This is a genomic window from Actinosynnema sp. ALI-1.44, from assembly GCF_001984155.1.
In the GTDB taxonomy this organism is placed as follows: Bacteria; Actinomycetota; Actinomycetes; order Mycobacteriales; family Pseudonocardiaceae; genus Kibdelosporangium.
In genome coordinates this window covers 1-56,802 of record NZ_MTQO01000040.1, presented here as the reverse complement: position 1 = coordinate 56,802, position 56,802 = coordinate 1, and the positions used below count along the sequence as shown (strand labels likewise).

Sequence of the window (56,802 nt, the reverse complement as noted above, 5' to 3'; positions counted from 1 at the left end):
TGTGCGCGTTCGGATCAGAACTATCCGGCGTTGCTCGCCCAATGGCTGCGTATCCCGCAGTTCACCGATGTGAGCTGCAGCGGCGCGCGGACCGTCGACATGACCAAGCCGCAACGGGTTTCCGGCGGAACGAACCCGCCGCAGTTCAACGCGTTACGCGCGGACACAGACCTGGTCACGGTGATGATCGGCGGCAACGACATGGGTTTCGGCGAGATCCTGCGGACGTGCGGCGACCTGGCCGCGCGTGACCAGCAGGGAAATCCGTGCGAACGGCACTACACGGCCGGCGGCAAGGACGGGATCGCCGCCCGGATCGCGGGCGTCGGGCCGAAGCTCTCCGCTGTGCTCGACGGGATCCGCAAGCGTTCCCCACGCGCACACGTTGTCGTCGTCGGCTACCTGCGCATCCTGCCGTCGAGTGGGACCTGTTTCCCGCAGGTCCCACTCGCCGCGGGTGACGTGCCGTACTTCGACCGGAACTCACGCGCGCTCAACGCGGAACTCGGTGCGCAGGCAGCGAGGCACCAGGCTTCGTTCGTCAACCCGTATCCGTATTCCCATGGACATGACGCCTGCCAGGCCCCCGACCGCAAGTGGGTCGAGGGCCTGTTCCCGTCCGCACCTGCCGCGCAGATGCACCCGAACGCCAGAGGCATGCAGGCAGTCGGGATTCTGAGCGTTCCAACTGTCCTTTTCGGACGACTTCAGAGGTAGAGGTTGTCGTGCTCGTCAGGCATGTGCGCGACGAGCGGCGCGGCTCCCTCGGCGAGCGCGTACAGCTCCGCGAGCGTCGCACCGGCGCTCGGCGCGACGGCCCTGCCGCCCAGCCAGGCGTCCGCTTCCGCGTGCGTCAGCGGACCCACCTCGACCTGCGCGAGGCACCTGCCGGGCCGGGTGACCGCCGGGTGCAGGCGCGCCAGGTTCTCATTGGTGGTGATGCCGATGAGCGTCTGGCAGCCCTGCCCGAGCAGGCCGTCGGTGAGGTTCAGCAGACGGGACAACGCCTGTCCCGTCGACGCCTTCGCCTCGCCGCGGATCAGCTCGTCACAGTCCTCCAGCAACAGCAGACGCCACTGCTTGTCGTCGTCGTTGTTCTCCTCCAACGCGACTTGCAGCAGGTACGACGGGCTGTCGAACAAGCGCTCCGGGTCGAGCACACAGTCCACCTCGCACCACTCACGCCACGACTGCGCGATCGCACGCAGCGCGGTGGTCTTGCCGGTGCCGGGTGGGCCGTGCAGCAACAGCAACCGGCCGCTGAGCTCGTCCGCCGTGGTCGTCATCAGCTTGTCGAAGGCCGTGCCCACCCCGGACGTGTAGTTGCGTCGGATCTCTTCCCACCCGGGGGCGACGATGTCCCTGGTACGGCGGCGCGGACCGTGCTCGGCCACATACCAGAAGCCCATCGTGACGACCGCCGGGTCCTCGGTCGGCTCGGCCTTCGCGCCGTCGATCGCCTCGGCGAGCACCTTCGCGGCCAGCTCGTCGGATGTCGCGGTGACGGACACGCGCGCGCTGTCCTCCCAACGCAGGGACAGCATGATCCAGCCTTCACCAGCCGCCAGGATCGCCTTGCGCGACTCGTCCTTCGCCTCGCGGATGATCGTGGCGTCGGCGGGCAGGAGCGTGGCGTCCGCCTTGAGCGGTTGGACCGACGCGGACTGGGACGCTATGTGCTCGCCGCTGGCGAAGAGGCTGATGAACAGGGCGTCCAAGACCCCGATCGGCGAGTCGCCCGCGTCGAGCTGGAGGTGCGTCGGCAGAACGGTCACCGGGTCTGGCGCGGTGACCGTCTTCACGACGTGGAGTTGCTGCTTGGACACCCCAATATCATCTCGCGCCTGTCATGGCGCTACAACGAGTTATTCGTACCCCACTGTTCGCCGAGCGCATAGCGGGTGCCTTCGTCGTCGGCGAACACCGACCACCAGCCGAAGAACATTTTGCTTGGCGCGGTGGGGAAATCGACGCCTTTCGCGGTCAGTTCGCGGTATGTGCGCTCGACGTCGTCGCTGTAGAACATGATGTTGGACGTCGGCATGCCGTCGGGCGCCTCCGGCGGGCGGTGACCGGGTTCCCGCAACGACAGCACCATGCGCATGCGACCGTCCGGCGACTGCACCGCGATCCAACGGCCGTCCTCACCGTACGGCGAGTCCTCGGCGACGGTGAACCCCATCTTCTCGGTCCAGAACCGCTTAGCGACCTGCTGGTCGCCGACGTACAGCACGACCTGGTTGACTCCACGGATCACGACTATCCCCTCCAGATATAACCGTAATGGATATAACGAAGCCGGACTGTATACTCCGGACATGGCGGACCGCAACACCCCACCGCTCACCCCGGCCGGGTTCCAGGTACTCCTCGCCCTTGCGGGTGGCGCGGCACATGGCTACGCCGTCATGCGTTTCGTCGAGGAGATCTCGGCCGGAACCGTCCGACTCGGCCCGGGCACGCTGTACCGGACGCTGCAACGCCTGGTCGCGGACGGTCTCGTCATCGAAGTCGAAGTGGCCACCGACAGCCCGGACCCCCACGACGCCCGGCGCCGTTACTACGAACTGACCGACCTCGGCCGGTCGGCGGCGGCAAGTGAAGCCGAACTGCTTTCACGTCTCGTGGCCGCCGCAGCCGACGCGGGCCTGCTCGGCAAACGGAGGACAGCGTGAAACCAAGCAGGGCGGTCAGCCTCACGCCGCACGTGTTCGTCCGCGACGTGCCCGCCGCGATCGAGTTCTACCGCAAGGCATTCGGCGCGGTCGAAGTGTTCGCCAACCGCCTCCCGGACGGCACGCTGCTGTTCGTCGACCTGGCGATCGGCGGCGGCAGGCTGATCCTGAGCGAGGAGACCCCGCAGTTGAACGCGTTGAGCCCGCAGACCATCGGCGACTCGCCGGTGCTGCTGCTGCTCGAAGTGGAAGACGTCGACGACCTGGCCAGGCGGGCGATCTTCGCGGGCGCGACAGTGGAGATGCCCGTGCAGGAGATGTTCTGGGGCGAACGCTACGGGATCGTGTGCGACCCGTTCGGGCACCGCTGGGCACTCTGCTCGATCAGAGACGAGATATCACTGGACGAAGTCTTACGCGAAACCCCAGACGAGGTATGACCCCGCAGCACAGCTACACCGCTGGTCCAACCCACCGCACCAGCGCACCGCTGGTGAAAGCGAAAGGTGCCCAGCGCTGGGTCGAGAGGAGCACGCACCGTGGGGGGTTTGGGGGGCTCGGCCCCCCAAAGTGATCCGCCGCAACCGGCGAAAGCGCGAGGAACGAGCGATGAGCAGGGTGAAGATTGCGGTGGTGTGGCCGCCCCCGATGACGACCACACCACCGCTCGAAACCCGGCAGGCCGGGCATGCGGGCCCCAGAAGTCACCCTGAGTCGTTGACCGCTAACGCTGTACCCCAGGACGTGGGTAACTAAACCTTCACTCTGAAGACGACGCAAGTCCGTTAAAGGTTGCGTGTCGCATGGACCAATCTTGCGTACGAACGGCCCACACTGAAGCCCAAAACGCGGGAGGAACACATGATCACGGTGCAAGGGGTGGTCGACCGGGTCGGCCCGACGCTCCTGCGCACCGTGCTGCCCGGCGACCGCGGTGTCACCGATGTGGTGATAGCCGAACTCGGCCGACGGACGCACGTGGCCGACGGCGACCTCGTCCTCGGCGTCACGGTGAACACGGCGGGCAAGGCCGCTGAACTCGTCGAATACTGCGGGGCCCACGGCGCGGCGGCCGTGTTGTTGAAACCACCGCTGGCGGCCTCGGCGGGAGTGCTGACAGCGGCGCGTGACACCGGCACGGCGGTCGTCGAGGTGCACAACGCGACTGCCTGGGCCCAGTTGGTCTGGCTGCTGCGCACGGTTCTCGACGCGGCCGAGGACGACGAGTACGCCGCCGAACCCGGCAGCCAGGGCCTCGGTGACCTGTTCCGGCTCGCCGACGCGGCCGCGGCCGTCGTGGACGCGCCGGTGACCATTGAGGACGCGAATTCGCGTGTACTGGCGTATTCGGCCAGGCAGGACCGCACTGACCCGGCCCGCGTGTCGACGATCATGGGCAGGCGCGTGCCCGACGACGTGCTCGCCCGGTTCCGCTCGCGTGGCGTGTTCCGCGACCTCAGCCGCGGCCGGACAACGATTTTCGTTCCCGCACAACGGGACGGCACCCTGCCGCGGCTGATCGTGCCGATCCGGATGGGTGGCGAACTGCTGGGTTCGATGTGGGCGGTGGTGCCGGGACCGGTGGCCGACGAACGGGCCGCGGCGTTCGCCGACACCGCCCCTGTCGTCGCACTGCACCTGCTGCGCCGCCGCGCACTGGCTGACTCCGAACGCCGCCGGTCGGCGGAGTTGGTACGAACCTTGTTGCAGGGCAAGGGAAGCGTCCGTTTGGCCGCAGCCGAACTCGATCTGGACGACGAACCGCACAGAGTGGTCGCGATCGATGTGGACACGACCGACGCCCTCGACGCGGAAGGCCTGCGTCTCGCCCTGTGGGAACGGATCACAGCGGGCGTCGGCCGTAGACCAGCGGTGACGGAACTGCACGGCGTGCTGTACGCGATCGTCCCCGACCAAGCCGGCTGGCCAGCGCTGAGCGCGGCCCTGCGCACGGAATCAGGCGCGCTCGTCGGCGCCGGATCGCCGGCGGAGATCACCGAACTGGCCGACTCACGCGCCCAAGCCGAGGAGGCATTGAGCCTCGTACGCGCCCGTTTGGTCAACGGTCCTGTGGCCAGCCACGACGAGGCGTGGCCCGTCGTCGCGCTGCACCGGGTCGCCGCCGCCGCCGTCCCCACCGCCGCCGCGGACCTCGGCCCCCTGGCGATCCTGCGCGCACACGACGAACAGACCGGCTCGGCGTACGTCGACACGCTGTACGAGTGGCTCCGGCATCCCGGCGACCCGAAAGCGGCCGCACGGGCGTTGCGGATCCACGCGAACACCCTCCGGTACCGGATGACCCGCTTGATCGAACTGACCAGCCTGAACCTGGACGATCCGGACATAAGGATGGCGGTGACGGTGCAGCTCGCCACGACCCGTTGGGCCTAGCGACTGTGCGGCGAGAACAAGAAGAAGACACTCCACTAGTGCTCCGAGCACGATGACACGACGGAAAGTGTGCGTCACCGTGGCATAAGACACCCGGATGGAGGAGTAACGCCGTGAAGATCGCAGTCCCGCGCGAAGTCAAGAACCACGAGTACCGGGTGGCCCTGACCCCGGCAGGCGCACACGAGCTGACAGCTCGCGGACACGACGTGTTCGTGCAGGCCGACGCGGGCAACGGATCAGCGATCCCCGACGAGGAGTTCCTCGCGGCGGGCGCGAAGATCCTGGCGACGGCGGAAGAGGTCTGGGCCGAAGGCGACATGGTCCTGAAGGTCAAGGAACCGATCGCCTCGGAGTACAAGTACCTCCGCGAGGACCAGGTCCTCTTCACCTACCTGCACCTGGCAGCGGACAAGCCACTGACGGACGCCCTCCTGGCAGCAGGCACAACGGGAATCGCGTACGAGACGGTCCAGACCGCCAACAAGGCGCTGCCGCTGCTGGCCCCGATGTCCGAGGTGGCAGGTCGCCTCGCACCGCAGGTCGGCGCGTACTCGCTGATGCGCCCGTCCGGCGGCCGCGGCGTGCTGCCCGGCGGCGTCCCCGGTGTCCACCCGGCGCGAGTCGTGGTGATCGGCGGCGGCGTGGCAGGCGTGAACGCGGCCCGCATCGCCCAGGGCATGGGCGCGGACGTGGAGATCCTGGACACGAACGTGGACAGGCTGCGCCAGATCGACGTGGACTTCAACGGCAGGATCCGCACCCTGACGTCGAACAAGTACACGCTGGAGCAGGCGGTGCTGGACGCCGACCTGGTGATCGGCGCGGTCCTCGTGCCGGGAGCGAAAGCACCGAAGCTGATCAGCAACGAACTGGTCGAGCGCATGAAGCCCGGCTCGGTCCTGGTGGACATCTCCATCGACCAGGGCGGCTGCTTCGCGGACTCCCGCGCGACGACCCACGACGACCCGACCTACCAGGTCCACAACTCGGTCTTCTACTGCGTGGCCAACATGCCAGGCGCAGTCCCGAGGACATCGACCTACGCGCTGACGAACGTGACGCTCCCCTACGCGGTGGCTCTGGCGGACAAGGGCTGGAACACAGCACTGAAGGCAGACCCAGCGCTCGCCCTCGGCCTGAACATGCACGCGGGAGCCCTCACCAACGCCCCCGTGGCAGAAGCACACGCCCTGCTGCACACCCCACTGAACGAAGTCATCTGAGACCTGAATCACGTTTACCTGCACAGATGGCCGATTCACCACAGCCAACGAAGACCTGTGGAGAAATACCGACCACCCAATGCGGCGCGAACAAACAATAACGCCTAAACTAAGACCCGACGGTCCGCTCCCGGTGACCCCCAGGCTGGTTGAGCGGACCGTCGCCTCCCTCCGGATGACCATGCTCGGCGCTTCGCGCCTTCGCCGGGTCGTCCGTCATCATTTTGGGGGGCCGAGCCCCCCAAGCCCCCCACGGTGCGAGCTCCTTCCAATCCAGCGCTGGGCACTTTCGCTTTCACCAGCGACGCGGCTTCGCCGCCTCTGGCTGGTCGTTCCAGCGCGGGTATGCGCAGAGTAGGCGGCGTGCACGCCAGCGCAGAGCAACCCGCAACGGCTAGCGCGCCAGCGCGGGGGGTGCGGCGTGCGCGCTAGCGCAGAGTGGGGCTTCGGGGGTGTCTCCTGCCCGTCGGCCTGGGCGAAGCCAACCACGGGCTGTCAAGAGGTCGGCCTGCCCGGGAGCCCCAGCGACAGCCAAACCGATCCTCTTGATAGACCGTGGTTCCCTGGGGCAGGTCGACGGGCAGGAGGCGCCCGCGCCCTCCAACCCCGGGGCATGAAAATTATGCGCCGGGAGCAACACGGCGCGAAGAACCTCCTGCCCAGAGGTCAGCCCCCCGGCGAGGGACCAATCTTGGAAGACCTGAGATCCCCAGGTGCCGGGGCCGGATGACCACGCAACAGAGGTGACGGGAGTGTGCGCTGGGCGCACGAAGGGGTTCAGTCGACCGTGTGGCGTGTCGATGGTTGAAGGATGAGACGTAGAGGCATTCGTGGCTGAGCCGCGGTGGGACGTGCAGTGTCATGATCCGTTCGGCCGGGATCGGGCGCTGACCGTGATCGTGGACCACGGCAAGGTGGTTCTTGTTCCGCCGCCCGGGTCTTCCGCTGTGTTGTCCGCTCAGCAGACCCGTCGGCTTCGACAGGCTCTCGACCAGGCCGCCGGGCGGGCGGGCGAGCCGTGAGCCACCAGTTGGACGACGGGCTCCGTGCCGCTGTCCTGCGTCGGCTCGATCTGCTCGACCAGGTCGCCGAAGAGGGGGATCCGGCCACTTTGCTGCCGCTGGCTCGCTCCGAGATCAGCAGGCTGGCCGATGGGTGGCGGCTGCTGCTCACCGTGCACCAGCCCGGTCCTGACCGGAAGTGCAACGCGTGTCCCCGTGGTTGGCGGGGCAAGCGGTGGCCGTGTCAGGTCTGGCGGATGGCGCACGAACACCTCATCGGGGAGGGCGTTCCGCACAAGGAGCGCAGGCAGCCGTTGCGCAATACGGTACGCAGGGCACTCCGGAAATCCAGGGACAGGGGAACTCCCGCCGAACAAACCATGGAGATCCCGCCGGTCCCGCGCAGCTGACTCGGCCTGATAGTGCAGTATGTCGCCCACAGTCGAGTGGGAGGGCGCGCGTGCACGACGGAAGCGGCCGGGTCGTTGTCCAGAATCTGACCAAGACGTTCGGTCAGGTTCTCGCGGTCCAGAATCTGAGCTTCACGGTGGAACCCGGTTCAGTCACCGGCTTCCTCGGTCCCAACGGCGCCGGTAAGACGACCACGCTGAGAATGCTGCTCGGTCTGGTCACGCCGACCGCCGGTCACGCGACCATCAACGGTCGGCCGTTCCACCACCTGGGCAACCCCGCGCGTGTTGTCGGGGCGGTGCTCGAGGCGCAGAGCTTCCACCCGAATCGGACCGCCCGCAACCACCTGCGTGTCTACGCCGCCGCGATCGGGATGCCCGACCAGCGTGTCGAGGAGGTGCTGCACCTCGTCGGTCTGCGAGACGCCGCGCACCGGGGTGTCGGCGGTTTCTCCATGGGTATGCGGCAACGGCTCGCGCTCGCGACCGCGCTGCTGGGCGACCCGCAGGTGCTTGTCCTCGACGAGCCATCCAACGGCCTCGACCCGGAGGGCATCGTGTGGCTGCGGACCTTCCTGCAGGGCTTCGCCCGCCAGGGCCGGACCGTCCTCGTCTCCAGTCACCTGCTGTCCGAGGTCGAGCAGACCGTCGAACAGGTCGTCATCCTCAGCCGTGGCCAGACCATGTACTACGGCCCCCTCGACCAGTTGCGCAAGGCGCAGCAGAGCCGGGTCGTCGTCCGCCCCGCCGACGCGCCGCGGCTGACCACCGCGCTGGAAGAGGCTGGGCACACCACCATCGAGCAGCTGCCGGAAGGCGTTCTCGCGGTGGCGGGCGTCGAACCCGAGCAGGTCGGTGACCTCGCGCTGGAAGCGGGTGTCGCGATCTACGGCATGCACACGCAGCAGGCCGACCTCGAGCAGATCTTCTTCCAGCTGACCAGCGGCCAGTTCTCCGGCGCGCAGCTCAACCCGGCGTCTCCCCACTTCCAGCAGCAGCTGCTGCACCAGCAGTACCAGCAGCCGCAGTACCAACAGCAGCAGTACCAGCAACAACCGCCGCCAGGCTGGCCGCAACAACCACCACCCCAGCAACCCGAGCAGCAGCAGTGGCAGCGCCCACAGGACGGAGGTCAGCAGTGAACCTCCTGATCAAGGCCGAGTACCGCAAGGTCTTCACCACCAAGCTCTGGTGGGCGCTGCTCATCCCGGCCGCCGTGCTCAGCATGGCGTTCACGTGGGGTGGCGCGCTGCTGGGCACCCTCGGCGACATGGACAGGGAAGTCGGCGGCGTCCTCCCGCTGGCCATCCCCGCTTTCGGACAGGGCATCAACTTCGCTTCGGTGTTCGGCCTGATCCTCGGCGGCACCGCGGTGACCGGTGAGATCCGGCACAAGACGATCACCACCAGCTACCTCACCGGTTCGACACGCGGCGCGGTGCTGGCCGCGAAGCTGTTCGTGTACTCCACGATCGGCGCTGTGTACGGCGTGGTCTGCATGCTGTGCGCCACGCTCGGCGCGGTTTTCGGCGACAACCTGCCGAACGCCGCCGACTGGTTCACGCTCGCCGGTGCCGGTGTCGTCGCGATGATCATGTGGACGCTGCTGGGCGTCGGCGTCGGCGCGTTGGTCGGCAACCAGGTCGGCACGACGGTCGGGCTGATCGTCTACGTGCTGATCGTCGAACCGATCATCAGCGCGGTGCTGCGTGGCAACGAACTCGGCGAGATCCCGCCATATCTGCTGAACACCTCCGGCGGCAGCATGGTCACCGACCTGTCGCTCGACCTGTTCTTCGAGAACCTGCCGGGCAGTTCGCGGCGCAACGAACGGGCTTACGAGGAGCTGCGCGAGTTCCTGAACATGACGCACTCGCCGCAGTGGTGGGTCAGCGCGTTGATCTTCATCGCGTGGTCGGTCGCCATCGGCTTGGCTGGCTGGCTCGTCGCCCGCCGCCGAGACATCACCTGACCAGCCAAAACACTGTTTTGTCGGTGCCCGCGCATAACCTGGCAGGGTGCCAGAACCCACGACCGGATGGATCCGAAGGCTGACGGCCGCCTGCTGGCGGCACCGTCGGCTGGTGCTGCTGTCGGTGCTCGCCTCCGTGATCGGGGTCGGGTTCCAGGCCGTCGGCCCGATCCTGGTCAAGATCGCCGTCGACGGTGCCGTGGCGGGGCACACGAACGGCTTGGCCGTGATCGTCGCCGCGTTGATCGCTTTGGAGCTGTTGACGTTCGGTTCCGCGTTCATCCGGCGTTACCTGGGCGGGCGGCTCGCGCTCGACGTCCAGCACGACCTGCGCCAGCAGGTCTTCCAGTCCGTGCAGCGGCTGGACGGCGCCAACCAGGACGCGTTGCGCACCGGTCAGGTGGTGTCCCGGTCCATCACGGATCTCCAACTGGTGCAGGGCCTGCTGTCGATGGTGCCGCTGTCGGTCGGCACGGTCTTCTTCGCCGTCGTCGCGATCGGCGCCATGGTGTGGCTGTCGCCGCTGCTGACCGTGATCGCGCTTGTCGTGGTGCCGTTGGTGATCGTCGTCGGCGTCCGGACCCGTCGCAAGCTCTTCCCGGCGACGTGGTCCGCGCAGCAGAAAGCGGCGGACCTGGCCCAGCACGTCGAGGAAACCGTGACAGGCGTGCGGGTCGTGAAGGGCTTCGGGCAGGAGGCCAGGGAGGTCTCGCGACTGGAGAAGGCGGCCCGCAAGCTGTTCGCGGAACGCATGCGTTCGGCTGTGCTGACGTCCCGGCCGTCGGCCACGTTGATCGCGTTGCCCGCGGTCGGGCAAGTCGGTGTGCTCGCGTTGGGCGGGTGGATGGCGCTCAACGGGCAGGTGACGCTCGGCACCTTCCTCGCGTTCACCAGTTACGTCGCCAACCTGGTCGGTCCGGCGCGGCTGCTGTCCAGCCTGGTCGTGAACGCGCAGCTGGCGCGTGCCGGTGTCGAGCGGGTGTACGACCTGATCGACTCGCAGCCGGAGGTCAAGGAGAGCCCCGGTGCCCGTGCCGTGCCGGACGGTCCGCTGGACGTCTCGATCGAGGGCGTCCGCTTCGGGTACACGCGTAGCGAACCCGTGCTCGACGGCCTGTCGTTGCGCGTCGAACCAGGCGAAACGCTGGCCGTCGTCGGAACCGCCGGGTCGGGCAAGTCGACGATCTCCATGCTGCTGCCCCGGTTCTACGACGTGCACGACGGCGCCATCAAGGTCGGCGGCGTGGATGTCCGCGAGCTGCGGCTGACCTCCTTGCGGCACGCGGTGGGAGTCGTGTTCGAGGAGGCGTTCCTCTTCTCGGACACGCTGCGGGCCAACATCGCGTACGGCCGGCCTGACGCGAGCGAAGAGGAAGTGGTCGCCGCCGCGAAGGCAGCGCAGGCCCACGACTTCATCATGGAACTGGCGGACGGGTACGACACGGTCGTCGGCGAGCGCGGGCTGACGTTGTCCGGCGGGCAGCGCCAGCGTGTCGCACTGGCCAGAGCCCTGCTGACGGACCCGCGTGTGCTGGTGCTCGACGACGCGACGTCAGCGGTGGACACCGCGACAGAGGCCGCGATCCACGACACGTTGCGGGAGATCACCGCGACCAGGACCACGTTGCTGATCGCGCACCGGCGATCGAGCCTGCTGCTGGCCGACCGGATCGCCGTGCTCGACGGTGGCCGCGCGGTCGACGTCGGCACGCACGACGAGCTGACGGCCCGCTGTGAGCTGTACCGGAATCTGCTCGCCAGTCAGGGCGACGCGATCGAAGACAAGTGCCGCTGCGCACCGGACGAACTCGGATCGGCCGGGGTGACCGAGGCGCTCTGGCCGGAAGCACCCGAATCCCGGTCCCCGTCGGCCGCGTCCACCCCGACCCAGGTCCGGGTGGCGGGCGCGCGAGGCGGGCCGGGCGGCGCGGCCGCGTCGGTCCCGGCGACGCCCGAGTTGCTGGCGCAGATCGAGGCGCTGCCACCCGCGACGGAGAAGCCGGACCTGCCAGGTGAGGACCCGACCAGCCCGGATCCGCGGTTCTCGTTGCGGCGGCTGCTGCGGCCGGTCCGCTGGTCGCTCGTGCTCGTCGGCGCGTTCGTGGTGGCCGACGCCGTGCTGGCGATGGCGCTGCCGTCCCTGGTCCGGGTCGGTATCGACGACGGCGTGGTGAGCCGGGATCCCGGCGGGCTGTGGACGGTGGCCGTCATCGGCCTCGTGCTGGTCGGCCTGGGCTGGTTCGCCAGCGCCTGGGGAACCGTGTGGGCGTCCCGGGTCGGCGAACGGCTGCTGTTCCTGTTGCGCGTGCGCAGTTACGCGCACCTGCAACGGCTCGGGCTCGACTACTACGAGCGCGAGATGGCCGGCCGGATCATGACCCGGATGACCACGGACGTGGACGCGCTGTCGACGTTCCTGCAGACAGGCCTGGTCACGGCGGCGGCCAGCCTGCTGACGGTGGTCACGGTGACGGTCGCCCTGCTGGTGACGGACATGTCGCTGGCGCTGGTCGCGTTGGCCGTGCTGCCGGTCGTGATCGTGGCGACGGTGATCTTCCAGCGACTGTCCTCTGTGGCGTACGCGGAGGCGCGGGAGCGGGTCAGCGCGGTCAACGCGGACATGCAGGAGAACGTGTCCGGTCTGCGGGTGGCGCAGGCGTACACGCGGGAAGGCGTTTCCGCGCGGGCCTTCGCCGAGCGCAGCGACGCGTACCGCCGTTCCCGGGCGCGGGCCCAGCGCTACATCGCGACCTACTTCCCTTTCGTGGACATGCTTTCCGGCGTGGCCAGGGCCGCTGTGCTTGTGGTCGGCGCACAGCGCGTGGCCGACGGGTCGATGAGTCCTGGTGTGCTGCTTGCGTTCCTGTTGTACCTCGGGCTGTTCTTCGCGCCGGTGCAGCAACTCAGCGGCGTTTTCGACGGCTACCAGCAGGCCCGTGTCGGCCTGCGCCGGATCGGCGAGTTGCTGCGTACCCCCAGCTCGCTGCGGACGAGTGAGCACCCGGTCGAGGCTCCCGCCAGCCTGCGGGGCGAGGTCGAACTGCGTGACGTGTCGTTCCGCTATCCCGGCGTCGACGAGCCCGCGCTGGACCGCGTGACGTTACGCGTCACGCCTGGCGAAACGGTGGCTCTCGTCGGCGCGACGGGGGCGGGCAAGTCGACGCTGGTGAAGCTGGTGGCCCGGTTCTACGACGTGACGTCGGGGTCGGTCCTGGTGGACGGCGTCGACATCAGGGACTACGACCTGACGTCGTTCCGCCAGCGCCTGGGCGTCGTGCCGCAGGAAGCCCACCTTTTCACCGGGGACGTGGCGCACAACATCGCCTACGCCCGCCCAGCCGCCAGTGCCGCGCAGATCGAGGACGCCGCCCGTTCGGTGGGGGCGCTGCCGATGGTGGCCTCCCTGGCCGACGGTTTCCGCCAGCAGGTCGGCGAACGCGGCCAGGGCCTGTCGGCGGGCCAACGCCAACTGGTCGGCCTGGCCCGCGCGGAGCTGGCCCACCCCGACATCCTCCTGCTGGACGAAGCGACGGCCGCACTGGACCCGGCCACGGAGGCCCAGGTCCTGACCGCCAGCGAACAGCTCGCCCGCTCCCGCACGACGTTCGTCGTCGCCCACAGGCTCGCCACAGCGGCCCGCGCGGACCGCATCATCGTCCTGGAAGGCGGCCGGATCGCCGAACAGGGAACCCACACGGAACTGCTGAACGCCAACGGCCCCTACGCCCGCCTCTGGCACTTCGGCACAGCGAGCGAGTCCCCGGCCGACATCCTGAAAGCCGACGCGTCAGTGGGCTGACCGGGAGGGACCATGGCGGACTCATGGGCGTCGGCTCGGAATGTCCGACGGGCATCACTCGAACGGGTTCGTTCAGTCGATGATTGAAAGACACGAGCGTGTTCGGCATGCGCACGTCCGTGGTGGGGACGGTCTGGTCCACCTGGATCGTGGACCTACGAACGACTGGATTTCTTCACCGTTTCCCCGGGATAGTGACAGGGAGAATCGATTCCCTGATCGATTCAGTGAGCAATACCCCATCGTCGTGATGCGCACAAGGTTCAATCGGGTCACACACAGCCCGAGCGGGGTACTAGCCTGGTTGGCGAGCGTGTTCAATATCGAGAACGAGTATGGATAGAGGCGAGTGCCAGCCGTGTCCAGCAGCAGCCCTGCGTCACAGTTCGGCCCCAACGAGTGGCTCGTCGAAGAGATGTACGAGCAGTTCCTCGCGGATCCCACGTCAGTAGACCCCGCGTGGCACGACTTCTTCGCCGATTACAAGCCCACTCAGCAGCGGGCTCAGGGCGTGGCCAGCAACAGCGCGACCGGGCAGACCAAGACGGTCACCAAGATCGATCCACCTGCTCCCGACACCAACGGCCAGGCGCCCGCCGCACCGAAGGCAGCAGCTCCCCAGGCAGCCGCACCGAAGGCCGCCCAGCCCAAGGCAGCCGCGCCGTCGTCGGCACCCCCGAAGCCGACGAAGGCGGCAGCGGCCGCTCCAGCCGCCAAGAAGCCGGAGCCCGCGAAGGCCGACGGCGACACCAGCAAGCCGATCCGGGGCGCCGCCGCGGCGATCGCGAAGAACATGGAGCAGTCGCTGACGGTTCCCACCGCGACGAGCGTGCGCGCGGTGCCCGCCAAGCTGCTGTTCGACAACCGGGTCGTGATCAACAACCGGTTGCGCCGCACGCGCGGCGGCAAGATCTCCTTCACGCACCTGATCGGCTACGCCCTCGTGCGTGCGCTGAAGGACTACCCGAACATGAACCGGCACTACGCCGTGGTGGACGGCAAGCCGCAGCTGGTCACGCCCGAACACGTGAACCTCGGCCTCGCCATCGACCTGCCGGGCAAGGACGGCGCGCGCAACCTGGTCGTCGCGTCCATCAAGGGCTGCGAGGAGATGACCTTCGCGCAGTTCTGGCAGGCCTACGAGGACCTGATCCGCAAGGCCCGCGGCGGCAACCTGGGCACCGAGGACTTCGCCGGAACCACGATCTCGCTGACCAACCCCGGCACCATCGGCACCAACCACTCGGTGCCGAGGCTGACCGCGGGCCAGGGCGCGATCATCGGCGTCGGCGCGATGGAGTACCCCGCGCAGTACCAGGGCACCAGTGAGAAGGCACTGGTCGAGATGGGCATCAGCAAGATCATGACGCTGACGTCCACCTACGACCACCGGATCATCCAGGGCGCCGAGTCCGGCGAGTTCCTCCGCCGGATCCACCAGCTGCTGCTCGGCGACGACAAGTTCTACGACGACGTCTTCACCTCGCTGCGCATCCCCTACGAGCCGATCCGCTGGGTGCAGGACATCCCGGAGGGCACGCTCGACAAGGCCGCCCGTGTCATCGAGCTGATCGACGCGTTCCGCAACCGCGGCCACCTGATGGCCGACACGGACCCGCTGAACTACCGCCAGCGCCGCCACGACGACCTGGACATCCTCTCGCACGGCCTGACCCTGTGGGACCTCGACCGCGAGTTCGCCGTCGGCGGGTTCGCAGGTCAGGAGCGGATGAAGCTGCGCGACGTGCTCAGCGTGCTGCGTGACTCGTACTGCCGGACCGTCGGCATCGAGTACACGCACATCCTCGACCCGGCGGAGCGCCGCTGGATCCAGGACCGGGTGGAGATCCCGCACGAGAAGCCCGACGCGGCCGTGCAGAAGTACATCCTGTCCAAGCTCAACGCCGCCGAGGCGTTCGAGACGTTCCTGCAGACCAAGTACGTCGGCCAGAAGCGGTTCTCGCTCGAGGGCGGCGAGAGCGTCATCCCGCTGCTCGACACGGTCCTGGACAAGGCGGCCGAGGCCGAGTTGGACGAGGTCGTCATCGGCATGCCGCACCGCGGCAGGCTGAACGTGCTCGCCAACATCGTCGGCAAGCCGATCTCGCAGATCTTCCGCGAGTTCGAGGGCAACCTCGACCCGGGCCAGGCGCACGGCTCCGGCGATGTGAAGTACCACCTCGGTGCCGAGGGCAAGTACTTCCGGATGTTCGGCGACGGCGAGACCAAGGTGTCGCTGACCGCCAACCCGTCGCACCTGGAGACGGTCGACCCGGTGCTCGAGGGCATCGTGCGGGCCAAGCAGGACATCCTCGACAAGGGTGGCGAGGGCTTCACGGTCCTGCCGGTCGCGCTGCACGGCGACGCCGCGTTCGCGGGACAAGGCGTGGTCGCCGAGACGTTGAACCTCGCGCTGCTGCGCGGGTACCGCACCGGCGGCACGGTGCACGTGATCATCAACAACCAGGTCGGCTTCACCACCGCGCCGGAGCACTCGCGCTCCAGCCAGTACGCGACCGACGTGGCCAAGATGATCCAGGCGCCGGTGTTCCACGTGAACGGCGACGACCCGGAGGCCTGCCACTGGGTGGCCAGGCTGGCGATGGACTACCGCCAGGCGTTCAACAAGGACGTCGTGATCGACATGCTGTGCTACCGGCGCCGTGGCCACAACGAGGGCGACGACCCGTCGATGACGCAGCCCGCGATGTACGACATCATCGACACCAAGCGCAGCGTCCGCAAGACGTACACCGAGGCCCTGATCGGCCGTGGTGACATCTCCGTCGAAGAGGCCGAGAAGGCACTGCGCGACTTCTCCTCGCAGCTCGAGCACGTCTTCAACGAGGTGCGTGAGCTCGAGAAGCACCCACCGGTGCCGAGCCCGTCGGTCGAGGAGGAGCAGCAGGTGCCCGCCCGCGTGCCGACCGCGGTGCCGCGTGAGGTGATCGAGACGATCGCCGACGCGCACATCAACCTGCCGGAGGGCTTCACCCCGCACCCGAGGGTCAAGCCGGTGCTCGAGCGGCGCGCCAAGATGGCCCGTGAGGGTGACATCGACTGGGCGTTCGGCGAGCTGCTGGCGTTCGGTTCGCTGAACCTCGAGGGCAAGCTGGTCCGCCTGGCGGGTCAGGACTCGCGGCGCGGCACGTTCGTGCAGCGGCACTCCGTGGTCGTCGACCGCAAGACCGGCCAGGAGTACACGCCGCTGCAGAACCTGAGCCCGGACCAGGGCCGGTTCATGGTCTACGACTCGGCGCTGTCGGAGTACGCGGCCGTCGGCTTCGAGTACGGCTACTCGGTCGCCAACGGTGACGCGCTGGTGTTGTGGGAAGCGCAGTTCGGTGACTTCGTCAACGGCGCCCAGTCGGTGATCGACGAGTTCATCTCCTCCTCGGAGGCCAAGTGGGGCCAGCTGTCGGACGTCGTGCTGCTGCTGCCGCACGGCCACGAGGGCCAGGGCCCGGACCACACGTCGGGCCGGATCGAGCGCTGGCTGCAGCTGTGCGCGGAGGGTTCGATGACCGTGGCGATCCCGTCCACCCCGGCGAACTACTTCCACCTGCTGCGCAGGCACGCGCTGGACGGCGTGACCCGGCCGTTGATCGTCTTCACACCGAAGTCGATGCTGCGCAACAAGGCCGCGGTCAGCCCGGTCGAGGACTTCACCGACAAGAAGTTCATGTCGGTGCTCGACGACCCGACGCAGCCGGACCCGCAGGGCGTGCGCAAGATCCTGTTCGTGTCCGGCAAGCTCTACTACGAGCTGGCGGCCGAACAGGCCAAGCGCGGCGTGACCGACACCGCGATCGTGCGGGTCGAGCAGCTCTACCCGGTGCCGCAGAAGAAGCTCGGCCAGATCTTCGACCGCTATCCGAACGCGCACGACGTGCGCTGGGTGCAGGAGGAACCGGCCAACCAGGGCTCGTGGCCGTTCTACGGCCTGTTCGTGCGGGAGAAGTTCCCGGAGCGGATGGGCGCCATGAAGCGCGTCTCGCGGCGCCCGATGGCGGCCCCGTCGGTGGGGTCGTCGAAGGTGCACGAGGTCGAGCAGCGTGAGCTGATCGAGAAGGCCTTCGCGGACTGACCTCGTAGGTGTAGCAGGATGGCTCCCGGGGCGCGCGCCCCGGGAGCCGCTTTGTTGTATGGAGAAACCGCATGTACTTCACTGACCGTGGCATCGAGGAGCTCGAAGGGCGCCGTGGCGACGAGGAGGTCACTCTCGGCTGGCTGTCGGAGAAGCTCCGCGCCTTCGTCGACGCCAACCCCGACTACGAAGAGGCCATCGAACGCCTCGCCACGTACCTCGCCCGCGACGACGACGATCTCGACGACTAGGCCCGGGGGAACGAGCCAGGTCTGTGCGGCGCGAACGCCGGTCGGGCTGGCAGGAATTCGTCAGTCAGCTGGCTGAAGATCAACTGTGCTTCCGGCCCGTGACCGCTTGCCGCGGTGTTGAGTGACGCCGGATCGGTCGCAGACCAGCGCCCGCTGTCCAGCCGTCGGATCAGCGACTGGAAGGCCGTGATCTCCTCGGACGCCGTGAAGGTGCAGTGACCCGGGCGGTTGATCTGGTACTGCCGCAGGTTGTCCGGGTTCCACACCCTGTCGGCGTACACGCGGTCGTTCGACAGCGGTGTGGCGCCGTCGGCGACGTTGTGCAGGGTCACCACCGGCCAGGGGTTCACGCCGAACGGGACGCTGGTTCGCGCCAGGTACCCGACCGCCTTCGGGTCCGGCGTGACCCTCGGCGCCTGCGCCAGCCGATCGAGGTCCTTGTCGATGTTCAGGCCCGCGGCGGCGTAAACCTGTTTGACCAGACCGAATTCGCTCGACCGGGCCAGAACTGTCCGGTAGTCGACACCGGTGTTCCAGCTCGGGTTTCCACCGGCCCAACGCTCCATATCGGACCGTGCGACGCCCGCAGTGCCGGATTTGTAGTACCGGGCCCAGAAACCCAGCCAGTCGACCTGCTCGTCGAGAGAGGTCGGGCGCGGCTTGGTCGGGTCGAACCAGCCGGGCAGGTCGGCGAGCGCACTGGCCAGCGCGACCCTGGCCCGTGTCGCCTTGTCGCCCTTCATGGCTCCGTCGATCAGGGTGAACACCTTGGTCTGGTTGGCCTGCGGGTCACGGATCCGGACGAGGTCGAAGTCCGCGTCGAGCAAGGTGCGCAGCGCGAACATCAGGTCCAGGTTGGTGTTCCAGAACGCGATGCCGCCCGCGAACGGGCCGCACAACGCCATGACTCCGTCGAACCACTGAGGATTGCGCTCGGCGAGCGCGGTCGCGGTCATCCCGCCGACCGACTCACCGGCCGAAATGGTGCGGCGCGGGTGGCCGATCGTGCGCTTGAACCAGTCGAGCAGTTTCACCTGGTCGCGCAGCCCGTCTTCGATCGACCAGCCGACGACGGTCCGGAAACTGGACGCCCCCAACGCGTACCCGCGCGCCAGCAGGTAGTCCTCGGTCGCCGGTTGTGACGTCAACGCGATCCGGCTCGGCGCGGACCCGTACGTGCCATGGCTCCACAGGACCAAGGTGCCGTTCCAGTTGGACGGGACCATCACCCGGTACTTCGCGCCGTCGATCTCACCCTCGTACCGAACAACGCCTGCCGAAACCGGTGTCACGAAACCCAGCCACACAGCCACAATCAAGATCAATACCCCAGATAATCGCATGCACCCTTTGTACTCGGCAGGTCAAACGCCCCCTTGCCCGTTGCGGACAAGGGGGCGCTCCTCTCCCCTCGGGTCAGCTGGCGCGTGGGCGGTTGTACAGCTTGCGAGACCAGAGGTAGCCGACGATGCTGAGCAGGACACACCAGCCGACGGCGAGGGCGGCGCTGTTGCCGATCGGGGTTCCCATCAGCAGGCCGCGGACGGTTTCGATGACCGGCGTGTAGGGCTGGTTCTCGGCGAACCAGCGGACCGGGCCGGACATCGAGCCGGTCGGCACGAAGGCGCTGCTGATGAACGGCAGGAACTGCAGGATCAGCGACAGGCTGTTGGCACCGGCCACGGTCGCCGCCTTCAGCCCGAATCCCACGGCCAGCCAGGTGACCGCGAAGGTCAGCAGGACGTACACGCCGAGCACGGCCAGCCAGTCGCCGAAGCTCGCCCGCGGGCTGAACCCGAGCAGGAGCGCCACTCCGATCACCAGCGCGCCGCTGACGACCGTGCGGACCACGCTGCCGATCACCTGTCCGATCAGGATGGACGAGCGGGCGATGTCCATCGTGCGGAACCTGGAGATGATGCCTTCCGCCATGTCCTGGCAGATCTTGATCGCGGTCGCGGCCGAACCCGCACCCGCGGCCATGATGATGATCCCCGGTGCCAGGTAGTCGATGTACTCGCTGCCCGAGCCGGAAGTGCCGAACGCACCGCCGAAAACGCCGACGAACAGCAGCATCATGAACACCGGCACGGCGATCCCGCTGAGGGTCATCATCAGGTTGCGCCGGGAGTGCGTGAAGTCGCGGCGCAACATCGTGGCGGAATCACGCACGGCCAGAGCGATGCTGCTCACCGGACACCGTCCTTTGTGGTCAGGGCGAAGAAGACGTCGTCGAGGTCGGGCAGGTGGACCGACAGGCTGGCGACGTCGATCCTGTTGTGGTCAAGGTGGTCGAGCAACGACCGCAGCGAGTGCACACCGCCGTCGGACGGCACGTCCAACGTCAACGTGTCGTCGTCGCGGGACGCGTTGCCGAACAGGTGGGCCGCGTAGTCCAGCTGGGGTACGCCGGTGAACTGGAGCCGGATGTGCCCGCCGGGGATCATCCGCTTGAGCTGGTCGGCCGTGCCCTCCGCGACCAGTTTGCCGCCGTTGAGCACGGCGATCCGGTCGGCGAGCTGGTCGGCTTCCTCCAGGTACTGCGTGGTGAGGAAGATCGTCACGCCGTCCTTGACGAGCTGGCGGATGATGTCCCACATCGTGCGGCGGCTGCGTGGGTCGAGGCCGGTGGTCGGCTCGTCGAGGAAGATGATCCTGGGCGCGCCGGTGAGCGTCATCGCCAGGTCGAGCCTGCGGCGCATCCCGCCCGAGTACTGCATCGGTGTCTTGCGGGCCGCTTCGACCAGGTCGAACTGCTCGAGCAGTTCCGCCGTGCGCCTGCGGCCCTCCGCCTTGGACAGGTGGTGCAGGTCGCACATCAGCAGCAGGTTCTCCTCCCCGGTGAGCATGGTGTCCACCGCGGAGAACTGGCCGGTGACGCCGATCGAGCCGCGTACACCGCTCGGGTTGACGGACAGATCATGGCCTGCCACAACGGCTTGGCCGCCGTCGGCGGTCAGCAACGTCGACAGGATCTGCACGGTCGTGGTCTTGCCCGCCCCGTTCGGGCCGAGCAGGGAGAAGATCGTTCCCTCGGCGACCCGCAGATCGATGCCGTCGAGCACGACCTTGTCGCCGTAGGACTTGCGCAGTCCGGCCGCGTTGATCGCGAGTTTCATGGTTCCTCACTGGTAGCAGTGTTGTAGCAAGCGCTTGGTCGGCTTCTCGAGGCACACTTCTGCCCCGGTGCGAATTCGTTGTGGGAAAAGAAAGAACCGCGATGAAAGGAGATCAGGCTGCGCGGTGAATGGTGATGTTGCCGAATCCGGTGTGCACACGGACTTCCACGGTGTCCTCGTTCCGCGCCGGGGCGTCGGCGGCATCCAGGCTGTTGCGGACCTTGCCGTGCTTGGTCTTGAGCTCCAGCCAGGCGGCGGTTCCCTGGCGGACACCGACTTCCACGCCACCGTGGTTGGTGGTCAGCGTCGCCGTACCGCGCACCACCTCACCGACGCGGATGTCGCCATGCGTGTTCTTGACCGTCACCCCGGCTGACGCCGACTCGACCTCGACGGTGCCGTTGCCTGCGGTCACCCGCAGTTCACCGGTGACGTCACCGATCCTGATGTGGCCGTTGGTGTTCTTGACGACCGCGGTGCCGTCGACCTTGCCGAGGTTGACGTCGCCGGAACCGGTCCGCAGGTCGGCGTGCCCGGCCACCTGGCCGACGACCAGGTTTCCGTGCCCGGTGTCGACGTTCAACGGGCCTGTGTGCTCGAACCGCGCGCCGCCGTGCTGCGCCTTATACCGCACCTCGCCGAGACGTCCTTCGACACGGAGGTCGACGACCTGGCTGTCTCCGCTCAACCTGCTGCCCGTCGGCACCTCGATGGTGATGTCGACGGTGCCGCCCTTGCCGACGATCGGCGCCTTCGGCGTCCTGATCAGCAGTCGGCCGTTCGAGTACTCGACAACGGTCTTCTCGACCGCCTTCCGGTCGTTGCTACTGGATTCGTGCTGCGGGCGGACTTCGACCACGGTGTCGGCGCGGTCGCTGGCGTAGACGCGGGCCTCGCCGACCGACATCTCGAGCGTGACGGCAATGGGTTCCGGGGTCTGGAAAACAGTCATGACAGCATTTCCTTTCAGTGATTCGGTCGGTTAGCGGACCCAGCCGGAGAAACTCTGTCCGTCCCACGAATCGCGAGAGCGCTTCCTGGTGGCACCATCGGCGTCGACCATCGTGGCGACGGCCCGCACGAGCCATGCGTTGATCGACACCCCGTCCCGGTTGGCGGCTTGTTCGACGCGTTGTTTGAGCTGCTCGGGGAGCCGGAAGTTGATCCGGGCGGTGGCGGCCTCGTCGGCGAGGGCCACCGGGACGGGCACGGGCTCCGGTTCCGCCTCGTCTGGCACCACAGGTGGCACCACCACGAAATCGGGGTCCCGCCCACGCAGCCGGACCTCGACCGATCCGGGCAGGAGATCACGGGTGATCTCCGCCGCGGCCGCCGACAGGGCATCAAGCAGCGTCAGCCGGGTCGCCGAGTCCAGCGGCGCGGTGAGTCGCTCGGCCAGCGCCCGGGCCTCCGCCCCACCTGCCTCGGCAGCGGTCGCCAGTTCGGCCCGGAGGTTCTCGACGTAGGGGGTGAGGTCCATGGCACTAACTATGGCACCACGATGACACCATTGCAACCCTTTCATGGCACCAAGTTGCGTTTTCGCAGGTCAGAGGCGACACCATGGCGACACCACGCCTGGCACCACATGGCACCACCACCGCCTCGCGGGCCCCGGAGGGTCGGGCGATGCGCCAAGTACCGCGGCGCGCTACGACGTGTGCGGCGAGGCGAACCTCCCGCCGACGCCATGGGCCCAAACAGTGGGACGCAAGTTCGCCGAGTCCGCGACCTCGGTGTTCAAACAGCAGCAGGAGCTCACGGCCAAGCGCGCCAGCGCATTGCGGATCGCTGCGTTGTGTCTCGTCGCAGAGGCCAGGGAGCATGGCCGGACAGTCACCGCCGACCTGTTGCTGCACTGCTACGCCGGGCTCATCCTGTTGGAGCGCCGGGCCACCGGCACGGCGCCGGCGAAGGAAATGATCCTGCTCGCCACTACCTGACGCGTTCGCCCTTGCGCCACACGGCATACGTCAACGGAACGCCCGGGCGGTAAGCCAGGTGCGTGATCGACGGCGCGTCCAGCACGTGGATGTCCGCACGGCTCCCGGGCCGGATGATCCCGATCTCGTCCTCGCGCCGCAAAGCCCGAGCACCGCCCCATGTGGCGGCACGCACCGCCTCGGCAACACTCATCCGCATCTGTAGCACCGCTATGGCAACGCAAAAAGCCATCGACGTGGTGTAGGACGACCCCGGGTTGCAGTTCGACGCCAACGCCACCGTCGCACCCGCGTTCAGCAGCGCCTGCGCGTCCGGCAAGGGCTGACGAGTCGACAGGTCACAGGCGGGCAGCAAGGTCGCGACCGTCTCCGAGCTGGCCAGGTCTTCGACGTCGGACTTGGTCAGGTACGTGCAGTGGTCCACCGAAGCCGCGTTCATCTCGACGGCGAGGTGCACCCCGGGGCCGTAGTCCAGCTGGTTGCCGTGCACGCGCAAGCCCAGGCCGTGCTTCCTGCCTGCCTCAAGCACAGCGCGGGACTGCGGCCCGTCGAACGCGCCTGTCTCGCAGAAGACGTCGATCCAGCGCACGTGCGGCGCGACGGCTTCGATCATCTCGCCGCAGACGAGGTCCACATAGGAGTCCGCGTCCCAGCCCGTTGGCACCAGGTGCGCGCCGAGGAACGTGACCTCGTCGACCTGACCCGATGCCAGGATCGCAGAGCGGAGCTCGTTCGGTACGTCCAGGCCGTAGCCGGTCTTCGTTTCGATGTACGTCGTGCCTTGGGATACCGCTTCGGCTACATGTCGACTTATCACGGCGGTCAGGTCCGCGTCGGACGCCGAGCGGGTCGCGTCGACCGTCACCGCTATCCCGCCCGCGCGGTAGGGCTGTCCGGCCATTCGGGCGGCGAACTCCGTTGTCCGGTCGCCCGCGAAGACCAGGTGGGTGTGGCTGTCCACCCAGCCGGGCAACACGGCCCTGCCTGCCAGGTCGACGGCCGAGTCCGCCGCGGGGGCATCGGCCGCCGGGCCTGCCCAGACCACCGACGCCCCGTCCAGCACCAGCGCCGCGTCGTGCAGCGTGCCCAGTTCGTCGTCGTTCGTCGTCAGCTCGCCGATCCCGGTGAGCAGCACACTCATCGCCACAACTCCTCAATCGCCTCGGCCAGCAGCTGCCCCACGTCGCCCACCCGGTGGCGTCCGTCCTCGACGATCACCCGGCCGCCTGCCACGACCGTGTGCACGTCCGATGCGGTGGCCACCAGCATCGCCTGCGACGGCAGGCACCCGGCAGTCCGCGGTGTGTCGAGTGAGATCGCCACCAGGTCCGCGTACCCGGCAGGCCAGCCGAGACCGGCGTGTGCCGTCATGGCCGTGTACAGCTCTTCTGGTGTGAACCGGCCGCGCTGCCCGGTGCGCAGTCGTTCGCCGTGTTCCACGGCACGGGCTTCCAGCAGCGGGTCGATCACCGCGTGCTGGTCGCTGCCAAGGGAAAGCGGGCTGCCCGCGTCGACGAGCTCACGCGCGGGGCCGATCCCGTCAGCCAGATCCGCCTCGGTCGTCGGACAGAAACACGCACCTGTCCCCGACGATCCCAGCAACGAGATGTCCTTGGTGGTCAAGTGGGTCGCGTGAACGGCCGTGGTACGCGGGGAAAGCGCACCCGCTTCCGCCAACAGCTCGGTGGGCGTCAGGCCGTACGCGGCAATGCAAGCCTCGTTCTCAGCAGGCTGCTCGGACAGGTGCACGTGCAATGGACCGGTCGGCCACGCCGAAACCAGCGAAGGCAACACCGATCGCGGCACAGCACGGACCGAATGGATCGCGGCGCCCGCGAGCAACACCGAATCGGAGCGCAGCGACGACACACGCGAAGCCCAGGCGTCCACCGAACCGTCCGAGAACCTGAGCTGCTCGTCGGTCAGCGGCTGGTCGATTCCGCCTGCCAGATAACAGGTATCGAGCAGGGTCACGCGGATTCCCGCGTCGGACGCAGCTTGCCGCAGCGACTCCGCCATCGCGTTCGGGTCGGCGTAGGGCTTCCCGCCCGGTGCGTGGTGCACGTAGTGGAACTCGCCGACACAGGTCACCCCGGCCAGCGCCATCTCGGCGTACACCGCGGTCGCCAGCTTCAGGTAACTGTCCGGGTCCAGTTTCCCGGCCAGCTCGTACATGCCCGTGCGCCACGTCCAGAACGTGCCGCCGTCCGCGTGTGTCCGGCCACGCAGGGCACGGTGGAACGCGTGCGAATGCGCGTTGGCGAAACCAGGGAGCACCAGGCCGGTCAGCCGGTGCGCGTCCGGCGGACACGGCGAATCCGGCACCACAGCGGTGATCTTGCCGTCGGTCACGTCGACCAGGACGCTGGACCGCACGCCTGGCGAGTCCAGCCAGGCGTGCTCACACCAATACCTCATGCTTCGGTGGCCAACTTCTCCAGCACCTTCGCCAGCGCGTCGACACCGGCTTCGCAGTCGTCGGCCTCCGCGTGCTCGGCTGGCGCGTGGCTCACGCCGGTCGGGTTGCGCACGAACAACATCGCCGTCGGCACGTGCTCAGCCAGGATCCCGGCGTCGTGCCCGGCACCGGTTGGCAGCGCGGGTACGTTGCCGAGCGCGGCCACCAGGTCGTCGCGCAGGGACGAGTCGAAGTGCACCGCGTCCCCATAGGACTCCTCGGTCACGACGAGCTCGCAGCCCTCGTCCCTGGCCGCCTGCTTGGCCGCGGCGGTGATCCGCTCCACGACCGCACGGGTGCGGCCGTCGTTGGGGGCGCGCGCGTCGAGCCAGACGTCCACCGACGAGGCGATCACGTTCGTGCCGCCGGGAATCGGCTCGATCCGGCCGACCGTGGCCCGCGCCCCGTCCACACTGGACGCCGCCCACCTGGCGGAGAGGATCAGCTGCGACGCGGGCAGCATCGGGTCGCGCCGGGAGCCCATCGGGGTGGCCCCGGCGTGGTTGCCCTCGCCGGTGAACCGGAACCGCCACCGGCCGTGCGCCAGGATCGACGTGGCCACACCGACCGGCGCGTTCAGGTCGACCAGCCCACGGCCCTGCTCGACGTGCAACTCGACGAACTGGCCGATCCGCGCGATGGCTTCCTCGTCCTTGCCGATCCTGGCCGGGTCGAGGCCCGCGGCTTTCACCGCGTCGGCGAACGTGTCGCCTTCGCGGTCCTTGAGGTTCAACGCCGTCTCGGCCGTGGTCGCCCCGGTCAGCAACCGGGAGCCGAGGCAGGCGAGGCCGAACCGGCCGCCTTCCTCCTCGGCGAACACCATCAGGGCGAGCGGCCGGTCCGGCTTGAACCCCTTCGCCTTCAGCAGGTCCACCGCGGCGAGACTGGACACGACGCCGAGCGGGCCGTCGAAGGCACCTCCGCCGGGCACCGAGTCCAGGTGGCTGCCGGTGACCAGCGCGTTCGGTCCCGGTTCGCCCCACCACGCCCAGATGTTGCCGTTGCGGTCGACCTCGACGCCGAGGCCGCGCCTGGCGGCCTCGGCGGTGAACCACTCGCGCAGTTCGAGTTCCGGGGCGTCGAAGCCGTGCCTGGAATACCCGCCGCGCGAGGGGTCCGTTCCGACGTCCTTGATCGCGGTCAGCAACTCCGTCGCCGTACTCATGAGAGGATCATGCCCGGGTCATCGGAATATGCACACCCCGTGATTCGGCGATTTCCGCCGCACGGTCGTATCCGGCGTCCACATGGCGGATAACGCCCATACCCGGATCGTTGGTGAGCACCCGTTCGATCTTCTGGGCGGACAGTTCCGTTCCATCCGCGACAGTCACCTGTCCGGCGTGGATCGACCGGCCGATGCCGACGCCGCCGCCGTGGTGGATGGACACCCACGTGGCGCCGGATGCGGTGTTGACCATGGCGTTGAGCAGCGGCCAGTCGGCGATCGCGTCCGAGCCGTCGGCCATGCCCTCGGTCTCGCGGTACGGCGAGGCCACCGAGCCGCAGTCGAGGTGGTCACGGCCGATGACGACCGGCGCGGACAGCTCGCCGCTGGCCACCATCTCGTTGAACTTCAGGCCCGCGAGGTGCCGTTCGCCGTAGCCGAGCCAGCAGATCCGGGCGGGCAGGCCCTGGAACTCGACGCGTTCGCCCGCCATCTTGATCCAGCGGGCCAACGACTCGTTCTCCGGGAACAGCTCGAGGATGGCCCGGTCGGTCGCGGCGATGTCCTTCGGGTCACCGGACAGCGCGGCCCAGCGGAACGGGCCCTTGCCCTCGCAGAACAGCGGCCGGATGTACGCGGGCACGAAGCCGGGGAAGTCGAAGGCGCGTTCGCAGCCGCCGAGTTTGGCCTCGCCACGCAGCGAGTTGCCGTAGTCGAACACCTCGACGCCCTTGTCCAGGAAGCCCAGCATGGCGTCGACGTGCTCGGCCATCGAGTCACGGGACCGGTCGGTGAACTCGTCCGGCTTCTTGGCCGCGTAGTCCGCCCAGTCCTCCAGCTCGACGCCCTTGGGCAGGTACATCAGCGGGTCGTGCGCGGAGGTCTGGTCGGTGACGATGTCGACATCGACGCCCCGGCGCAGCAGCTCGGGCAGCACCTCGGCGGCGTTGCCGACCACGCCGACCGACAACGGCCGCCGCTCGCGCTTGGCCGTCTCCACCCTGCGGATCGCGTCGTCCAAATCGGACGCGAGTTCGTCGAGGTAACGGGTCTCCAGCCGGCGCTGGGCGCGGTGCGGGTCGACCTCTATCACCAGCGCGACGCCGTCGTTCATGGTCACGGCCAGCGGCTGCGCGCCGCCCATGCCGCCGAGACCGGCGGTCACGGTCAGGGTGCCGCGCAGCGAGCCGCCGAACTTCTTGTTGGCGATCGCGGCGAAGGTCTCGTACGTGCCCTGCAGGATGCCCTGGGTTCCGATGTAGATCCACGAACCGGCGGTCATCTGGCCGTACATGGTCAGCCCGGCGGCCTCGAGCTTGCGGAACTCCGGCCAGCTCGCCCAGTCCGGCACGAGGTTGGAGTTGGCGATCAGCACCCGCGGCGCCCACTCGTGGGTGCGCATCACACCGACCGGGCGGCCGGACTGCACCAGCAGCGTCTCGTCCTGGTTGAGCTCGGTCAGCTCACGGGTGATCGCGTTGAAGCTCGGCCAGTCCCGCGCGGCCTTGCCCGTGCCGCCGTAGACCACCAGGTCGTCCGGGCGTTCGGCGACGTCCGGGTCCAGGTTGTTGTGCAGCATGCGCAGCGGGGCCTCGGTCGCCCAGCTCTTCGCGGTCAGTGCGGTGCCGGTGGTGGCCCGTACGGTCACTTGATGCCTCCAGAGCGGATCAGTTCTTCGGCGGCGGCGATTTCGGGCGCGAGGTGCCGGTCCGGCCCAGGCCCGGGAACACGGGTACGCAGAGCCGCGACAGCAGCGGCGGTCGCCGTCGCGGGCTTGAGCGGGGCACGCAGGTCGAGCGCGCGTGCCGCGGTGAGCAGTTCGATCGCGAGGACCGTGGTCAGGCCGTCGACGGACTTGCGCAGCTTGCGCGCGGCCGCCCAGCCCATGGAGACGTGGTCCTCCTGCATGGCGCTGGTCGGGATCGAGTCGACCGACGCGGGCACGGCCAGCCGCTTGAGCTCGGCGACCACGGCGGCCTGCGTGTAGTGGGCGATCATGTGCCCGGAGTCCACGCCGGGGTCGTCGGCGAGGAACGCGGGCAGTCCGTGCGAGCGGGCCACGTCCAGCATCCGGTCGGTGCGCCGCTCGGCCATGCTGGCCACGTCGGCGACCGGGATCGCGAGGAAGTCCAGCACGTACGCGATCGGCGCGCCGTGGAAGTTGCCGTTGGACTCGACGCGGCCGTCGGCGAGGACGACCGGGTTGTCCACTGCGGACGCCAACTCGCGGTCGGCGACGAGTTCGGCGTGCGTGATGGTGTCCAGCGCGGCGCCGTGCACCTGCGGCGAGCAACGCAACGAGTACGCGTCCTGCACACGGGTGCAGTCCGGGCCACGGTGGCTCGCGACGATCTCGGAGTCGGCCAGGATCTCGGCTATCCGCTTCGCGGACTCACCCTGCCCGGGGTGTGGGCGCAGGGCGTGCAGTTCGGCCTGGAAGACACGGTCGGTGCCGAGCAGGGCCTCGATGCTCATCGCCGCGGTGAGGTCCGCGACCTTCATGAGTCCGCGCAGGTCGGCGCACGCCATCGTCAGCATGCCGAGCATGCCGTCAGTGCCGTTGATCAGCGCGAGGCCTTCCTTCTCGGCCAGTTCGACCGGGGTGATCCCGGCGTCCCGCAGCGCCTCGGCCGCGGGCCGCAGCACGCCGTCGACCCGGACGTCGCCCTCGCCGGTCAACGCGAGCGCGATCGAGGACAGCGGGGCGAGGTCACCGGAACAACCCAGCGAGCCGTACTCCTGGACGACGGGGACGATGCCCGCGTTGATCATCCCGGCCAGCGCTTCCACTGTGGATGGTTTGACGCCGCTGTGGCCCATCGCGAGGGTGCGCAGCCGCAGCAGCATCAGGCCGCGGACGACTTCCGTCTCCACCTCGGGCCCGGCGCCTGCCGCGTGCGAGCGCACCACGGCGTGTTGCAGCGCGGTCCGCCGTACCGGTGGGATGTGGCGGACCGCGAGCGCGCCAAAGCCGGTGGAGACGCCGTAGGTCGGTTCAGGGCGTGACGCCAGCCGTTCGATGTGCTCGCGCGACTGCGCCACGGCGCGCAGGGCGTCGTCGGTCAGACGAACGCCTACGCCATCACGAGCGACCGCGACCACGTCGGCGCGGCTGATCGGGGTGAGACCCAGGGCTACCGGTTCTGCCATGGGGTCATCACACCGCGTCGATCACCTCGGCACGACCCGGCGACAGCCCTTAGTGTCTGGTATCCCAGACATTCGCCGGATAGCGTGGCACCTGTGGTGACGAGCTCGGACGTGCCCGCTCTGCGGCGCGGCCTCGCCGTGCTCCGGCTGATCGCGGGACGCCCGGGGCCGGTGTCGGCGGCCACCGTGGCCCGTGAGCTGGGCCTGCCGCGCTCGACCACATACCACCTGCTGGCCGAACTGGCCGAGGCCGGGTTCGTGACGCACCTGCCGGAGGAACAGCGGTACGGCCTGGGCGTGACCGCGTTCGAGGTGGGCTCGGCCTACCTGCGCCAGGACCCGTTGGAACGACTCGCCCGGCCGTTGCTGCGCCGGTTCGCCGACCGAGTCGGACATACCGGCCATCTTGGCGTGCTGCACGGCGCGGAGACGCTGTACGTGGTGCGCGAGCAGCCGTCTCACCCCCAGTCGCTGGTCACGTCGGTCGGCGTACGACTCCCGGCGCAGCTCCCCGCGTCCGGCCGCGCGATGCTGGCGCACCTACCGCCCGCGCAGGTCAGGGCCCTGTTTCCCAGCAAGGACAGTTTCGTGTCGCGAACGGATCGAGGCCCCCGCGACCTGCCGTCGTTGCGCCGGGTACTGACAGCGGAACGACGGCAGGGATGGGCGGTGGAGGACGGCTACGTGACCCCCGGGTTCGCCTCCGTGGCCGCGCCGATCTTCGACCACGGCGGCCGACCCATCGCGGCGATCAGCGCGACCTTCCGCCACGAATGCCCCGGCGAATCTCCGGCCGAGTGCGGCGAGACCTGGCCGGACCTGGCGGTGGAGGTCCGCAGGGTGGCGGCCGAGATGACCACGAGGGTCGGCGGACGAGGTTGACCTCGACCTAGGTTGAGGATGCACGGTGAACCCATGACGATCCTGGTGACCGGTGCGACCGGAAGTGTGGGCGGACAGATCGTGTCCCAACTGCGTGAAGAGACGGTCAGGCCGTTCTCCCGGACGACAGGCGGCGACCTGACCGATGTGGACAGTGTGCGCGCGGCGCTGACCGACGTGGACAAGGTGTTCCTGGTCTGGCCGTTCTTCCACACCGAAGGTTTGGGCGAGGTCCTCGATGCGATCGCCGAGCGAGCGAAGCGAATCGTGTACCTGTCCTCGGCCGGAGCACCGGAATGGGCAAGGGAAGCGGAAGAACTGATCGAACAGACAGGCCTGGAGTGGACATTCCTCCAGCCGACGGGCTTCGCCGCCAACGCACTGCACTGGGCCGACGACATCAAGACGCACGGAGTGGTCAGGACCCCGTTCGGCGACATGTCCCGCCCACACATCCACGAACACGACATGGCAGCAGTAGGAGTACAAGCACTGCTGACAGACAAGCACGTGGGCGCGCGATACACGTTGAGCGGCCCCGAACTGGTGACCCAGTTCGACCAGGTGAAGATCATCGGTGAGGTAACCGGAAAAGACCTGCGCCTCGAAGAAGAAACCCCAGAAGAGGCACGAGCAAGGATGCTCGTAAGCGGCTGGCCCGAACCCCTGGTCGACAGCGCCCTGGAGGCATGGGCGTCCATGGTCGAGAACCCGGAACCCATAGTGCCCACAGTGGAAGAGGTAACCGGAAGGCCAGCGAAAACCTTCCGCGAGTGGGCCCGCGATCACCTCACTGACTTCACCCCCTGACCCCCGTGCAACCAATGTGGCCTTTGTTGCGTCAAACGCAACAAAGGCCACATTGGTTGCCGAAGATAGGGGTCAGATACCGGCTGAAGCCAGCCATTCCTGAGCGACCTTGGAAGCATCCGGCTTGTCCGGAGAAGCCAGCTTCCCGTTCAACTCCAGCAGGATCTTGGTGTCCAACTTGGACGAGACCTTGTTCAGCGTCGTCTTCACCAGGTCACTGGCCTTCTTCGCGTTGACGACCGGGATCACGTTCTGCGCCGCGAACAGGTTCTTCGGGTCCTCCAGCACGACGAACCCGTTCGCCGGAATCGCGGCATCCGTCGTGAAGATGTCCGCCGCCTGGATGTTGCCGTCCTTCAACGCCTTCGTCGTGATCGGTCCCGGCTCAAGCGCCTTGTACTCCTTGAAGGTCAGCCCGTACTTCTCCTTCAGGCCGGGGATCCCCTGCACGCGCTGCTGGAACTCCGGCGGTCCGCCGAAGGTGATCTCACCCATGTGCGGGGCCAGGTCCGCGATCGACTTCGCCTTGTACTTGTCCGCCGTCTCCCTGGTGACGACCACGGCGTCCTTGTCCTCGGCCGCTGCCTTGTCCAGCACCGTCAGGGTCTGCGGGAGCGTCTTCTTCAACGCTTCGTAGACGTCGTCGGGGCTGGTCGCTGTCGCCTTCTTGTCCAGGTAGGTCAACAGGGTGCCGGTGTACTCCGGGACCAGGTCGATCGAGCCGTCCTGCAGGCCGGGGTAGTACGTCTCGCGGCTGCCGATGCCGAGCTTCTTGTCGACCTTCACGCCCTTGGCGGACAACGCCTGTGCGTAGATCTCCGCCAACAGCCTGCTTTCGGCGAAGTTCGCCGAGCCGACGATGATCGTGTCGGTCGGCGCGGGCTGCCCGGTCGCGTTGTTGTTGCCTGCCAGCGGGTCGGACGAACCGCCGCATGCAGTGAGCATGAGCGCCGCCGCGACGGCGGTCGCCAGCCCGGCGAGTGTGCGCTTCATCGTTGTTCTCTCCTCATGCGGTTTCAACTGCTAGTTCCGCCGGCTGGACCTTGCGGTCCCGTCGGCGGGTCGGGGTGCGGCGCAGGCCGCGGGACACGACGAGCCGCTGTAGCAGGATCAGCAGCCCCTCGATAGCCAGGGCGACGACGGCGATCACGATCGTGCCGCCGAGCGTCTGGGCGAAGTCGCGCAGGTACAGCCCGTCGATGACGTACCGGCCGAGCCCGCCGAGCGAGACGTACGCGGCGATCGTCGCCGTCGCGAGCACCTGCAGCGTCGCCGCGCGCAGACCACCGAGGATCAGCGGCAACGCGTTCGGCAGTTCGACGCTCAGCAGGATGCGGCCTTCCTTCATGCCCATCCCGCGCGCGGCGTCCACAACGGACGGATCGACGTTCCTGATCCCGGAGTACGTTCCCGCCAGCAGCGGCGGGATCGCGAGCACGACGAGGGCGAGCGTGACCGGCAGCAGGCCGATGCCCATCAGCAGCACCAGCAGGATCAACAGACCGAGCTCGGGGATGGCGCGCAGTGCGTTGACGACACCGACGAGGAACCCGCCTTTGCCGCTGTGCCCGATCACCATGCCGATCGGTACCGCGATCACCAGGCCGAGCAGCACGGCCAGCGCCGTGTACCCGAGGTGTTCGAGCACGCGGGTGGGAATGCCGGTCGGGCCCGACCACTGCTGGGGCGCGAACAACCAGTCGAAGGCGTTGCCGAAACTGTTCACTTGGCCGCCTCCACCGCTCGCCCGGCCCGCGCCCACGGCGTGAGCAGCCTGCCGATCAGCAGCAACAGGCCGTCGAAGATCATCGCGAGCAGGAAGATCAGCACGATCCCGATGACGATCTCGTCGTAGTTCTCCACCGAGAACCCGTCGGTGAACAGCCCACCGAGCTGCGGCACACCCAGAATCGCCGCGACACTCGTGAGGCTGATGTTCGACACGGTCGCCACCCGCAGACCGGCGATCAGCACGGGCACGGCCAACGGCAGTTCCACCCCGAAGAAGCGGCGCACCGGCCGGTAGCCCATCGCGTTCGCCGCGGCGATCACGTGCGGCGGGACGGCGGCGAGCGCGTCCGCGACCGAGCGGACGAGCAGCGCGACCGTGTAGATCGTCAACGCCACGATCACGTTGATCTCGTCCAGCACCTTGGTGCCGAGCAGGGGCGGCAGCACCAGGAACAGCACCAGCGACGGGATCGTGTACAGGATTCCCGCCGCGGGCACGAGGATCGCGCGGGCGATCGGCCACCGGTTGGCCACCCAGCCGAGCGGGATCGAGATCAGCAGGCCGAACAGCACCGGCAGCAACGAGATCACCAGGTGGGGACCGAGCGGGTCGATGACCTTGTCGAAGTTGTTGGACAACCAGTTCATGGTTTGCCCACGGACTCGGGGTGCCCCTCGATCAGATCGAGGACCTGGCGCGCGGTGATCACGCCGACGTACTTGCCGTCCTCGTCGACCACCACACCGCGACTGGCCGGTGAGGACAGCGCCGCGTCCAGCGCGCCGCGCAGCGGCGTGCCGGTGGTGTAGAGGGATCCGCCTGCCACCAGGGAATCCGAGCCGAGTGGCCCGTCCACTGTGGTGTTCGGCGGGAGCCAGCCGCACGGGTGCTCGTTCGCGTCGAGCACCAGTACCCACTCCGCCACCGGGCCGGCGACCGGCTGGCCGACGGTCGTGGTCGGCACCTGGTCGACCGCGATCCCCGATGACTCCAGAAAGGACAGTCCACGGTAGCCGCGGTCACGGCCGACGAAGCTCGCCACGAACTCGTCCGCCGGGTAGCGCAACACGTCCGCCGGTGTGCCGTACTGCGCCAGCACGCCGCCCTTGCGGAACACGGCCACCTTCTCACCGATCCGGACGGCTTCGTCGATGTCGTGTGTGACGAACACGATCGTCTTGTCCAGTTCGTCCTGCAACCGCAGCAACTCGTTCTGCAGGTCCTCCCGCACCACCGGGTCGACCGCGCTGAACGGTTCGTCCATCAGCAGAATCGGCGGGTCGGCCGCGAGCGCGCGCGCCACGCCGACGCGCTGCTGCTGGCCACCGGACAACTGGACCGGGTAGCGCTTGCCCATCTCCGCGGGCAACCCGACTGTCTCCAACAGTTCGGCCGCCCTCGACCTCGCCTTGCGTTTGTCCCAACCGGACAGCAGCGGCACGGTGGCGACGTTGTCCAGCACCGTGCGGTGCGGGAACAGCCCGGCCTGCTGGATCACGTAGCCGATGCCGAGGCGCAGCGACGCGGGCGCGGAGTCCTTGATGTCCTTGCCGTCGATCAGGATCGTGCCCGACGTGGCCTCGATCATGCGGTTGACCATCCGCAGCGACGTCGTCTTGCCACATCCGGACGGCCCGACGAACACGGTTATGGTTCCCGCGTCCACGGTCAGGTTCAGCTTGTCGACGGCGACTGTCCCGTCGGGATACTGCTTGGTCACGTCCCGGAACTCGATCACCGGGGCCCCTGTCGTCGCGGCGGCCTCCTGCCGGCCGCCTCAATTCTTCAACGACCCTATCCCGAGGTACCGACAACGGCACGGAATTCCAGCATCCGGCCAGCTCGCGCAGCGTTACAGGACGATTACGGCAGCGGCGGTGGCGGGACCCGCAACGGACCGAGGCGCAGCAGTTCGCGGAACTCTTCGGCGGGCACCGCACGGGACATCAACCAGCCCTGATACGCCTCGACACCGATGTCGCGCAGCGCGTTGAACTGGGTGTCGGTCTCGACGCCCTCCGCCACGCACGTCCGGCCCATCGCCCTGGTCAGGTCGACCACCGCTCGAGCGACCGCGAAGTCGGACGGGTCCGTGCCGATTCCCGCGACGAACCTGCGGTCGACCTTGATGATCTGCGCGGGCAGGTCCTTGAGCCTCGCCAGCGACGAGTAGCCGGTGCCGAAGTCGTCCACAGCGAACCGGACACCGCGCGAGACCAGGTCGGCCATGGCGGTGCGGCTGCGGGACGGCAGGTCGACGAAGCTGGTCTCGACCAGTTCGAGCACGACCCGTTCCCACTCCACGCCGGATCCCGCGATCGCGGTCGCCACCACGTCGACGAACTCGGGGTCGCCCGGCACCAGCCCGGCGAGGTTGATCGCGACCGAGACGCGGTGTCCCCGAGTTCCGGGCGAAGCCACCTCCGGCCACGACTTGGCCTCCCGCAACGCGGTGCGCAGCACCCAGCGGTCCAGGTCACGCAGCAGGTCGCCTTGCTCGGCGACCGGCAGGAACTGCCCGGGGTTCAGCATGCCGCGGTCCGGGTGCGGCCACCTGACCAGCGCCTCCGCTGTCAGGATCGTGCCGTCCACCCCGACGACGGGTTGGTAGTGCAGGACAAGGCCGTCGTTGCCGAGTGCCTCGCGCAGCTGGCCTTCCAGGTACATCTGGCTGTCCGCGGTCGCGATCAGGGCCGCGTTGGCGAGTGAAACCCTTCCGGCGCCACGCCTTTTCGCCTCGAACATGGCCGCGTCGGCGAACCTGAGCAGGTCGGCGCCGGTGGTCTCCGGGCCGCTCGGCACGGCGGCGCCGACCGACGCGGACACCCGCAAGAGCTGGCCCCGCACGGGAACCGCGGTCCGGAACAGGTGCGCGACCTTGTTGGCCAACTCGTCGACACCGCCGACCTCGTTCTGGTCGGAGCAGATCACCACGTACTCGTCGCCGGACATGCGTGCGGCCGTGCACCCCGGAGGCAGGCCGTCCTCGAGACGGCGCGCCAACGCGATCAGCAACTCGTCCCCGGCGTCGTGCCCGAGGGAATCGTTGACCCGCTTGAAGTTGTCGACGTCGCAGAACAACAGGGCGACGTCCCGCGCGCACGGCGCCGACAGCAGATCGGTGAGCAGTTCGTTCACCGCGGCCCGGCCGGGCAGGCCGGTGAGGTCGTCGTGGGTGGCCTGGTGGCGAAGCAGCTCGGCGGCACGCCGCCGTTCGGTGACGTCCTGGAAGACGACCAGCCAGAACCGGCGGCCGTCGTCGGCGACCGACGACACCACGCTGAGCTCGCAGTAGACGGGCTCGCCCGACGCCGTCACCAGGACGCGCTGGCCTGCCTCCAACCGGGCCTTCGGGTCGTGGTCCGAATGGGTCAGCCGCTCCGCGGTCGTTCCACGCAGCCGCTCGAGATTCGTTCCGAGCAGCTTGCACAACGCGTCGTTGGCGTCGACCAGGCGCTCGTCCGGGTCGAACAGCGCGATGCCGACCGGGGCGATCGCCACCAGGTCGAGAAACCGCTTGCTGGAGCGTTGCATCCGGCTTTCGGTGGACCGCTGCTCGGTCACGTCCTGTGCGGTGCCGACCATCACCGGGCCCTCTTTGCGGCCCGCGAACGACGCGCCACGGCAGCGCAGCACGCGGATCGAGCCGTCCGGGCGGATCACGCGGTACTCGCAGACGACCGGGTCACCGGAGTCCGCGAGCTGCCGCCAGGTCCGGTCCACCCAGGCGCGGTCGTCCGGATGTACGTACTTCAGGTAATCGTCATACGCCATCATGGTGCGTTCTTCGACGCCGAACAGCTCGTACAGCATCGACGACCACACGCACTCGCCTGTGGAGGTGTTCCACGCCCACGTGCCGAGCAGGGCCACGCGTTGGGCGTCCTCGAACAGCCTGCGGTCCAGCGCGCGCTGCCGTCCGGGCGCGCGCAGCTTGGTGATGTCCTGCACGATGCCGCGCACCCGGCACGGCATGCCCTGCTCGTCGAACTCCGGCTGGGCGCGGACCAGGAAGACCCGGTCGGTGTCGCGTTCCCGCAGCTCCAGCTCGATCGGCAGGCCGTCGCGGGAGTCGAGCAGCCGCTCGCGGAACTCGATCACCGCGGGCAGGTCCTCCGGATGGGTCCGGAACAGCAATTCCGCTTCGGCGTCCCCTTCTTCCTTGGTGACGCCGAGCAGCTCGTTGAGCGGTTCGCTGTAGTACGTGCGGCCCTCGGCCACGTCGTGCACGAAGCTGCCGAGGCCCGCCACCCGCTGGATCCGGGTGAACTCGTCGGCCCCGAACCGGCCGTCGCCGGTCGGCGGGGCGAAGACCACCACGGTCACGCCGCAGCCCTGGTCCAGCCGCAATGCCGTGACCGCCACCGACGTGCCGTCCGGGCGGAGCACCCGCTGACCGGCCCCGTCCTCGGCGAGCAGACCGGCCAGCGACTGGCCGATCAGCTCGTCCGGGACGTCGACGCCCGCGAGCAGAGCCGCACCCAGGTTGGCCTGCACCACCAGGCCATCCGAACAACGGACCCAGCCCGCCTCGGCGTCCGGTGAATCGGAAACCGCCGACTCACGCGCCGATCCAGCAGGCTCGACCAGTTCGGCCACGGTGCCACCCTTCCCGCGCCACACCTTGGGGCGGGCCGAGCGCCATCCTGGACACGTACCTCCCGCCGCGCGATCAGGCTACCGCCCTGCTGTGAACAATCAATCCCTGGCTGTGACGATCGCTGCGCCGACCAGGTGATCAGACCGGCTTCGGTGCGACACCGTCCCGCACCGCGGCAGCCGCCACCGCCTGCGCCACCTCAGGCGCCACACGCGGGTCCAACGCGCTGGGCATGATGTGGTCGGCGTCCAACTCGTCGAGCGCGACCGCGTGGATCGCCTCGGCCGCGGCCAGCTTCATGTTCTCGGTGATCCGCGTGGCGCCCGCGTCGAGCGCGCCGCGGAAGATGCCGGGGAAGGCCGAGACGTTGTTGATCTGGTTCGGGAAGTCGCTGCGGCCGGTCGCCACCACCGCCGCGTACTTGCGCGCGACGTCCGGGTGGACCTCCGGGTCCGGATTGGACAGTGCGAACACACTGGCGTTCGGTGCCATCGTGGCGATCAACTCCTCCGGCACCTGGGAGGACGACAGCCCGAGGAACACGTCGGCACCGCGCAGCGCCTCGGCGATACCACCGCGCAGGCCACTGGCGTTGGTGACCTTCGCCATCTCGACCTTGTACGGGTTCAGCCCGTCGCGGCCCTCGTGGATGATGCCGCGCGAGTCGAGCAGCGTGACCTCGCCGACACCGGCGAGGATCAGGATCTTCGCGCAGGCGATGCCGGACGAGCCCGCACCGGCGACGACCACGCGCAGGTCCTTCAGCTGACGGCCGGTGTACGTTGCGGCACCGCGCAACGCGGCGAGCACGACCACGGCGGTGCCGTGCTGGTCGTCGTGCATCACCGGGCAGTCAAGGGCTTCGATCAGCTTGGCCTCGAGTTCGAAGCAACGGGGCGCCGAGACGTCCTCGAGGTTGACCGCACCGAACGACGGTCGCAGCCGCACCAGCGTCTCGACGATCTCGTCGACGTCGGTGGTGTCGAGCACCAGCGGGATGGAGTTGAGCCCGCCGAAGGTCTTGAACAGGGCGGACTTGCCCTCCATCACCGGAAGGGACGCGGCCGCGCCGATGTCGCCGAGCCCCAGCACGGCGGTCCCGTCGCTGACCACCGCGACCAGGCGGTGCGTCCAGGTGTGGGTGCGTGCGACGGCTGGGTCCTCGGCGATGGCCAGGCTGACCTTGGCGACACCGGGGGTGTACGCGATGGCCAGCGTGCGCGGATCGGAAATCGGCCGGGGCACTCCGATGTCGAGTTTCCCGCCCTCGTGCGCGCGGAAGATCTCGTCGTCGGTCACCGGCTTGGCCAATTCTTCGTCCATTGCAGTCACAGGAGGCGTCCTCGAAGTCAGGAGGGGTACGGGAGCGACGCCGGAATCGAGCGCGGTGGCGCCGATCGTCCGGGTGCGTCGACCGCCCGGTCGCGCCCATCCGCTGGTTGGACGGGGCAACCGCGGACGCTGCGGTCCCCCCAGTGTGGCAGCAACCCATCGGGGTGTCTGCGGTGGGGATCACAGTTTTCACCGTGATTTCCGCACGTCAGCCACCCTTTTCGCAAGACGTCCGTCCGGTTTGTACACAAGATCGCAGGCGGAGCCCCTCACGATCGGTCAAGTTGGCTACATAGACTCTTGCCCCATGCAGGTTCGCGAATTGTCCATCGCAGGTGTCTTCGAGTTCGCCCCTCGCAGCTTCGAGGACTCCAGGGGGCTGTTCGCGGCCCCGTTCCAGGGCGACGTGTTCGCCGAAGCGGTCGGCCACCCGATGCGGCTCGGGCAGACCAACCACAGCGTCTCCAGCCGCGGGGTGATCCGGGGGATCCACTTCGCCGACACCCCGCCGGGGCAGGCGAAGTACGTCTACTGCCCGCGCGGGGCGATGCTGGACGTAGTGGTGGACATCCGGGTGGGCTCGCCGACGTTCGGCCAATGGGACTCCGTACTGCTCGACGCGAAGGACTTCCGCGCTCTGTATGTGCCGGAAGGCATCGGGCACGGCTTCGTCGCGCTCGAGGACGACACGGCGATGAGCTACCTCTGCTCGACCGGCTACAACCCGGGCGCGGAACACGGCATAACACCGTTGGACGAGGCGCTGAAGTTGCCGTGGCCGACGGACGTCGAACCGATCCTGTCGGACAAGGACATCAAGGCACCGACGCTGGCCGAAGCGATGACCGCAGGCCTGCTGCCGACGTACGACGCCTGCGTCGCGCACTACCGCAGCTTGTAGACCATCACCCCGAGCACCTCGGCCATCCCCAGCTCGCGTGAATCGGTCGACGCGAGCTGGTTGTCCCCCACCACGAAGTAGCCGGGCCCTGCCACCCGCTTGATGGACAGCTGGCCCGGCCTGGCCGGCCATCGCACGAGCACGACGTCACCGGGTTTCGCCTTCGCGGCCCGGCGAACGAGCACGACATCCCCGTCCTTGAGCGTGGGCGCCATGGACGGGCCGCGGACCGTGACGAAACGCATGGGCCACCAGCCCAAGGGGTGGGTCACCAGTCACCTCCGACTGCCAGGCGGGGCACGCACGAGTAAGGTCCACATCGTCGGAGCATCCGTAAGTGAATAGTGCGCCATTGTCGGCGCAAACTGCCAGGGAGGCACCCATGCGACTGCCGTCGCTCAGGGCGCTCGTGCGCCCGCGGCTGGAGGCAAGCGCTCACTGCGACCTGCCATGTGGGGTCTACGACCCCGCACAAGCCCGGATCGAAGCCGAGTCCATCAAGGCGATCCAAGAGAAGTACCAGGCCAACGAGGACCTGGAGTTCCGCGCGCGTGCGGTCGTGATCAAGGAGCAGCGCAGCGAACTGGTCAAGCACCACCTCTGGGTGCTCTGGACGGACTACTTCAAGGCGCCGCACTTCGAGAAGTACCCGCAACTGCACGACCTGTTCAACCGCGCGACGAAGGCGGCAGGGGCGGCGGGCACCAAGGGCACCATGGACCCGGCGAAGGGCCAGGAACTGCTCGACCTGATCGCGGAGATCGACAAGATCTTCTGGGAGACCAAGCAGGGCTGAGGTCAGTTGACCTGAAACGGCGCTCACCAGCGAAGACGTCTGTCGTTGGTGAGCGTCGTTTCTCGTTGTCGGTGGACGTTGACGACCTGATCTTCAGCCCTTGCCGTGGTCGGCCCGTAGACCTCGGCGAGTTCGTGGACCGACCAGAGCGCCATCTAGTTGGGCTGATCTCCCGGTCCGGTACATGCCATCCTCCTGACGTAGCGGGCGTTCGCGACCATGGCGAAGCCACGCCGTAGGCGCCCTTGATGGCGGCGAGCCGGTGTTAAACGATCAATAGCGAGGGACCTTCAAAGCTGCGGTCTCTCTCGGTTCACCCGATCGGAAGCGGGCTGGGTCGCGAGACGGCGGGAGCAGCTCAGGGTGACCGTGCTGGGAGTACGTCGATGAAGGTCTTTGGTCCGTGTCGTTGGCTCGGACGGTTCTGAGGTTCGCGCGCCGCTGTCGGCTCAGGTACTCGCGCGGGCGGCTCGGGGCCAGCCGATCGGCCGAGCGGGCGTAGCGAAGCGGGAGCCCGCTCGTGTCGGGATGGATTGACCCGTGCCGCCAAGCGTGACGTGCGCCGCCGACGGCGGCGCGCCTTGATCCCATAGAGCTGAATTCGGCAGCACACTTCCTACAACTGCTGGATGCGCAAATGTGACCGAACGTTGACTTAAATCGATACGTCGAAAGTTGATATCGCCACCACGTGGTGTATCGTGATGCGTTCAGTCTTTATGCAGAAGGGCTCGCCCAGTGGCAACTAAGATTGCTTTGTTTAACAACAAAGGCGGCGTCAGCAAGACAACCACGTGCTTTAATCTAGGCTGGATGTTGGCAGAAAAGGGCAAACGCGTGGTGATGGTGGATGCCGACCCGCAATGCAATCTAACTGGTATGGTTCTGGATCTAAGCGGAGAGGACGCTCTAGAAAACTTCTATCGAAGCAATCCAGGACGGAACCTAAAAGATGCACTAGAGCCAGCATTTAAATCTCGCCCTGTCCCACTTCAGGCAGTCGACTGTGTCGACGTTTCAACAAGGCCTGGACTTTTCTTGATTCCCGGCCATGTATCGTTGTCAGAGGACGAGACTTCCCTGGGAATTGCTCAACAGCTGTCAGAGTCCCTTCAGGGATTGCGAAACCTTCCCGGAAGTTTTGCACACCTGCTAGAAATTACTGCAAAACGCTACGATGCCGATATTGTGCTGATCGACCTCAGTCCAGGCTTGGGTTCGATTAATCAGAACTTGGTGGCTACGGCCGATTACTTCCTCGTCCCGTGTAGCCCAGATGTTTTTTCCGTAATGGCTATCGATTCACTCTCCAGGGTGGTGCCACGATGGACGAGTTGGGCAAATCGAGCGGTCAAGCTGGAAGCTCTTTCTGACGCCGATTACCCTTTCCCTGAGCCGAACTTGAAATTTCTTGGAGTTGTTGTTCAACGTTTTAGACTGAAAAGTGGTCAACCAACCCGTGCGTTCCAGCGATACTTTGACAAACTCAATGATGCCGTGGAGCAGACACTCATTCCCGCTTTTTCCAAAGCCGACTTGATGCTCAGTAGAGAGCAGTATGTCGAAGCAGGAATGGATAGTCATTACTTGCTTGCACAGATATCGGACTTCAACACCCTTATTGCACATTCTCAGCAGCTTCGAAAGCCGGTGTTCACGCTGACACAATCAGACGTCGGCAGACAGGGGCGGTTGTGGGGGAACACCGAGGCGAACATTAACAACTTTCGCAAGACCTTTGAAGAACTTGCCGACAAGGTCATCAATTTGACTCTAATAGACAAGTAGGACCCATGTCAGTTCTGCGCTTGCAGCAGTTTGACGTTAACATCGGCCGAGCAAGAGAGCTTGTTGGATTGGGACAGTCTCTAGCAGGGATGACATACGGCAGAGTTGACGCGACTGACATGTATCGCGCAGCACTAGTTCAGGCTGTCGCAGCATTAGATTCCTATGTTCACGGAATGGTTCTCGACTATGGCGTCGAGATACTGACAGGACGACGCTCCGCTGGCAGTCGCACGCAACTGGGTCTACATTTCGGGGCTATAAGCGATATCGTACGCGCGAGTAGTCCTACAGATCTTGAACTTAGCGCGCGTGCGCACATAGCAGAGCGACTGGGCAGGGAAACCTTTCAGCAGCCAGATGACGTAGCCAAGGCGTTCGCTATGGTCGGCGTAAACCGTCTATGGTCGTCCGCTTTTGGCGTCACAGCAGGCAACGTTTGCACCTCTCTCAAGTTGATAGTTAGGAGACGTAACCAAATTGTACATAGCTGCGACGCTGACCCGCTGAACCCGGGCCACGTTACTGCAATGACGGATGCAGATGCACTAACAGCCGTGAGCACCATTGAGAAGATCGTCAAAGCGGTGGATTCCGTTTCCTAGTACATTGGGTCCTTGAATGATAGGTATCCGTGTTGAATACCGCTGTCTCATGACGCCGAGGTCTTCTGCGTAGGAAACGAAATTGCTGACGCGCATCACTCTGTCTAGCCGGTGGGACGTCTAGGAGGACGTGACGTCTAAAGGTGTCCCGTTGTGAGGTGCTCGCGTCCTTCGTGGGGTGACGATCCTCCTGGTCGACGGTCCGGTACGGACAAACAAGACCAAGAGGGGCACCTACGGATGTCGACCAGTTCGGCTCGGAGCGAAGCCGCAGGAGCAAGGCCATCTGAGAGCCTGTGGGATCAGGTGACGGTTCCCTACGTGGCCAGGTGGAGCGAGGAACAGGACCTGTCGTCTGCGCTGGTGGTGCGAAGCCGCGGTGGCATCGGGTACGTGGATGAGGTCGTAGGTGATCGGGATCAGCGGGGTGTCTTGTGGCCTCGGTTGGCGTCTCGGCCACGGCATGGGCGGCCGATGTTCGGAGCGGTGCACTCACTGCGGCAACGGCGGGCGATGAGCAGGTTGCTGTGCCAGATCTGCGCTGGGCCTGCGGACCGGAATGGCGACGGTGTGTTGTGGCTGCTGACGGATCACCGGGACGAATGGGACGACTGGCCGGAGAAGATGGCGGTGGACGAGCCACCCGCGTGCGTGCCGTGTGTGGGGTTGGCGACCAGGCTATGCCCGGCCTTGCGCAGTAGCTCGATTGTCGTTCGGGTCCGTGAGTGCCCTGTCGTTGGTGTCCGTGGTCGGGTCCACAAGCCTGGTGGCCTGCTGCCGGTGCCGACTGACGAGGACGTCATGAGCTTCGATGATCGGCGCATCAGGTGGACCTTGGCGTCCAGCTTGCTGCGGGGATTGAGCGGCTGCACGGTCGTCCAGGCCGACGAGCTGGCCTAGGTGTAGAAGGGCTCGGAGCGGTTGTCGAAGCCGTGCTGGATGCGTAGCCGGATCGACGGGTGGATGGTGAGTTCCGCCAGCATCGGCTGTTCGATCCAGGCGGCTTCTTTGCTTTCGTTGCTGGTGTGCAGGTCGCCGCCGATTGGTCGGCCGCGGAAGCAGATGGAGAATTCCTGGCGGACTTCGCCGTCGTCGTAGGCGATGACGTGGTCTGGGTTGGAGTAGATGCCGACCAGGCCGGTGACCTGGATCTCGATGCCGGTTTCCTCGATGAACTCGCGGACTGCGGTCTGGGTGAGGGTTTCGCCGAGCTCGAGCTGGCCGCCCGGGATGGAGTACAGGTCGTTGTCGGTGCGGCGGATCATCAGCAGGCGGCCGTCGTTGTCGAGGACGAAGGCGCTGACGGCTACGGCGATGCTGTTCGGTTGCGGTGCGTCGGGGTCGTGGAAGTAGTCCACGCGTGCCATGAGGCTCCCTAGAACGTCGCTTTTGCTGACTTGTGCCAGACGGTGTCGAAGCTTTCAGCGTAGGTCTCGAACAGGTCGCCCGCAGAGAGACGGCGCAGGTGCAGGGACGGGGCGTGTGCTCCCTGGATGCCGTACACGTGGGTGTTGATGATCATTTCGTCGTCGAAGCGGAAGATCGAGTTGTACAGCGTGGTGCGGTGGAAGCGGATCTTCACGCCTTCGACCTCGCGCAACGGCCGGTAAGCTGCCAGGACGTTGCGGATCTTCGCGCCCAAGATGCCTTCGCCCAGGTCTTCTTCTTCGCTGCGCAGGGCAATTTCTGGGCTGTCGGGGTCGCCGAAGGCCAGCCGGATGCGCGCGCCTTTGGCTGCTTTCTGGGCCAGGCTCTTGACGAACTTGGGGCGTTCAACCAGGAACATCGCGGCGTGGACGAGGATGTCCACCTGTGCGGAGGCGTTGTTGATCAACCGGTCCCAGAGCTCGATCGGGATCGAGTTGCGGTGGGGGAAGACCTGGACGACTTCCGAGTCCGCGACTTCCGCCTTGCGTTCCGGCGTGACGGCATCGGGCCACAGGTAGTTCTCGGTCTCGCGAACCATAGCGGCGATGGCGTGCCTGTGCCGCTGGTACGGGGACCGGCCCTTGGTGATCCAGCGCTCGACGGTCTTCGGGTCGACTCCGATGGCGTTGGCTGCCTGTGCAGGCGTCAAGCCGTTGCGCAACAATGCATCTCGTAGCCGCTCGTTCGACATCTTCCCACTCCGGGGACACTGGGGACGTCTTTAAGGTATCACGGGACGTCCCAAGGTGTCCCGTCGTGCGGTGCTTGCGTCCTCCATTTCGGACGATTCTGTATCTCGTCAGCAGGCCGTGAAGGTCAAGACCACACTGGGAGACGAGATGCCGATCATTCCAACCAGGTTCGCCGCAGACTTCGGGGCGTTCGTCCTCGGCGTCGACCTTTGAAGACTCCCGTTGGCGCCAAAGCGCGCCGGGTCAACAGAAACCGGCCGCGTAAGCGAGCGGGCGACGAGCATGCGTGACCGGGGACAGCGATCGACCTGTTCGTCGAAGCGATCCTGTCCGGTCAAACGGCGCTCGAAGCAGCAACCCAACGGCCGGGAGAGACGTGATCGTCATGGACGTGGCATGGCAGATCCCGGAGCCGGACGCGTCGCCTGAAGAGGTTGTGGCCGCACTGCGGGCTCAGGCTGCGTTGTTCGCGGTCGTCGCAAGTGCTCTGGCTGGCTACGACGAGGCCGGTTCGGCCACGGCGTTCGACCAGGTGCTGCGGATGCGGTGCCAAGCGGCGGTGATCGAGTCACTGGCGGAGCTCCATGACGAGCTGGGCTCGCAGCTCCGCGATCTGGATACGTATCTATGGAGGTTGGTATGAAGGGGCCGTTCAAGCCGAATGCGGATGGTCTGGTGCTGGCCAGGCAGCTTCGCCAACTACGCGAGAACACTGGACTGTCGCAGGAGCAGGTCGGTGAACAGCTCGGTGGGTCGGCGAGCAAGGTTCATCGGATCGAGCAGGGACAGCTGCCCTGGCCGGACGAGCTTGGCATGATGCTCGACCTCTACAAGGTGCCTGACCCGAAACAGGCTGTGCTGCGGGACACCTGGGACAAAGCGTGGCAGCCTCGTCCGACTCGCGGTAAGCAGGATGAGGAGGGTGCGAAGTCGCAGCTTCCTGATTCCTGAATCGACACTCTCGAAAACACACGGCGGGGCGTGTGATGAACTGATCGCGAAGCATCTGTGTCACGGACGGCCTACGGCCCGGAGACGGCCTCACCTGATATCAAGTAACCGCAGGTAACAGCCTTGAAGCGACCAGATTGACAAGATCTTCTGGGAGACCAAGCAGGGCTGAGCTCGTTTCCCCCGCCGTTCGGTCAGCCCCGGAACGAGAACAGCGTCGCCGTTCCGAGGGCCTGTTCGGCGTCGAACTGCTCGAACGTCTCCACGACGCGGAAACCGAGGCGTTCGACGAGCTTCATGGACCGCGTGTTGGCCGTCTGCGTCACCACGATCACGGACTGGTCGGGCAACTCGTGTGCCGCCGCGCGCAAGATCGCTGTCGCGGCTTCGAAAGCGACGCCTTTGCCCCACGCGTTGCGGCGCAGCGCATAGGACAACTCCAGTTCGTTCCCGTCGTCGGTGACGTGTCCCGGCACGTCCGGTGAGCGGCGGTTGAGCCAGAGGCCGCCGAGGACCTCGTTCGTGTCGCGGTCGGCGATGACGTAGCTGCCGGGTACGTGTGCGGTTTCGAGGTGGTCGAGCATCTGTTCCACGGCCGCCCTCGGTCTTGGGCCACCGAGGTACGCCCGCACCTCGGGGTCGGTGAAGAGTTCGACGAGCCCTTCCCGGTCGGCTGCGCTCACGGGACGCAGCAGAAGGCGTTCTGTCGTGAGTTCGGTGACGGACAGTGTCGGCAACGCAGTCATAGAACCATCCTGCCGAGTGACGCACGGCGAGGGTGGCGCCCACCCCCTCGATGGGCGCCACCCTCTGCTTGCGAGCGACGCCAGGCATCGCCCACGTCCGTGTCTTCAGCAGGTGAGATTGACGCCCGGCGGGACGCCCAGGATGGCGGTGAACCTGTGGTAGGCGTCCACGCGGCTCTGGACCTGATCCGGGTTTGCGCCGTCGCACTCCAGCTTTCCGTTGATGCTCCTGATCGTCTCGCCGAAGCCCGCGCCGGTCGTCATCGCGTCGTGCGGCGTGGTGGTTGCCGGGCCGGTCTGGGTGTTCCAGTACCAGAGGCCGGTTTTCCACGCGACCGCCGCGTCGTTCTGCACCCGCCACGGTTCGGCCAGCAGCGGCAGCCCCAGCGCGTCGCCCGCCGCCTTGTAGTTGAAGTTCCAGCTCAGCTGGATTGGGCCACGGCCGTGGTACGCCGCCTGACCTGCCGGGCAGCCGTACGGCTTGGTGGCGTCGCAGTAGCGCGAGTGGTTCGCCCGGTCGGATTCCACGACGTGCACGAGGCCACCGGTTTCGTGGTGCACGTTGGCGAGGAAGGCCGCCGCTTCCCGCTTTCGCGCCTCGTCACCGCCCGTGGTGGCGAATCCCGGGTACGCACCGGTCGCCGTGATCAGACCGGCGTAGGTGTAGAACGAATTCCGGCCGGGGAACATCTCGTCGAACTGCGCTTCGGTCACGGCGAAACCCGGCGTGTCCACCGGCGGTGCGGGCGTTGCAATTGACGAAACGACAACTACTGTCACGGCGATGACCGAGCACACTGCCCCTGTTATGGCGAGGCGGCGCACCAACACGGTTGACTCCTGGAGCGGATAAGGAATGGCGACGTGACACGGGCCACTCAAGCGCAATTGGTCTATACCAGTCAAGTGACATGCGCGAGGTTCAAGACCGCCCGTGACGGGAACCCCGAATCATGCTGTTGCACCTGGTATGGGCGTTTCTCACCGCAGTGAGCCGCCGCAGGCACCTGCGATCACACAAGGTCTTACCGGACAACCGTTTTGCAAGGAGTACGACGCAGCTCACATCCCAAACTACCAACGCCTGACCAACGGCGCTTTTACCATCGCCGAGTGGCAGTCGAACCAGTCGAATCCGCCGCTGCGGTGTATATCCTCCGTCACGGCGAAACCCAGTGGTCGAACAGCGGCCAGCACACCGGTGTCACCGATATCCCGCTGACCGAGAACGGTGAGCAGCAGGCGCGGCGCGCCGGATTGGTGATGAGCACGCTGCGGGGCAGCGCCGTTCCGCCGTACCGGGTGTTCACCAGCCCGCGGCAGCGCGCGGTGCGGACCGCCGAACTCGCGGGCTTCACCGTGGACGAGAAAGTCGAAGAGCTCGCCGAATGGGACTACGGCGACTACGAAGGCATGACCACCGCCCAGATCCGCGAAGAAGTACCCGGTTGGACCGTCTGGACGCACCCCTCGCGCGGCGGCGAGGGGGCCGACCAGGTCAGCGACCGGGCGGATGCGCTGCTCGCCAGGGTGCGGGAACTGCTCCCCTGCGGTGACGTGGTCCTGGTGGGACACGGGCACTTCAGCCGCGTGCTGATCGCGCGCTGGCTCGGCATGCCGGTCACCAGCGGCGTCCACTTCGGACTCGGCCCGGCCGGTACGGCCGTGCTGGACCACGAGCGGGGCGAGCCGAGGGTCAACCGGTTGAACGTGCCGCCGTTGGACGTCTGACACCCCGCCAGTAGGTTTGCCGCGCACGATCTGGACCATGCGAGGAGCAAACCGATGGGTGCCTGGGGCACGGGTGCTTTCGACAACGACGACGCGGCGGACTTCGCCGGGGACCTGAACGACGCGGCCCCCGGCGAGCGGCCGGACCTGATCCGCGAGGCGCTGGAAGCCGCTGCGGACAACGACGCCTACCTGGAGGTCCCGGAGGCCAGCGCCGCGATCGCGGCTGCCGCGGTGGTCGCGTCGCAGCTGCCGGGCGGCCCGGATGTGGACTCGGTGTACGGCCCGGAGTTCCTCACCGACGGCGACGGCGTCGACCTGCCGGAGGAGTTCGCCGAACTGGCGCTGCGCGCCATCACCCGGATCCTGTCCGACGAGTCCGAGTGGCGTGACCTGTGGGAAGAGGCGGAATCGCTGGACGAGGCGATCGGCGCGCTCGAACCGATCCGCGCCGCGCTCAGCCGCTAGGGCGGACCATGAGGTAGCCCTGGTTGGCTGAGGGGGCCAGCCAGCCGGGGCCGGTCTGCAACACGTCGGCGAACGCGAGCACGCGGTGGTAGGCGCACAGCGACTCGGGGACGCCGAGGATGGCCGGGGTGTCCATGCCGATCGGCAGTTCGTTGAGGAAGTACGAACTCGCGGTGATCACCTGCTGCACGGTCGGCGATTCGCCGCGGTGGGTCAGGTAGGCCCGCGAGATTTCCATGCACGACGCGCGGAACCGCGCGTCGTCGTCGAACGCGGTCTGCACCAGGTCTCGCAGCCGCAGATATCCCGGGTTCTGCTCGAGGTCGCTCCAGCCGAGCAGGTGGGCGTCCGGATCGGGCGCACCGGCCTCGGCGAGCGCGCGCCGGACTCGGTTGGCCGCCAGCCGGGCTTCTTGCGACACCTTGGCAACAGCGCGCTGCGGGGAGTACCCCATCGCGACGAGCGTGTGCGTGCTCGGCCTGTCCGCGACCAGGAAGTGCACGGAGTCGAAGCGCACGAGGGCCCATTCGGCCAGCTCGCGCAGTCTCGCCGGGCTGAAGAAGCTGTTGAACAGGCTCACGCCGAACAACATGTGCTTGCCGCCTGCCAACAGTCGCTGGCAGTTCGGCGACGCGGCGACCGCTTCACACATGCGTTCCACAATGGACTACGCGGCGCGGTAAAGCGATTCCCCGTTCGGCTGATCATTCCGAAAATGGACGAAGCGGGCCCGTGACAGGGATTCCCGGGCCCGCTTGCCTGCGATCTCGACGGCGTCAGACGCCGGCGATCTGCTGGATCCAGGGGCGGTACCGCGTGATGTTGGTGTACGCGGTGGTGGTCTGGCGGTCACTGGTCGAGGCGACGCCGACCTGCTTGCCGGAGGCGAACATCGGGCCACCGGAGTCGCCACCGGCGGTGATGCCGTTGCCGCGGCGGGCGGAGACGGCGACGCCACCGCGGTAGTCCCGGCCGTTCACCGTCGTGACGGTGACGTTGGCGACCTTCAGGTACCGCGACTGGCAGTTGATCTCAGGCTGACCGGTGCAGGTGGCGCCCCAGCCGTAGACCTGGACAGACTGGCCGACCTGCACGTCGCTGGTGGTGCCCAGCGGCGAGTAGGTGCCGGTGTAGGGCTCCGTCAGCCGGGCGATGGCCAGGTCGGCCGACGGGTGCTGGGTGATCTGCGCGGCCGTGCGCATCTGGCCGCCGCTGGTCTGGTCCAGGCTGCCGATCCGGAACGTGTACGTACCGCTGCTGGCGACGCAGTGCTGCGCGGTCAGCACGTAGTTGGGGGCGATGACCGTGGCGGTGCAGTTCTGCTGGCCGTTCCTGAACAGCCGAGCCGCCCACGGGGCGTTGGAGGCGTTGCCACCACCGATGATCATGGGGGCGACGTCGGTGGGCGCCGCGGCCGGTGCGGCGGTGGCCGCCGGTGCGACGGCACCCAGAACGGAGAGGGTCACTCCGGCCAGGGCCATGCCAAAACGCGCGAACTTCATCTAGCTCACTCGATTCCGCGGCGATCGTCCGCCGCATGCAGGGTGGAATCAGGGACCCGTCAAGGGTCACCCGTTCGAGTGAGTCCATCCACCCGTCAAAAGTCGGGTTTGTGGCGAGTGTTACTTCTCGCCGTCGCCTGTAACACCGTGCCCGTCCGCCCAGATGCGTGACGGCGCGCGGAAAAGCAGCACGAGCGTCGCTATGCAGACCACCGCGCCGGGGATGCCGAACGCGGGCTGCCCCGACGGTCCGATCGCGTACCAGGACACCCCCAGCAGCAGGATCTGGATGACGGTCGCCGGGCCGCGGGCCCAGCGCTTGCCGAGCAGCAGGCCGATGCCGCAGGCGAGCACCCCGCCGAAGATCACCACGAAGTAGCCCGCTTCGCCGTAGAGGTTGCCCCCCGGCAGCGAGCCGCCGTCGATCAGCAGGAAGACCGCGAACGCGATGCCCGCGAGCCCCTCGATGCCGACCAGCAGGCCGGCGGCCTTGACCGTGCCCGGCACGGGTGTGTCAGTGGTCACGAAAACTTCCTGGTAGCAGGGGATTGTGACGGTCGGTACGTGGTAACCGATCGTATGCCACCCGGACGGCCGGTCCCATCCGGCACGCATTCGAGCGATGATCTCCACGAGGTCGTCGTCGAGCGGATTGGTCGTCCGGGTGCACTCGTCACGACAGCGCGACAACGGTGTCAGGACGAAGGGAGCACGATCACTGGCAGCCACCAGATGACTCAGGTGGGTTACCCCACGCCCCTCCACCGAGCCACGTGCTGGGCGCTGATGCCTACGCACTGTTTTACCCTGCGGTCATGCGTGCAGTGCTGGTAGTTAACCCACAGGCGACGGCGACAACGCCGGCCGGGCGGGACGTGCTGGCGCACGCCCTGGCCAGCGAGGTGAAGCTGGACGTCGTCGAGACCGACTACCGCGGTCACGCGATGAAAGCAGCCGCCAAGGCCGCTGAGGAGGGTGTCGACCTGGTCGTCGCGCACGGCGGCGACGGAACGGTCAACGAAGTCGTCAACGGCCTGCTCACCGCGGGCACGGCCGCACCGATGCTGGGTGTGGTGCCGGGTGGATCGGCGAACGTCTTCGCGCGCGCCCTCGGACTGCCGACGGATCCGGTCGAAGCGACCGGGATCCTGCTGTCCGCGATCGAGGCCAACCGGACCAGGACCGTCGGACTCGGCCACGTCTCGTGGCACGACGGCAGCAGGTTTTTCACATTCAACGCGGGAGTCGGCTGGGACGCCGACGTCGTCGCATGGGTGGATCGCAAGCGCGGCAAGCAAACCAGTCCGTACCTGTACGCGCGGGCCGCTTTGGCCTGCTACCTCAGGCCTTCGCACGGCCAGCCGCGGCTGCAGATCGAGATCCCCGGCGAACGGCCGCACCAGGGCGGCAAGCTGGCGTTCGTCTCCAACACCGACCCGTGGACCTACTTGGGCGGTCGGCCCGTTCACCTGAACGCGGAATGCACCTTCGACGGAGGTTTGGGCCTCTACTCGCTGAGCACCCTAAGACTGCCGACAGTGCTGCGCGCTCTGCGGCAGGCCGTGTCCAAACGGGGAAATCAGCGAGGCGGGAAGGTTTTGCGACGCGACGACGTTGGATTGATCAGGGTCACCGCCGAGGAACCCGTCCGGCTCCAAGTGGACGGCGACCTCGTCGGCGAGCTGACGAACGTCGAGTTCAGGTCGGTTCCGACGGCACTTGTGGTTGCCGTCTGACCGATTGGGTACTTGAGATACCGGGCGTGTGACCGCTGGTCACCGTAGGTCCGGTGGATACGTCGCGCCGTCGATCTTTTGGGTGAGTTCACTCACCGGCCACAGAAGACCCCTTGACATCCGGCCAGTTCGTGAAAGCATTCACAAGCACCCCGAACGACCGATATGACGACGACTGGCGCGCCGAAGCGCGCCTGGCAAGGAGCTAGGAAAATGGACTGGCGCCACCGCGCGGCCTGCCGTGACGAGGACCCCGAGCTGTTCTTCCCCGTGGGGAACAGTGGTCCTGCGCTCCTGCAGATCGCCGAGGCGAAGGCCGTTTGCACCCGCTGCCCCGTGTCCTCCTCGTGCCTGTCCTGGGCCCTCGAAAGTGGCCAGGACGCAGGCGTGTGGGGCGCGATGAGCGAAGACGAGCGACGCGCACTCAAGCGGCGCAACGCTCGCACCCGGGCGCGCAGCAACGCCTGAGGCTCTGGCTATCCCGCGCAATCCCAAGCGCCCAAAGGCCCGATACCGACAACCTCGGTATCGGGCCTTTGGGTTTTCCCAACTCAATGCTCGTGAGTGTGCAAGCGGTTCAAACCGGCTTGCACACTCACGAGCATTTCAACGCCTGTGGGACAGGGGGACTCGCAACACTGCTTCGGTTCCGCGCGGTTCCCTGCGCCGGAGTGACAGCGAGCCGCGCAGCTCGGATTCCACGAGCGTGCGGACGATCTGCAGGCCGAGGCCGTCCGTTCGTTCCAATGAGAACCCGCGCGGCAAGCCTTTGCCGTCGTCGGAGATGGCGACATCGAGCCACCGGGCGGAGCGGTTGGCCGAAATCGTCACCTCACCGCCCTGTCCGGCCGGGTACGCGTGTTCGACGGCGTTCTGGGCCAGTTCGGCGAGGACCATCACCAGCGGCGTCGCCAGCTCGGCGGACACCACACCGAACTGCCCGCTGCGCTTGACCTGCACGTGCGACTCGGCCACGGCGACGTCACCGACCACCGGAATCACCTTGTCCAGCAAGGTGTCCAGGTCGACGCGCTCGTCAACGGACATGGACAGCGTCTCGTGCACCATCGCGATCGCGGAGACCCGGCGGACGGACTCGGCAAGCGCGTCCTTGGCCTCCGCGCTGTTGGTGCGCCGGGACTGCAGGCGCAGCAACGCGGCGACGGTCTGCAGGTTGTTCTTCACGCGGTGGTGGATCTCGCGGATGGTCGCGTCCTTGGACAACAGCGCGCGGTCGCGTCGCTTCACTTCCGTCACATCACGGACGAGGACCAGAGCGCCTGCCGGGGTGTCCATGGGACGCAACGGAAGCGCGCGGAACAGCACAACCGCGCCGCGCCGCGCCTCGACTTCGGTGCGCATACTGGGCTGGCCGTCGATCGCGGCGAGCATGCGCTGGGCGATCTCGGTGGCGTCGAACGGATCCGCGATCAGCTGGCGGGTCAGCGGGGCCAGCCGCGCGCCGACCAGATCGGCCGCGTGTCCCATCCGGTGGTACGCCGACAACGCGTTCGGGCTGGCGAAGATCACCGTTCCGTTGGCGTCCAGCCGGATCAGGCCGTCACCGACGCGGGGGCTCGTGTGCACGTCCGCGGTCGGCTCGACGCTCGGGAACGTGCCGTCCGCGACCATCTGGCACAGGTCGCCCGCACTGCCCAGGTACGCGATCTCCAGCGGCGACGGCACACGCGGCACAGCGAGGTTCGTCTCACGGGACAGCACGCCGATCACGTCGCCGTCGAAGACCACCGGGATGGTCTCCCTGCGCACGGGGACGCCCAGGTACCAGTGCGGGTCCTCCTCACGGCACACGCGCCGCTCGACCACGGCCCTGCGTAACTGGGGGTGATCGGACACCTTGATGAAGGTGCCGACGATGTCCTCCGGGTGCGCGGTCGGCGCTGTGGTGGGCCGGGCGTGCGCGACGCAGACGAACTCACCACCGAGCCGGTCCGCCGCGCTGCCTTCGTGGTCCTCCACGTACGGCACCCAGAGCAGGAAGTCCGCGAAGGACAGGTCGGACAGCAACTGCCATTCGGCGACGACCTTCTGCAGGTGGTCGACGGCGGCTCCCGGCAACCCGGTGTGCTCGGCCAGCAGGTCAGCGAGTGTCGACAACGGCGCTCCTCTCCCCTGCCAATCCAACCACGGTCCAACCCGCTCCCGCTGACCTGTCACAATGGGCTGACAAAGCAACAATTGCAGTAGGAGACTCGCATGTCGAAGCGCGCACGCAAGCGTCGCGACCGCAAAAAGGGTGGCGCCAACCACGGCAAGCGCCCGAACAGCTGAAGCGCGAAACGGCCCCGGTCCCCGGGGCCGTTTTCATGTGGTCTTCCTGATCTCCACCTGGGCCTGGGTGACCTCGAGGGTCACACCGCCCTGTTCGGCCACGGTCTTGCGGATCGTGGCCCGAAGCCGTTCCTTGAGAGCCTCGGGGGCGTGGTCACCGCCACACTTCTTCGCGAGGAGCTCCTTGAGGTGCTCGTCGATGCCGTACTCGGCGAGGCACGGGCTGCACTCCTCGAGGTGCTGCCTGAGCAGCTCCTTGCGGCCCTTGTCGCACTCTCCGTCGAGGAACAGCCAGACCTCGGACAGTACCTCCGAGCAGTCCGTCTCGTGGTGGTCGCCGCAGCTCACGATCCCGACACCTCCGCCCGCACGAAACCCCGCTCCTTGGCGACGTCGGCAAGCATGTCGCGGAGCTGACGGCGACCGCGGTGCAGTCGTGACATCACGGTCCCGATCGGGGTTCCCATGATCTCGGCGATCTCCTTGTAAGCGAATCCCTCGACGTCGGCGAGGTAGACAGCCAGCCTGAACTCCTCCGGCAGCCGTTGCAAGGCCTGCTTGACGTCGTCATCGGGCAGGTTGTCCATGGCCTCGACCTCGGCCGAGCGCAGGCCGCTCGACGTGTGGCTCTCGGCCTGGGCCAGCTGCCAGTCGGTGATCTCGTCCGTGGGCTGCTGGATCGGCTGCCGCTGCCGCTTGCGGTAGCCGTTGATGTACGTGTTGGTCAGGATGCGGTAGAGCCACGCCTTGAGGTTCGTGCCGGCGGAGAACGACTCGAAGGCGGCGAACGCCTTGAGGTAGGTCTCCTGCACCAGGTCCTCGGCGTCGCTCGGGTTGCGTGTCATCCGCAACGCGGCCGAGTAAAGCTGGTCCAGCAACGGCATGGCATCACGCTCGAACCGGGCAGCGCGCTCCTGCGTGCTCTCCGGCTCGTTGTTCACCTGGGTTTCGGTGCCCGGCACCGCGCTCCCTTCCCACCGACCAGTACGGATCCCGGTCGACGCTCGCGACTTCATCGAGGATACGCGGCGCGTGTTCAGCCGGCTTGTCGCCTTCTGCGGGGCCATCTCGGTCAGCACGTCCTGGTCAACACGGTGAAGGTCACCGACATTCCCGGCCGTAAGCTGGACCACATGGCCGGCAAGGGGACCCCGGGCACAGCACTGCTGGCGAAGCAGAAGGTGCCGCACACACTGCACTCGTACCCGCACGACCCCCGTGCGGCGTCATACGGGCTGGAGGCAGCCGAGGCGCTGGAACTGGCACCCGAACGGGTGTTCAAGACGCTGCTGGCCGATGTGGACGGCGCGCTGACGGTCGGCATCGTGCCCGTGACGGCCCAGCTGGACCTGAAAGCCCTCGCAGCGGCAGTCGGAGGGAAGAAGGCCAAGATGGCCGAGGTCGCCGCGGCGGAGCGGGCAACCGGCTACGTCGCGGGAGGGATCTCCCCACTGGGCCAGCGCAAGCGTTTGCCGACGGTGCTGGACAGCTCGGCGGCGGAGCTCACTACGTTGTTTTGCTCGGCAGGGCGGCGTGGCCTGGAGGTCGAGCTGGCTCCGAACGACCTGATCCGGCTTACCAACGCCGTGGTCGCGGAAATCGCGGCCTACTGAGCACAGCGCAACCACTGCCAGCTACCGCAACCCGTAACGGTCGCAGCAAGCGCAAAGCAACCCCGGTCGACGAGCGGGCAAGCGCAGGGTTGCATCTCGCGCGCAAACCCAGCCCTGGTCGGCGAGCAGGCGAACGCAGCCCAGCCTCGGTCGGTAGTGCACAAGCACAGGGGTTCGCGGCCCGCGCGCTAGCGCAGAGTGGTGCTTCGGGGGTGTCTCCTGCCCGTCGGCCTGGGCGAAGGCCAACCACGGGCTGTCAAGAGGTCGGCCTCCAAAAGAGCCCCAGCGACAGCCAAACCGATCCTCTTGATAGACCGTGGTTCCCTGGGGCAGGTCGACGGGCAGGAGGCGGCCGCGCCCTGAAACCCCGGGTCATAAAAAGCATGCGCCGGGAGGAACACGACGCGAAGACCTCCTGCTCAGAGGTCTGCTCCCGGCGAGGGTCTGTCTTTCACCCCCGGGTGATCCCGCGCTTTCACCCCCGGGTGATCCCGCACGTGGTCTGGGCTGCGGCGTGGCCACCAGACCCGGAAACATGAGATCC

56 protein-coding genes (1 of these 56 only partly in view) are annotated in these 56,802 nt (G+C 67.3%); 27 read left to right on the top strand and 29 right to left on the bottom strand.

What is annotated here, in order from left to right; genetic code table 11:
- On the top strand, positions 1–717 hold the 3' portion of the coding sequence (locus ALI144C_RS14340; RefSeq protein ID WP_076987738.1) for an SGNH/GDSL hydrolase family protein. It extends 156 nt beyond the left edge of the window; 717 of the gene's 873 nt are visible here — the last part of the coding sequence; its start codon lies beyond the left edge, outside the window; it ends in the stop codon at positions 715–717.
- Here the strand turns inward: ALI144C_RS14340 and ALI144C_RS14335 are convergent.
- Both ALI144C_RS14335 and ALI144C_RS14330 read right to left on the bottom strand, forming a co-directional pair.
- Positions 708–1,826, bottom strand: a complete 1,119-nt coding sequence (locus ALI144C_RS14335; RefSeq protein WP_237774139.1) for a DUF5925 domain-containing protein — start codon at positions 1,824–1,826, stop codon at positions 708–710. The genes ALI144C_RS14340 and ALI144C_RS14335 overlap by 10 nt on opposite strands.
- A gap of 29 nt (positions 1,827–1,855) precedes the next feature.
- Positions 1,856–2,257, bottom strand: coding sequence for a VOC family protein (locus ALI144C_RS14330; protein WP_237774138.1), 402 nt, complete (start codon positions 2,255–2,257; stop codon positions 1,856–1,858).
- Positions 2,258–2,318: 61 nt separating this feature from the next.
- Here ALI144C_RS14330 and ALI144C_RS14325 point away from each other — a divergent pair, with 61 nt between their 5' ends.
- The 11 genes from ALI144C_RS14325 (at position 2,319) to ALI144C_RS14275 (ending at position 17,815) form a co-directional block, all read left to right on the top strand.
- Positions 2,319–2,675 (top strand): PadR family transcriptional regulator, encoded by a 357-nt coding sequence (locus tag ALI144C_RS14325; protein WP_076987585.1) that lies wholly within the window; start codon positions 2,319–2,321, stop codon positions 2,673–2,675.
- Positions 2,672–3,115, top strand: coding sequence for a VOC family protein (locus ALI144C_RS14320; RefSeq protein WP_076987584.1), 444 nt, complete (start codon positions 2,672–2,674; stop codon positions 3,113–3,115). Before ALI144C_RS14325 ends, ALI144C_RS14320 begins: the two co-directional genes overlap by 4 nt.
- Before the next feature lie 421 nt (positions 3,116–3,536).
- Positions 3,537–5,069, top strand: coding sequence for a PucR family transcriptional regulator (locus tag ALI144C_RS14315; RefSeq protein WP_076987583.1), 1,533 nt, complete (start codon positions 3,537–3,539; stop codon positions 5,067–5,069).
- A gap of 113 nt (positions 5,070–5,182) precedes the next feature.
- The gene (gene ald, locus ALI144C_RS14310) at positions 5,183–6,295 is read left to right on the top strand and encodes an alanine dehydrogenase (RefSeq protein ID WP_076987582.1); all 1,113 of its coding nucleotides are present in this window, start codon (positions 5,183–5,185) and stop codon (positions 6,293–6,295) included.
- 830 nt (positions 6,296–7,125) lie between these two features.
- Entirely contained in the window at positions 7,126–7,317 is a 192-nt protein-coding gene (locus ALI144C_RS14305) for a hypothetical protein (RefSeq protein WP_076987581.1), read from the top strand.
- Positions 7,314–7,706, top strand: a complete 393-nt coding sequence (locus tag ALI144C_RS14300; protein WP_237774137.1) for a hypothetical protein — start codon at positions 7,314–7,316, stop codon at positions 7,704–7,706. Before ALI144C_RS14305 ends, ALI144C_RS14300 begins: the two co-directional genes overlap by 4 nt.
- Positions 7,707–7,756: 50 nt before the next feature.
- Positions 7,757–8,848 carry an ABC transporter ATP-binding protein gene (locus ALI144C_RS14295; RefSeq protein WP_076987580.1) on the top strand — a complete coding sequence of 364 codons (1,092 nt, stop codon included), beginning with the start codon at positions 7,757–7,759 and terminating at the stop codon, positions 8,846–8,848.
- Positions 8,845–9,678 carry an ABC transporter permease gene (locus ALI144C_RS14290; protein WP_076987579.1) on the top strand — a complete coding sequence of 278 codons (834 nt, stop codon included), beginning with the start codon at positions 8,845–8,847 and terminating at the stop codon, positions 9,676–9,678. The genes ALI144C_RS14295 and ALI144C_RS14290 overlap by 4 nt, the downstream gene beginning before the upstream one ends.
- A 46-nt stretch (positions 9,679–9,724) precedes the next feature.
- Positions 9,725–13,477 carry an ABC transporter ATP-binding protein gene (locus ALI144C_RS14285; protein WP_076987578.1) on the top strand — a complete coding sequence of 1,251 codons (3,753 nt, stop codon included), beginning with the start codon at positions 9,725–9,727 and terminating at the stop codon, positions 13,475–13,477.
- Between the two features lie 358 nt (positions 13,478–13,835).
- Positions 13,836–17,564, top strand: coding sequence for a multifunctional oxoglutarate decarboxylase/oxoglutarate dehydrogenase thiamine pyrophosphate-binding subunit/dihydrolipoyllysine-residue succinyltransferase subunit (locus tag ALI144C_RS14280; RefSeq protein ID WP_076987577.1), 3,729 nt, complete (start codon positions 13,836–13,838; stop codon positions 17,562–17,564).
- Positions 17,565–17,635: 71 nt separating this feature from the next.
- Positions 17,636–17,815, top strand: a complete 180-nt coding sequence (locus ALI144C_RS14275; RefSeq protein WP_076987576.1) for a DUF6104 family protein — start codon at positions 17,636–17,638, stop codon at positions 17,813–17,815.
- Here ALI144C_RS14275 and ALI144C_RS14270 read toward each other — a convergent pair.
- The 5 genes from ALI144C_RS14270 to ALI144C_RS14250 form a co-directional block, all read right to left on the bottom strand.
- A complete protein-coding gene (locus tag ALI144C_RS14270) occupies positions 17,812–19,134 on the bottom strand; it encodes a hypothetical protein (RefSeq protein WP_143230641.1) in 1,323 nt (440 codons plus the stop codon). The genes ALI144C_RS14275 and ALI144C_RS14270 overlap by 4 nt on opposite strands.
- A gap of 97 nt (positions 19,135–19,231) precedes the next feature.
- Positions 19,232–20,008, bottom strand: coding sequence for an ABC transporter permease (locus tag ALI144C_RS14265; protein WP_237774136.1), 777 nt, complete (start codon positions 20,006–20,008; stop codon positions 19,232–19,234).
- Complete coding sequence (locus tag ALI144C_RS14260) at positions 20,005–20,934, bottom strand: ATP-binding cassette domain-containing protein (RefSeq protein WP_076987574.1); 930 nt, start codon at positions 20,932–20,934, stop codon at positions 20,005–20,007. The genes ALI144C_RS14265 and ALI144C_RS14260 overlap by 4 nt, the downstream gene beginning before the upstream one ends.
- Before the next feature lie 112 nt (positions 20,935–21,046).
- Positions 21,047–21,886, bottom strand: coding sequence for a DUF4097 family beta strand repeat-containing protein (locus ALI144C_RS14255; RefSeq protein WP_076987573.1), 840 nt, complete (start codon positions 21,884–21,886; stop codon positions 21,047–21,049).
- A gap of 30 nt (positions 21,887–21,916) precedes the next feature.
- Positions 21,917–22,414 (bottom strand): toxin-antitoxin system HicB family antitoxin, encoded by a 498-nt coding sequence (locus ALI144C_RS14250; protein ID WP_076987572.1) that lies wholly within the window; start codon positions 22,412–22,414, stop codon positions 21,917–21,919.
- A 223-nt stretch (positions 22,415–22,637) separates the two neighbouring features.
- Between ALI144C_RS14250 and ALI144C_RS14245 the strand changes: the two genes are divergently transcribed.
- Positions 22,638–22,877 carry a hypothetical protein gene (locus tag ALI144C_RS14245; protein ID WP_076987571.1) on the top strand — a complete coding sequence of 80 codons (240 nt, stop codon included), beginning with the start codon at positions 22,638–22,640 and terminating at the stop codon, positions 22,875–22,877.
- On the opposite strand, the gene hutI is transcribed toward ALI144C_RS14245, so the two are convergent.
- The 5 genes from hutI to hutH are packed head-to-tail and all read right to left on the bottom strand — an operon-like array spanning position 22,870 to position 29,653.
- Positions 22,870–24,018, bottom strand: a complete 1,149-nt coding sequence (gene hutI / locus ALI144C_RS14240) for an imidazolonepropionase (RefSeq protein WP_076987734.1) — start codon at positions 24,016–24,018, stop codon at positions 22,870–22,872. The two genes, ALI144C_RS14245 and hutI, sit on opposite strands and share 8 nt — an antisense overlap.
- Positions 24,015–25,295 carry a formimidoylglutamate deiminase gene (locus ALI144C_RS14235; protein ID WP_076987570.1) on the bottom strand — a complete coding sequence of 427 codons (1,281 nt, stop codon included), beginning with the start codon at positions 25,293–25,295 and terminating at the stop codon, positions 24,015–24,017. The genes hutI and ALI144C_RS14235 overlap by 4 nt, the downstream gene beginning before the upstream one ends.
- A complete protein-coding gene (locus tag ALI144C_RS14230) occupies positions 25,292–26,500 on the bottom strand; it encodes an allantoate amidohydrolase (RefSeq protein ID WP_076987569.1) in 1,209 nt (402 codons plus the stop codon). Before ALI144C_RS14230 ends, ALI144C_RS14235 begins: the two co-directional genes overlap by 4 nt.
- A 7-nt stretch (positions 26,501–26,507) precedes the next feature.
- Positions 26,508–28,151 carry a urocanate hydratase gene (gene hutU / locus ALI144C_RS14225; RefSeq protein ID WP_076987568.1) on the bottom strand — a complete coding sequence of 548 codons (1,644 nt, stop codon included), beginning with the start codon at positions 28,149–28,151 and terminating at the stop codon, positions 26,508–26,510.
- Positions 28,148–29,653: a histidine ammonia-lyase gene (hutH, locus tag ALI144C_RS14220; RefSeq protein ID WP_076987567.1), complete on the bottom strand. Its 1,506-nt coding sequence runs from the start codon at positions 29,651–29,653 to the stop codon at positions 28,148–28,150. The genes hutU and hutH overlap by 4 nt, the downstream gene beginning before the upstream one ends.
- Positions 29,654–29,746: 93 nt before the next feature.
- Between hutH and ALI144C_RS14215 the strand changes: the two genes are divergently transcribed.
- On the top strand, positions 29,747–30,535 hold the full coding sequence (locus ALI144C_RS14215; protein WP_076987566.1) for an IclR family transcriptional regulator: 789 nt from the start codon (positions 29,747–29,749) through the stop codon (positions 30,533–30,535).
- Positions 30,536–30,568: 33 nt separating this feature from the next.
- A complete protein-coding gene (locus ALI144C_RS14210) occupies positions 30,569–31,345 on the top strand; it encodes an NAD(P)H-binding protein (protein ID WP_076987733.1) in 777 nt (258 codons plus the stop codon).
- Between the two features lie 72 nt (positions 31,346–31,417).
- On the opposite strand, the gene ALI144C_RS14205 is transcribed toward ALI144C_RS14210, so the two are convergent.
- The 6 genes from ALI144C_RS14205 to ALI144C_RS14180 all read right to left on the bottom strand — a co-directional run bounded on the left by ALI144C_RS14205 (position 31,418) and on the right by ALI144C_RS14180 (position 39,000).
- Complete coding sequence (locus tag ALI144C_RS14205; protein WP_076987565.1) at positions 31,418–32,338, bottom strand: ABC transporter substrate-binding protein; 921 nt, start codon at positions 32,336–32,338, stop codon at positions 31,418–31,420.
- Positions 32,339–32,351: 13 nt separating this feature from the next.
- Positions 32,352–33,071: an ABC transporter permease gene (locus ALI144C_RS14200; RefSeq protein WP_076987564.1), complete on the bottom strand. Its 720-nt coding sequence runs from the start codon at positions 33,069–33,071 to the stop codon at positions 32,352–32,354.
- Positions 33,068–33,724, bottom strand: a complete 657-nt coding sequence (locus ALI144C_RS14195; RefSeq protein WP_076987563.1) for an ABC transporter permease — start codon at positions 33,722–33,724, stop codon at positions 33,068–33,070. The genes ALI144C_RS14200 and ALI144C_RS14195 overlap by 4 nt, the downstream gene beginning before the upstream one ends.
- Positions 33,721–34,815 (bottom strand): ABC transporter ATP-binding protein, encoded by a 1,095-nt coding sequence (locus tag ALI144C_RS14190; protein WP_076987562.1) that lies wholly within the window; start codon positions 34,813–34,815, stop codon positions 33,721–33,723. The genes ALI144C_RS14195 and ALI144C_RS14190 overlap by 4 nt, the downstream gene beginning before the upstream one ends.
- Before the next feature lie 125 nt (positions 34,816–34,940).
- A complete protein-coding gene (locus ALI144C_RS14185; protein WP_237774135.1) occupies positions 34,941–37,676 on the bottom strand; it encodes a bifunctional diguanylate cyclase/phosphodiesterase in 2,736 nt (911 codons plus the stop codon).
- Between the two features lie 139 nt (positions 37,677–37,815).
- Complete coding sequence (locus ALI144C_RS14180; protein WP_076987561.1) at positions 37,816–39,000, bottom strand: NAD(P)-dependent malic enzyme; 1,185 nt, start codon at positions 38,998–39,000, stop codon at positions 37,816–37,818.
- A 316-nt stretch (positions 39,001–39,316) separates the two neighbouring features.
- Here ALI144C_RS14180 and rfbC point away from each other — a divergent pair, with 316 nt between their 5' ends.
- On the top strand, positions 39,317–39,910 hold the full coding sequence (gene rfbC, locus ALI144C_RS14175; RefSeq protein WP_076987560.1) for a dTDP-4-dehydrorhamnose 3,5-epimerase: 594 nt from the start codon (positions 39,317–39,319) through the stop codon (positions 39,908–39,910).
- Here rfbC and ALI144C_RS14170 read toward each other — a convergent pair.
- Positions 39,895–40,182, bottom strand: coding sequence for a S26 family signal peptidase (locus ALI144C_RS14170; RefSeq protein WP_237774134.1), 288 nt, complete (start codon positions 40,180–40,182; stop codon positions 39,895–39,897). The genes rfbC and ALI144C_RS14170 overlap by 16 nt on opposite strands.
- A 110-nt stretch (positions 40,183–40,292) precedes the next feature.
- Here ALI144C_RS14170 and sodN point away from each other — a divergent pair, with 110 nt between their 5' ends.
- The 3 genes from sodN (at position 40,293) to ALI144C_RS14155 (ending at position 43,999) form a co-directional block, all read left to right on the top strand.
- Entirely contained in the window at positions 40,293–40,706 is a 414-nt protein-coding gene (gene sodN / locus ALI144C_RS14165; RefSeq protein WP_054295443.1) for a superoxide dismutase, Ni, read from the top strand.
- 738 nt (positions 40,707–41,444) lie between these two features.
- The gene (locus ALI144C_RS14160) at positions 41,445–42,494 is read left to right on the top strand and encodes a ParA family protein (protein ID WP_076987558.1); all 1,050 of its coding nucleotides are present in this window, start codon (positions 41,445–41,447) and stop codon (positions 42,492–42,494) included.
- Between the two features lie 1,079 nt (positions 42,495–43,573).
- The gene (locus ALI144C_RS14155) at positions 43,574–43,999 is read left to right on the top strand and encodes a hypothetical protein (RefSeq protein ID WP_202818945.1); all 426 of its coding nucleotides are present in this window, start codon (positions 43,574–43,576) and stop codon (positions 43,997–43,999) included.
- Here ALI144C_RS14155 and ALI144C_RS14150 read toward each other — a convergent pair.
- Positions 43,996–44,466, bottom strand: coding sequence for an NUDIX hydrolase (locus ALI144C_RS14150; RefSeq protein WP_076987557.1), 471 nt, complete (start codon positions 44,464–44,466; stop codon positions 43,996–43,998). The genes ALI144C_RS14155 and ALI144C_RS14150 overlap by 4 nt on opposite strands.
- A gap of 8 nt (positions 44,467–44,474) precedes the next feature.
- The gene (locus tag ALI144C_RS14145) at positions 44,475–45,218 is read right to left on the bottom strand and encodes a DUF5919 domain-containing protein (RefSeq protein WP_076987556.1); all 744 of its coding nucleotides are present in this window, start codon (positions 45,216–45,218) and stop codon (positions 44,475–44,477) included.
- Positions 45,219–45,595: 377 nt separating this feature from the next.
- Between ALI144C_RS14145 and ALI144C_RS14140 the strand changes: the two genes are divergently transcribed.
- Positions 45,596–45,862 carry a hypothetical protein gene (locus ALI144C_RS14140; protein ID WP_076987555.1) on the top strand — a complete coding sequence of 89 codons (267 nt, stop codon included), beginning with the start codon at positions 45,596–45,598 and terminating at the stop codon, positions 45,860–45,862.
- Positions 45,859–46,170 (top strand): helix-turn-helix domain-containing protein, encoded by a 312-nt coding sequence (locus ALI144C_RS14135; RefSeq protein ID WP_076987554.1) that lies wholly within the window; start codon positions 45,859–45,861, stop codon positions 46,168–46,170. Before ALI144C_RS14140 ends, ALI144C_RS14135 begins: the two co-directional genes overlap by 4 nt.
- A gap of 194 nt (positions 46,171–46,364) precedes the next feature.
- Here ALI144C_RS14135 and ALI144C_RS14130 read toward each other — a convergent pair whose 3' ends face one another.
- Positions 46,365–46,916, bottom strand: a complete 552-nt coding sequence (locus ALI144C_RS14130; RefSeq protein WP_076987553.1) for a GNAT family N-acetyltransferase — start codon at positions 46,914–46,916, stop codon at positions 46,365–46,367.
- Between the two features lie 105 nt (positions 46,917–47,021).
- On the bottom strand, positions 47,022–47,630 hold the full coding sequence (locus ALI144C_RS14125; protein WP_237774133.1) for a chitinase: 609 nt from the start codon (positions 47,628–47,630) through the stop codon (positions 47,022–47,024).
- A 399-nt stretch (positions 47,631–48,029) separates the two neighbouring features.
- Between ALI144C_RS14125 and ALI144C_RS14120 the strand changes: the two genes are divergently transcribed.
- Both ALI144C_RS14120 and ALI144C_RS14115 read left to right on the top strand, forming a co-directional pair.
- Positions 48,030–48,647, top strand: coding sequence for a histidine phosphatase family protein (locus tag ALI144C_RS14120; protein ID WP_237774132.1), 618 nt, complete (start codon positions 48,030–48,032; stop codon positions 48,645–48,647).
- A gap of 54 nt (positions 48,648–48,701) precedes the next feature.
- The gene (locus tag ALI144C_RS14115; protein WP_076987551.1) at positions 48,702–49,115 is read left to right on the top strand and encodes a DUF4259 domain-containing protein; all 414 of its coding nucleotides are present in this window, start codon (positions 48,702–48,704) and stop codon (positions 49,113–49,115) included.
- On the opposite strand, the gene ALI144C_RS14110 is transcribed toward ALI144C_RS14115, so the two are convergent.
- From ALI144C_RS14110 to ALI144C_RS14100, 3 genes are all read right to left on the bottom strand, one after another.
- Entirely contained in the window at positions 49,105–49,767 is a 663-nt protein-coding gene (locus ALI144C_RS14110) for a tRNA-dependent cyclodipeptide synthase (protein ID WP_076987550.1), read from the bottom strand. The genes ALI144C_RS14115 and ALI144C_RS14110 overlap by 11 nt on opposite strands.
- A gap of 124 nt (positions 49,768–49,891) precedes the next feature.
- The gene (locus tag ALI144C_RS14105) at positions 49,892–50,617 is read right to left on the bottom strand and encodes a S1 family peptidase (protein ID WP_076987549.1); all 726 of its coding nucleotides are present in this window, start codon (positions 50,615–50,617) and stop codon (positions 49,892–49,894) included.
- Positions 50,618–50,737: 120 nt separating this feature from the next.
- The gene (locus ALI144C_RS14100; protein ID WP_083753040.1) at positions 50,738–51,142 is read right to left on the bottom strand and encodes a hypothetical protein; all 405 of its coding nucleotides are present in this window, start codon (positions 51,140–51,142) and stop codon (positions 50,738–50,740) included.
- 290 nt (positions 51,143–51,432) lie between these two features.
- Between ALI144C_RS14100 and ALI144C_RS14095 the strand changes: the two genes are divergently transcribed.
- Together ALI144C_RS14095 and ALI144C_RS14090 are read left to right on the top strand one after the other, a co-directional pair.
- Entirely contained in the window at positions 51,433–52,353 is a 921-nt protein-coding gene (locus ALI144C_RS14095) for a diacylglycerol/lipid kinase family protein (protein WP_076987728.1), read from the top strand.
- Positions 52,354–52,566: 213 nt separating this feature from the next.
- Positions 52,567–52,821 (top strand): WhiB family transcriptional regulator, encoded by a 255-nt coding sequence (locus ALI144C_RS14090; RefSeq protein WP_042196559.1) that lies wholly within the window; start codon positions 52,567–52,569, stop codon positions 52,819–52,821.
- 138 nt (positions 52,822–52,959) lie between these two features.
- Here ALI144C_RS14090 and ALI144C_RS14085 read toward each other — a convergent pair whose 3' ends face one another.
- On the bottom strand, positions 52,960–54,471 hold the full coding sequence (locus tag ALI144C_RS14085; protein ID WP_076987548.1) for a sensor histidine kinase: 1,512 nt from the start codon (positions 54,469–54,471) through the stop codon (positions 52,960–52,962).
- Between the two features lie 99 nt (positions 54,472–54,570).
- On the opposite strand from ALI144C_RS14085, the gene ALI144C_RS59015 reads away from it, so the two are divergent.
- On the top strand, positions 54,571–54,645 hold the full coding sequence (locus tag ALI144C_RS59015; RefSeq protein ID WP_370591786.1) for a 50S ribosomal protein bL37: 75 nt from the start codon (positions 54,571–54,573) through the stop codon (positions 54,643–54,645).
- A 33-nt stretch (positions 54,646–54,678) separates the two neighbouring features.
- Here the strand turns inward: ALI144C_RS59015 and rsrA are convergent, their stop codons facing one another.
- On the bottom strand, positions 54,679–54,993 hold the full coding sequence (gene rsrA, locus ALI144C_RS14080; protein ID WP_076987547.1) for a mycothiol system anti-sigma-R factor: 315 nt from the start codon (positions 54,991–54,993) through the stop codon (positions 54,679–54,681).
- Positions 54,990–55,607, bottom strand: coding sequence for a sigma-70 family RNA polymerase sigma factor (locus ALI144C_RS14075; protein ID WP_076987727.1), 618 nt, complete (start codon positions 55,605–55,607; stop codon positions 54,990–54,992). Before ALI144C_RS14075 ends, rsrA begins: the two co-directional genes overlap by 4 nt.
- A gap of 171 nt (positions 55,608–55,778) precedes the next feature.
- Here ALI144C_RS14075 and ybaK point away from each other — a divergent pair, with 171 nt between their 5' ends.
- Positions 55,779–56,258, top strand: a complete 480-nt coding sequence (ybaK, locus tag ALI144C_RS14070) for a Cys-tRNA(Pro) deacylase (RefSeq protein ID WP_076987726.1) — start codon at positions 55,779–55,781, stop codon at positions 56,256–56,258.
- The last annotated feature ends 544 nt before the right edge of the window (positions 56,259–56,802 follow it).

Excerpts from the sequence above, each read along its gene's own strand:
- ALI144C_RS14095 (WP_076987728.1), top strand. The coding sequence starts at position 51,433 with ATGCGTGCAGTGCTGGTAGTTAACCCACAGGCGACGGCGACAACGCCG.
- hutH (WP_076987567.1), bottom strand. The coding sequence starts at position 29,653 with ATGGCAGAACCGGTAGCCCTGGGTCTCACCCCGATCAGCCGCGCCGAC.
- ALI144C_RS14135 (WP_076987554.1), top strand. The coding sequence starts at position 45,859 with ATGAAGGGGCCGTTCAAGCCGAATGCGGATGGTCTGGTGCTGGCCAGG.
- ALI144C_RS14115 (WP_076987551.1), top strand. The coding sequence starts at position 48,702 with ATGGGTGCCTGGGGCACGGGTGCTTTCGACAACGACGACGCGGCGGAC.
- ALI144C_RS14105 (WP_076987549.1), bottom strand. The coding sequence starts at position 50,617 with ATGAAGTTCGCGCGTTTTGGCATGGCCCTGGCCGGAGTGACCCTCTCC.
- ALI144C_RS14250 (WP_076987572.1), bottom strand. The coding sequence starts at position 22,414 with ATGGACCTCACCCCCTACGTCGAGAACCTCCGGGCCGAACTGGCGACC.
- ALI144C_RS14260 (WP_076987574.1), bottom strand. The coding sequence starts at position 20,934 with ATGAAACTCGCGATCAACGCGGCCGGACTGCGCAAGTCCTACGGCGAC.
- hutI (WP_076987734.1), bottom strand. The coding sequence starts at position 24,018 with ATGAGTGTGCTGCTCACCGGGATCGGCGAGCTGACGACGAACGACGAC.
- ALI144C_RS14195 (WP_076987563.1), bottom strand. The coding sequence starts at position 33,724 with ATGAACTGGTTGTCCAACAACTTCGACAAGGTCATCGACCCGCTCGGT.
- rfbC (WP_076987560.1), top strand. The coding sequence starts at position 39,317 with ATGCAGGTTCGCGAATTGTCCATCGCAGGTGTCTTCGAGTTCGCCCCT.
- ALI144C_RS14150 (WP_076987557.1), bottom strand. The coding sequence starts at position 44,466 with ATGGCACGCGTGGACTACTTCCACGACCCCGACGCACCGCAACCGAAC.
- ALI144C_RS14325 (WP_076987585.1), top strand. The coding sequence starts at position 2,319 with ATGGCGGACCGCAACACCCCACCGCTCACCCCGGCCGGGTTCCAGGTA.
- sodN (WP_054295443.1), top strand. The coding sequence starts at position 40,293 with ATGCGACTGCCGTCGCTCAGGGCGCTCGTGCGCCCGCGGCTGGAGGCA.
- ALI144C_RS14155 (WP_202818945.1), top strand. The coding sequence starts at position 43,574 with ATGTTCGGAGCGGTGCACTCACTGCGGCAACGGCGGGCGATGAGCAGG.
- ALI144C_RS14130 (WP_076987553.1), bottom strand. The coding sequence starts at position 46,916 with ATGACTGCGTTGCCGACACTGTCCGTCACCGAACTCACGACAGAACGC.
- ybaK (WP_076987726.1), top strand. The coding sequence starts at position 55,779 with ATGGCCGGCAAGGGGACCCCGGGCACAGCACTGCTGGCGAAGCAGAAG.
- ALI144C_RS14255 (WP_076987573.1), bottom strand. The coding sequence starts at position 21,886 with ATGACTGTTTTCCAGACCCCGGAACCCATTGCCGTCACGCTCGAGATG.
- ALI144C_RS14275 (WP_076987576.1), top strand. The coding sequence starts at position 17,636 with ATGTACTTCACTGACCGTGGCATCGAGGAGCTCGAAGGGCGCCGTGGC.
- ALI144C_RS14315 (WP_076987583.1), top strand. The coding sequence starts at position 3,537 with ATGATCACGGTGCAAGGGGTGGTCGACCGGGTCGGCCCGACGCTCCTG.
- ALI144C_RS14110 (WP_076987550.1), bottom strand. The coding sequence starts at position 49,767 with ATGTGTGAAGCGGTCGCCGCGTCGCCGAACTGCCAGCGACTGTTGGCA.
- ALI144C_RS14145 (WP_076987556.1), bottom strand. The coding sequence starts at position 45,218 with ATGTCGAACGAGCGGCTACGAGATGCATTGTTGCGCAACGGCTTGACG.
- ALI144C_RS14230 (WP_076987569.1), bottom strand. The coding sequence starts at position 26,500 with ATGAGTACGGCGACGGAGTTGCTGACCGCGATCAAGGACGTCGGAACG.
- ALI144C_RS14235 (WP_076987570.1), bottom strand. The coding sequence starts at position 25,295 with ATGAGGTATTGGTGTGAGCACGCCTGGCTGGACTCGCCAGGCGTGCGG.
- ALI144C_RS14210 (WP_076987733.1), top strand. The coding sequence starts at position 30,569 with ATGACGATCCTGGTGACCGGTGCGACCGGAAGTGTGGGCGGACAGATC.
- ALI144C_RS14180 (WP_076987561.1), bottom strand. The coding sequence starts at position 39,000 with ATGGACGAAGAATTGGCCAAGCCGGTGACCGACGACGAGATCTTCCGC.
- ALI144C_RS14205 (WP_076987565.1), bottom strand. The coding sequence starts at position 32,338 with ATGAAGCGCACACTCGCCGGGCTGGCGACCGCCGTCGCGGCGGCGCTC.
- ALI144C_RS14090 (WP_042196559.1), top strand. The coding sequence starts at position 52,567 with ATGGACTGGCGCCACCGCGCGGCCTGCCGTGACGAGGACCCCGAGCTG.